The 55,339-nt window shown below is 61.5% G+C and carries 64 protein-coding genes, 1 tRNA gene and 1 riboswitch (1 of these 66 running past the window's edge); of the genes, 25 read left to right on the top strand and 40 right to left on the bottom strand.

Annotated features, from left to right (window positions below; all coding sequences use genetic code 11):
- Positions 1–170: 170 nt before the first annotated feature.
- The 3 genes from FD715_RS15300 to ychF all read right to left on the bottom strand — a co-directional run bounded on the left by FD715_RS15300 (position 171) and on the right by ychF (position 2,704).
- Entirely contained in the window at positions 171–899 is a 729-nt protein-coding gene (locus tag FD715_RS15300; protein WP_223274910.1) for an integrase arm-type DNA-binding domain-containing protein, read from the bottom strand.
- Between the two features lie 179 nt (positions 900–1,078).
- A tRNA-Ser gene (locus tag FD715_RS15295) sits at positions 1,079–1,168 on the bottom strand.
- Between the two features lie 438 nt (positions 1,169–1,606).
- Positions 1,607–2,704, bottom strand: a complete 1,098-nt coding sequence (gene ychF, locus FD715_RS15290; RefSeq protein ID WP_147111519.1) for a redox-regulated ATPase YchF — start codon at positions 2,702–2,704, stop codon at positions 1,607–1,609.
- Between the two features lie 192 nt (positions 2,705–2,896).
- Here ychF and FD715_RS15285 point away from each other — a divergent pair, with 192 nt between their 5' ends.
- The 3 genes from FD715_RS15285 (at position 2,897) to FD715_RS15275 (ending at position 4,782) form a co-directional block, all read left to right on the top strand.
- The gene (locus tag FD715_RS15285; protein WP_147111516.1) at positions 2,897–3,382 is read left to right on the top strand and encodes an acyloxyacyl hydrolase; all 486 of its coding nucleotides are present in this window, start codon (positions 2,897–2,899) and stop codon (positions 3,380–3,382) included.
- Positions 3,383–3,443: 61 nt separating this feature from the next.
- Complete coding sequence (trpA, locus tag FD715_RS15280) at positions 3,444–4,238, top strand: tryptophan synthase subunit alpha (RefSeq protein WP_189799506.1); 795 nt, start codon at positions 3,444–3,446, stop codon at positions 4,236–4,238.
- 109 nt (positions 4,239–4,347) lie between these two features.
- Positions 4,348–4,782, top strand: coding sequence for a hypothetical protein (locus FD715_RS15275; protein WP_147111510.1), 435 nt, complete (start codon positions 4,348–4,350; stop codon positions 4,780–4,782).
- Here the strand turns inward: FD715_RS15275 and FD715_RS15270 are convergent.
- The 5 genes from FD715_RS15270 to FD715_RS15250 all read right to left on the bottom strand — a co-directional run bounded on the left by FD715_RS15270 (position 4,779) and on the right by FD715_RS15250 (position 9,258).
- Positions 4,779–5,399 carry a d(CMP) kinase gene (locus tag FD715_RS15270; protein ID WP_147111600.1) on the bottom strand — a complete coding sequence of 207 codons (621 nt, stop codon included), beginning with the start codon at positions 5,397–5,399 and terminating at the stop codon, positions 4,779–4,781. The genes FD715_RS15275 and FD715_RS15270 overlap by 4 nt on opposite strands.
- Before the next feature lie 8 nt (positions 5,400–5,407).
- Positions 5,408–6,757 carry a 3-phosphoshikimate 1-carboxyvinyltransferase gene (gene aroA / locus FD715_RS15265; protein ID WP_147111507.1) on the bottom strand — a complete coding sequence of 450 codons (1,350 nt, stop codon included), beginning with the start codon at positions 6,755–6,757 and terminating at the stop codon, positions 5,408–5,410.
- A 136-nt stretch (positions 6,758–6,893) separates the two neighbouring features.
- Positions 6,894–7,592, bottom strand: coding sequence for a tRNA (guanosine(46)-N7)-methyltransferase TrmB (gene trmB, locus FD715_RS15260; protein ID WP_147111504.1), 699 nt, complete (start codon positions 7,590–7,592; stop codon positions 6,894–6,896).
- 81 nt (positions 7,593–7,673) lie between these two features.
- The gene (locus FD715_RS15255; RefSeq protein WP_147111501.1) at positions 7,674–8,120 is read right to left on the bottom strand and encodes a MarR family winged helix-turn-helix transcriptional regulator; all 447 of its coding nucleotides are present in this window, start codon (positions 8,118–8,120) and stop codon (positions 7,674–7,676) included.
- A complete protein-coding gene (locus FD715_RS15250; RefSeq protein ID WP_147111499.1) occupies positions 8,113–9,258 on the bottom strand; it encodes a twin-arginine translocation pathway signal protein in 1,146 nt (381 codons plus the stop codon). The genes FD715_RS15255 and FD715_RS15250 overlap by 8 nt, the downstream gene beginning before the upstream one ends.
- Positions 9,259–9,416: 158 nt before the next feature.
- On the opposite strand from FD715_RS15250, the gene FD715_RS15245 reads away from it, so the two are divergent.
- Complete coding sequence (locus tag FD715_RS15245) at positions 9,417–10,580, top strand: alpha-hydroxy acid oxidase (RefSeq protein ID WP_147111495.1); 1,164 nt, start codon at positions 9,417–9,419, stop codon at positions 10,578–10,580.
- Between the two features lie 67 nt (positions 10,581–10,647).
- On the opposite strand, the gene FD715_RS15240 is transcribed toward FD715_RS15245, so the two are convergent.
- Positions 10,648–11,820, bottom strand: a complete 1,173-nt coding sequence (locus FD715_RS15240) for an MFS transporter (RefSeq protein WP_147111492.1) — start codon at positions 11,818–11,820, stop codon at positions 10,648–10,650.
- A gap of 148 nt (positions 11,821–11,968) precedes the next feature.
- On the opposite strand from FD715_RS15240, the gene FD715_RS15235 reads away from it, so the two are divergent.
- The 5 genes from FD715_RS15235 to FD715_RS15215 all read left to right on the top strand — a co-directional run bounded on the left by FD715_RS15235 (position 11,969) and on the right by FD715_RS15215 (position 16,206).
- The gene (locus tag FD715_RS15235) at positions 11,969–12,610 is read left to right on the top strand and encodes a 50S ribosomal protein L25/general stress protein Ctc (RefSeq protein WP_147111489.1); all 642 of its coding nucleotides are present in this window, start codon (positions 11,969–11,971) and stop codon (positions 12,608–12,610) included.
- A 279-nt stretch (positions 12,611–12,889) separates the two neighbouring features.
- Positions 12,890–13,573 (top strand): aminoacyl-tRNA hydrolase, encoded by a 684-nt coding sequence (gene pth / locus FD715_RS15230; protein WP_147111486.1) that lies wholly within the window; start codon positions 12,890–12,892, stop codon positions 13,571–13,573.
- The gene (locus FD715_RS15225) at positions 13,570–14,604 is read left to right on the top strand and encodes a DUF2332 domain-containing protein (protein WP_147111483.1); all 1,035 of its coding nucleotides are present in this window, start codon (positions 13,570–13,572) and stop codon (positions 14,602–14,604) included. Before pth ends, FD715_RS15225 begins: the two co-directional genes overlap by 4 nt.
- Positions 14,605–14,667: 63 nt before the next feature.
- Positions 14,668–15,834 carry a serine hydrolase gene (locus FD715_RS15220; RefSeq protein WP_147111481.1) on the top strand — a complete coding sequence of 389 codons (1,167 nt, stop codon included), beginning with the start codon at positions 14,668–14,670 and terminating at the stop codon, positions 15,832–15,834.
- A 3-nt stretch (positions 15,835–15,837) separates the two neighbouring features.
- The gene (locus tag FD715_RS15215; protein WP_147111478.1) at positions 15,838–16,206 is read left to right on the top strand and encodes a DUF2237 family protein; all 369 of its coding nucleotides are present in this window, start codon (positions 15,838–15,840) and stop codon (positions 16,204–16,206) included.
- On the opposite strand, the gene FD715_RS15210 is transcribed toward FD715_RS15215, so the two are convergent.
- The 9 genes from FD715_RS15210 to rpsA form a co-directional block, all read right to left on the bottom strand.
- On the bottom strand, positions 16,203–16,640 hold the full coding sequence (locus FD715_RS15210) for a helix-turn-helix transcriptional regulator (protein WP_370455410.1): 438 nt from the start codon (positions 16,638–16,640) through the stop codon (positions 16,203–16,205). The genes FD715_RS15215 and FD715_RS15210 overlap by 4 nt on opposite strands.
- A 76-nt stretch (positions 16,641–16,716) precedes the next feature.
- Positions 16,717–17,154, bottom strand: coding sequence for a hypothetical protein (locus FD715_RS15205; protein ID WP_189799505.1), 438 nt, complete (start codon positions 17,152–17,154; stop codon positions 16,717–16,719).
- 80 nt (positions 17,155–17,234) lie between these two features.
- Positions 17,235–17,486: a hypothetical protein gene (locus FD715_RS15200; RefSeq protein ID WP_147111472.1), complete on the bottom strand. Its 252-nt coding sequence runs from the start codon at positions 17,484–17,486 to the stop codon at positions 17,235–17,237.
- Positions 17,487–17,715: 229 nt separating this feature from the next.
- The gene (gene trpB, locus FD715_RS15195) at positions 17,716–18,963 is read right to left on the bottom strand and encodes a tryptophan synthase subunit beta (protein WP_147111469.1); all 1,248 of its coding nucleotides are present in this window, start codon (positions 18,961–18,963) and stop codon (positions 17,716–17,718) included.
- 15 nt (positions 18,964–18,978) lie between these two features.
- Positions 18,979–19,428: a GNAT family N-acetyltransferase gene (locus FD715_RS15190; protein WP_147111466.1), complete on the bottom strand. Its 450-nt coding sequence runs from the start codon at positions 19,426–19,428 to the stop codon at positions 18,979–18,981.
- Entirely contained in the window at positions 19,425–20,069 is a 645-nt protein-coding gene (locus FD715_RS15185) for a phosphoribosylanthranilate isomerase (RefSeq protein WP_147111463.1), read from the bottom strand. Before FD715_RS15185 ends, FD715_RS15190 begins: the two co-directional genes overlap by 4 nt.
- A 9-nt stretch (positions 20,070–20,078) precedes the next feature.
- The gene (locus FD715_RS15180) at positions 20,079–20,429 is read right to left on the bottom strand and encodes a LapA family protein (RefSeq protein WP_147111459.1); all 351 of its coding nucleotides are present in this window, start codon (positions 20,427–20,429) and stop codon (positions 20,079–20,081) included.
- A complete protein-coding gene (gene ihfB, locus FD715_RS15175; RefSeq protein ID WP_147111456.1) occupies positions 20,429–20,713 on the bottom strand; it encodes an integration host factor subunit beta in 285 nt (94 codons plus the stop codon). Before ihfB ends, FD715_RS15180 begins: the two co-directional genes overlap by 1 nt.
- A gap of 275 nt (positions 20,714–20,988) precedes the next feature.
- Positions 20,989–22,650 (bottom strand): 30S ribosomal protein S1, encoded by a 1,662-nt coding sequence (gene rpsA, locus FD715_RS15170; protein WP_370455412.1) that lies wholly within the window; start codon positions 22,648–22,650, stop codon positions 20,989–20,991.
- A 446-nt stretch (positions 22,651–23,096) separates the two neighbouring features.
- Here rpsA and FD715_RS15165 point away from each other — a divergent pair, with 446 nt between their 5' ends.
- The 3 genes from FD715_RS15165 (at position 23,097) to FD715_RS15155 (ending at position 24,807) form a co-directional block, all read left to right on the top strand.
- Positions 23,097–23,732, top strand: coding sequence for a hypothetical protein (locus FD715_RS15165; protein ID WP_223274909.1), 636 nt, complete (start codon positions 23,097–23,099; stop codon positions 23,730–23,732).
- Between the two features lie 181 nt (positions 23,733–23,913).
- Positions 23,914–24,180 (top strand): MarR family transcriptional regulator, encoded by a 267-nt coding sequence (locus tag FD715_RS15160; protein WP_147111448.1) that lies wholly within the window; start codon positions 23,914–23,916, stop codon positions 24,178–24,180.
- A gap of 33 nt (positions 24,181–24,213) precedes the next feature.
- Complete coding sequence (locus tag FD715_RS15155; protein WP_147111445.1) at positions 24,214–24,807, top strand: hypothetical protein; 594 nt, start codon at positions 24,214–24,216, stop codon at positions 24,805–24,807.
- A 10-nt stretch (positions 24,808–24,817) separates the two neighbouring features.
- Here the strand turns inward: FD715_RS15155 and FD715_RS15150 are convergent, their stop codons facing one another.
- The 9 genes from FD715_RS15150 to miaB all read right to left on the bottom strand — a co-directional run bounded on the left by FD715_RS15150 (position 24,818) and on the right by miaB (position 33,347).
- Positions 24,818–25,414 carry a hypothetical protein gene (locus FD715_RS15150; protein WP_223274908.1) on the bottom strand — a complete coding sequence of 199 codons (597 nt, stop codon included), beginning with the start codon at positions 25,412–25,414 and terminating at the stop codon, positions 24,818–24,820.
- 115 nt (positions 25,415–25,529) lie between these two features.
- A complete protein-coding gene (metK, locus tag FD715_RS15145; RefSeq protein WP_147111442.1) occupies positions 25,530–26,711 on the bottom strand; it encodes a methionine adenosyltransferase in 1,182 nt (393 codons plus the stop codon).
- Positions 26,712–26,714: 3 nt separating this feature from the next.
- Positions 26,715–26,764: riboswitch (SAM-SAH riboswitch) on the bottom strand.
- A gap of 8 nt (positions 26,765–26,772) precedes the next feature.
- The gene (gene lnt, locus FD715_RS15140; protein WP_147111439.1) at positions 26,773–28,290 is read right to left on the bottom strand and encodes an apolipoprotein N-acyltransferase; all 1,518 of its coding nucleotides are present in this window, start codon (positions 28,288–28,290) and stop codon (positions 26,773–26,775) included.
- On the bottom strand, positions 28,287–29,174 hold the full coding sequence (locus FD715_RS15135) for a hemolysin family protein (RefSeq protein ID WP_147111437.1): 888 nt from the start codon (positions 29,172–29,174) through the stop codon (positions 28,287–28,289). The genes lnt and FD715_RS15135 overlap by 4 nt, the downstream gene beginning before the upstream one ends.
- A gap of 46 nt (positions 29,175–29,220) precedes the next feature.
- Entirely contained in the window at positions 29,221–29,724 is a 504-nt protein-coding gene (gene ybeY, locus FD715_RS15130; RefSeq protein WP_223274906.1) for an rRNA maturation RNase YbeY, read from the bottom strand.
- Positions 29,725–29,773: 49 nt separating this feature from the next.
- Entirely contained in the window at positions 29,774–30,766 is a 993-nt protein-coding gene (locus tag FD715_RS15125) for a PhoH family protein (protein WP_147111432.1), read from the bottom strand.
- A gap of 146 nt (positions 30,767–30,912) precedes the next feature.
- Positions 30,913–31,215: a hypothetical protein gene (locus FD715_RS15120; RefSeq protein WP_147111429.1), complete on the bottom strand. Its 303-nt coding sequence runs from the start codon at positions 31,213–31,215 to the stop codon at positions 30,913–30,915.
- Between the two features lie 10 nt (positions 31,216–31,225).
- Complete coding sequence (locus FD715_RS15115) at positions 31,226–31,789, bottom strand: OmpA family protein (protein WP_147111425.1); 564 nt, start codon at positions 31,787–31,789, stop codon at positions 31,226–31,228.
- Between the two features lie 235 nt (positions 31,790–32,024).
- Positions 32,025–33,347 (bottom strand): tRNA (N6-isopentenyl adenosine(37)-C2)-methylthiotransferase MiaB, encoded by a 1,323-nt coding sequence (gene miaB / locus FD715_RS15110; RefSeq protein WP_147111422.1) that lies wholly within the window; start codon positions 33,345–33,347, stop codon positions 32,025–32,027.
- 117 nt (positions 33,348–33,464) lie between these two features.
- Between miaB and FD715_RS15105 the strand changes: the two genes are divergently transcribed.
- Positions 33,465–34,331 carry a glycosyltransferase family 2 protein gene (locus FD715_RS15105; protein ID WP_147111418.1) on the top strand — a complete coding sequence of 289 codons (867 nt, stop codon included), beginning with the start codon at positions 33,465–33,467 and terminating at the stop codon, positions 34,329–34,331.
- Between the two features lie 16 nt (positions 34,332–34,347).
- Here FD715_RS15105 and FD715_RS15100 read toward each other — a convergent pair whose 3' ends face one another.
- The 3 genes from FD715_RS15100 to FD715_RS15090 form a co-directional block, all read right to left on the bottom strand.
- Positions 34,348–35,124, bottom strand: a complete 777-nt coding sequence (locus FD715_RS15100) for a methyl-accepting chemotaxis protein (protein ID WP_147111415.1) — start codon at positions 35,122–35,124, stop codon at positions 34,348–34,350.
- Between the two features lie 32 nt (positions 35,125–35,156).
- On the bottom strand, positions 35,157–35,576 hold the full coding sequence (gene irrA, locus FD715_RS15095) for an iron response transcriptional regulator IrrA (RefSeq protein ID WP_147111412.1): 420 nt from the start codon (positions 35,574–35,576) through the stop codon (positions 35,157–35,159).
- Positions 35,577–35,649: 73 nt separating this feature from the next.
- Positions 35,650–36,435 carry a 2OG-Fe(II) oxygenase gene (locus tag FD715_RS15090; protein ID WP_147111409.1) on the bottom strand — a complete coding sequence of 262 codons (786 nt, stop codon included), beginning with the start codon at positions 36,433–36,435 and terminating at the stop codon, positions 35,650–35,652.
- A 131-nt stretch (positions 36,436–36,566) separates the two neighbouring features.
- Between FD715_RS15090 and fabA the strand changes: the two genes are divergently transcribed.
- The 4 genes from fabA to FD715_RS15070 all read left to right on the top strand — a co-directional run bounded on the left by fabA (position 36,567) and on the right by FD715_RS15070 (position 39,741).
- On the top strand, positions 36,567–37,076 hold the full coding sequence (fabA, locus tag FD715_RS15085; protein ID WP_147111594.1) for a bifunctional 3-hydroxydecanoyl-ACP dehydratase/trans-2-decenoyl-ACP isomerase: 510 nt from the start codon (positions 36,567–36,569) through the stop codon (positions 37,074–37,076).
- 33 nt (positions 37,077–37,109) lie between these two features.
- A complete protein-coding gene (fabB, locus tag FD715_RS15080) occupies positions 37,110–38,339 on the top strand; it encodes a beta-ketoacyl-ACP synthase I (RefSeq protein ID WP_147111406.1) in 1,230 nt (409 codons plus the stop codon).
- 9 nt (positions 38,340–38,348) lie between these two features.
- Entirely contained in the window at positions 38,349–39,140 is a 792-nt protein-coding gene (locus FD715_RS15075; protein ID WP_147111403.1) for an enoyl-ACP reductase, read from the top strand.
- A gap of 229 nt (positions 39,141–39,369) precedes the next feature.
- Entirely contained in the window at positions 39,370–39,741 is a 372-nt protein-coding gene (locus tag FD715_RS15070; protein WP_147111401.1) for a hypothetical protein, read from the top strand.
- Positions 39,742–39,786: 45 nt separating this feature from the next.
- On the opposite strand, the gene FD715_RS15065 is transcribed toward FD715_RS15070, so the two are convergent.
- Positions 39,787–40,221, bottom strand: a complete 435-nt coding sequence (locus tag FD715_RS15065) for a peptidylprolyl isomerase (RefSeq protein WP_147111398.1) — start codon at positions 40,219–40,221, stop codon at positions 39,787–39,789.
- Between the two features lie 131 nt (positions 40,222–40,352).
- Here FD715_RS15065 and FD715_RS15060 point away from each other — a divergent pair, with 131 nt between their 5' ends.
- The 8 genes from FD715_RS15060 to FD715_RS15025 all read left to right on the top strand — a co-directional run bounded on the left by FD715_RS15060 (position 40,353) and on the right by FD715_RS15025 (position 48,735).
- Complete coding sequence (locus FD715_RS15060; RefSeq protein ID WP_147111395.1) at positions 40,353–41,039, top strand: haloacid dehalogenase type II; 687 nt, start codon at positions 40,353–40,355, stop codon at positions 41,037–41,039.
- Positions 41,036–41,854 carry an alpha/beta fold hydrolase gene (locus tag FD715_RS15055; protein ID WP_147111392.1) on the top strand — a complete coding sequence of 273 codons (819 nt, stop codon included), beginning with the start codon at positions 41,036–41,038 and terminating at the stop codon, positions 41,852–41,854. Before FD715_RS15060 ends, FD715_RS15055 begins: the two co-directional genes overlap by 4 nt.
- Positions 41,851–42,822: a threonine/serine dehydratase gene (locus FD715_RS15050; protein ID WP_147111389.1), complete on the top strand. Its 972-nt coding sequence runs from the start codon at positions 41,851–41,853 to the stop codon at positions 42,820–42,822. The genes FD715_RS15055 and FD715_RS15050 overlap by 4 nt, the downstream gene beginning before the upstream one ends.
- The gene (locus tag FD715_RS15045; RefSeq protein WP_147111385.1) at positions 42,819–44,012 is read left to right on the top strand and encodes an endonuclease/exonuclease/phosphatase family protein; all 1,194 of its coding nucleotides are present in this window, start codon (positions 42,819–42,821) and stop codon (positions 44,010–44,012) included. Before FD715_RS15050 ends, FD715_RS15045 begins: the two co-directional genes overlap by 4 nt.
- Positions 44,013–44,086: 74 nt before the next feature.
- Positions 44,087–44,875 (top strand): 3-oxoadipate enol-lactonase, encoded by a 789-nt coding sequence (pcaD, locus tag FD715_RS15040; RefSeq protein WP_147111382.1) that lies wholly within the window; start codon positions 44,087–44,089, stop codon positions 44,873–44,875.
- Between the two features lie 3 nt (positions 44,876–44,878).
- Positions 44,879–46,201 carry a lyase family protein gene (locus tag FD715_RS15035; RefSeq protein WP_147111379.1) on the top strand — a complete coding sequence of 441 codons (1,323 nt, stop codon included), beginning with the start codon at positions 44,879–44,881 and terminating at the stop codon, positions 46,199–46,201.
- A complete protein-coding gene (locus FD715_RS15030) occupies positions 46,198–47,427 on the top strand; it encodes a TCR/Tet family MFS transporter (RefSeq protein WP_147111376.1) in 1,230 nt (409 codons plus the stop codon). The genes FD715_RS15035 and FD715_RS15030 overlap by 4 nt, the downstream gene beginning before the upstream one ends.
- 75 nt (positions 47,428–47,502) lie before the next feature.
- Complete coding sequence (locus FD715_RS15025; protein ID WP_147111373.1) at positions 47,503–48,735, top strand: mandelate racemase/muconate lactonizing enzyme family protein; 1,233 nt, start codon at positions 47,503–47,505, stop codon at positions 48,733–48,735.
- Here the strand turns inward: FD715_RS15025 and FD715_RS15020 are convergent.
- The 9 genes in view from FD715_RS15020 to FD715_RS14980 are tightly spaced (at most 42 nt apart) and all read right to left on the bottom strand, a layout consistent with a single transcriptional unit that may run on beyond the window.
- The gene (locus FD715_RS15020) at positions 48,732–49,256 is read right to left on the bottom strand and encodes a CIA30 family protein (protein ID WP_370455409.1); all 525 of its coding nucleotides are present in this window, start codon (positions 49,254–49,256) and stop codon (positions 48,732–48,734) included. The two genes, FD715_RS15025 and FD715_RS15020, sit on opposite strands and share 4 nt — an antisense overlap.
- Entirely contained in the window at positions 49,253–49,945 is a 693-nt protein-coding gene (locus tag FD715_RS15015) for an RraA family protein (RefSeq protein ID WP_147111370.1), read from the bottom strand. Before FD715_RS15015 ends, FD715_RS15020 begins: the two co-directional genes overlap by 4 nt.
- 3 nt (positions 49,946–49,948) lie before the next feature.
- Positions 49,949–51,073 (bottom strand): cobalamin-independent methionine synthase II family protein, encoded by a 1,125-nt coding sequence (locus FD715_RS15010; protein ID WP_147111367.1) that lies wholly within the window; start codon positions 51,071–51,073, stop codon positions 49,949–49,951.
- Between the two features lie 11 nt (positions 51,074–51,084).
- Positions 51,085–51,696 (bottom strand): class I SAM-dependent methyltransferase, encoded by a 612-nt coding sequence (locus FD715_RS15005; protein WP_147111364.1) that lies wholly within the window; start codon positions 51,694–51,696, stop codon positions 51,085–51,087.
- Entirely contained in the window at positions 51,684–52,649 is a 966-nt protein-coding gene (locus FD715_RS15000; RefSeq protein ID WP_147111360.1) for a cupin domain-containing protein, read from the bottom strand. The genes FD715_RS15005 and FD715_RS15000 overlap by 13 nt, the downstream gene beginning before the upstream one ends.
- Complete coding sequence (locus tag FD715_RS14995) at positions 52,646–53,182, bottom strand: DUF6653 family protein (RefSeq protein WP_147111357.1); 537 nt, start codon at positions 53,180–53,182, stop codon at positions 52,646–52,648. The genes FD715_RS15000 and FD715_RS14995 overlap by 4 nt, the downstream gene beginning before the upstream one ends.
- Positions 53,179–53,793, bottom strand: a complete 615-nt coding sequence (locus FD715_RS22995; RefSeq protein WP_304649940.1) for a pyridoxamine 5'-phosphate oxidase family protein — start codon at positions 53,791–53,793, stop codon at positions 53,179–53,181. Before FD715_RS22995 ends, FD715_RS14995 begins: the two co-directional genes overlap by 4 nt.
- Before the next feature lie 42 nt (positions 53,794–53,835).
- Positions 53,836–54,804, bottom strand: coding sequence for an ester cyclase (locus tag FD715_RS14985; RefSeq protein ID WP_147111354.1), 969 nt, complete (start codon positions 54,802–54,804; stop codon positions 53,836–53,838).
- Positions 54,801–55,339, bottom strand: partial view of a LacI family DNA-binding transcriptional regulator gene (locus tag FD715_RS14980; RefSeq protein ID WP_147111351.1) — the 3' portion only. The gene runs 481 nt beyond the window's last position; only the last 539 of its 1,020 coding nucleotides appear in the window; its start codon lies beyond the right edge, outside the window — the gene reads right to left on this strand; it ends in the stop codon at positions 54,801–54,803. The genes FD715_RS14985 and FD715_RS14980 overlap by 4 nt, the downstream gene beginning before the upstream one ends.

Below are 55,339 nucleotides of genomic sequence, written 5' to 3'. Positions count from 1 at the left end.
GCTTGGTGGTCGTGAACCACTTCACGTTGAGAATGCTCCTAGCGCAATGTGCCATTGAACCGCTCGTTAATGGACAGCATTTGGGCACTGAGGGGCACCCGATGCTCCTTGTCAGCTTTCATTCGGGCTGCGGGCACGGTCCACATCTGCTGTTCAAAATCAAACTCTTCTCAACGAGCTTGAAGAACTTCGCTGGTACGGCTGGCAGTTAGGCAGGTGAACATAAGCGCCTTCGCTGCCATTGCGTCTTTTGTGGCCAGTTGGGCATAGAACGCGGGCACGTCTTTCCAGTCCATGGCCTTATGATGTTGCACCTTTTGCTTGACCTGGGGCAGCACACGCGCGTCGCGGATCGTAGCGACCGGGTTTTCGCCGTTACGGAAACCCTTCGACTTTGCTACATCGAGAACGGCTTTAATCCGCTGTGCGAGGCGTTTGGCGGTCTCGTGTTTCTCAGTCCAAACCGGCAACAGTACCTGAAGCACTTCAGGCTGACCTACCTCTGAGACGGGCAATCGGCCGATCTTCGGAAAGGCATACTCTGCAAGAGTATTGATCCACTGCTGACCATGCTTAGGATTCTTCCAAGTCGGCAGGCGTTCGATATGGACTTGGCGGGCGATCTCCTCGAAACATGGAATTTCTTGGCTGGCGTTGTAGCGTGGGTTAATCCCTTGCTTCGCCATTCGCCGGTACTCTAGAGCACGGTCCCTGGCTTGGTTCAGCGTAACGATGTCTGCTCCACCGAGACCAAAGTCAGTACGTAGCGGTTTGCCTTGTTTGTTCCGCTGCCCCTTCACGGTGACGCGTACAATCCAGCGGCGCGCCCCGGACGGATCGACAACCAAATAGAGACCATTCCCGTCACCGTGGCGGCCCGACCCTAGGGTTCGAACCAAGTTTTTGTCAATTTACCACTCTGAAGAGCCACTATTATACCATGATTCATACCACCAAGTGAGCATGATTGAGAGTAATCGAAACCAAGCCAAACGCAATGACGAAACTGATTTATTCATGCTTTACATGAAGATAACTAATGCCACCTAAGCGATCATGAATACTTACAATTGGTAGATGGCGGAGACGAAGGGATTCGAACCCTCGAGACGGTTTCCCGCCTACTCCCTTAGCAGGGGAGCGCCTTCGACCACTCGGCCACGTCTCCGTTGACCGCTCTAACGAAGTGGGCACAGACGTGCAAGGCGGGAATGCTTTTGCTTACAAACAGAAATGCCGTGTGTTCTGTATGTCGCCGTCATCTGCGCGACGCCTCTGTCGGCTGAGAGAGCCGGCCAAATTCCGGCGGCCATCTATTGTCATAGTTTCTCTTGAAATACACAGCGCTGGACATGGCCAACAGAGCCGCCGGTGTAGTCGCTCACGCCGCCAGATGCTTGAGCATATGCTGCATAGACGGCCTCTTTGGAAATAGCCTTTGTATTTGTGGTAGCGGGCCAGCAGATCGACACTGCGTGACAATACAAGCCTGGCACCCACACAACGAGTTTGGATGGGCCCTTTTTAATTCACTGCCTGGGACAGCATAACAGACCGCATCCATGCACATTGTGACCGCCAACGAACTATTCGTAACGCGAGTCTGTTAGGTATTGAAAAGGAAGTGCATCACGTCGCCGTCCTTGACGATGTATGCCTTGCCCTCAGCCCGCATCTTCCCCGCATCCTTGGCCGCCTGTTCCCCACCCAAATCTACAAAATCGTCGTAGGCGATGGTTTCGGCGCGGATGAACCCCTTTTCGAAGTCGCCGTGGATCACGCCGGCAGCCTTCGGCGCCGAAGTGCCCGACTTGATGGTCCAGGCCCGCGCCTCTTTCGGTCCGACAGTGAAATAGGTTTCAAGGTGCAAGAGTTCGTAGCCTGCGCGGATCAACCGGTCGAGGCCCGCTTCGGTCAAGCCCATCTCTTCGAGGAACATCTGGGCTTCGTCGTCTTCCAGCTGGCTGATCTCTTCCTCGATCTGAGCCGATATGACCACGTGGCTGTTGCCCTGCGCTGCGGCCATGTCTGCGACCTTGGCAGAATGTGCATTGCCTCCGGCGGCTTCTTCCTCGCCCACGTTGCAGACATAAAGAACCGGCTTGGTTGTCAGCAGTTGCAGCATGGACCACGCCTTTGCGTCCTCGTCATCAATCTCGACGACGCGGGCCGGTTGGCCGTCTTCAAGGGCTTTAAGCGCCAATTTCATGAGCCGTTCCTGCTGCACCGCCTCCTTGTCGCCCCCGCGCACCTTGCGCACGATGTTCTGAAGGCGCTTTTCGAGGCTTTCGATGTCGGCCAGCATCAGCTCGGTCTCGATGGTCTCGGCATCGGCGACAGGATCGACACGGCCTTCGACATGGGTGACATCGCCATCTTCAAAACAGCGCAGCACATGGGCAATGGCATCGACCTCGCGAATGTTGGCCAGAAACTGGTTGCCCAAGCCTTCGCCTTTGGACGCACCTTTGACGAGACCAGCGATATCCACGAAAGTCATGCGCGTCGGGATGATCTGCTTTGACGCGGCAATGCCTGCCAGCTTGTCCAACCGCGCATCCGGCACCGCGACCTCGCCCACATTGGGTTCGATCGTGCAAAAGGGAAAATTTGCGGCCTGCGCAGCCGCCGTTTTGGTCAACGCGTTGAACAGTGTCGATTTGCCGACATTCGGCAGGCCCACGATACCCATCTTGAAACCCATCGGATCCATCCTTCTGTGCACGTGCGCCGCTTCTAGCAGGACCAACAACAGGTGCAAGGCGGTGACAGGTTTGCAAAAAACGGGCCGCGGCACGTTGAAAGGAATTGTATTTATCCCCAGCCCCGTCGCAGGTTGCGGGCTCAGTGCGCCCATACGGCGCCGAAGTGATAATAGCGACGCAGGATCAGTACCATGACCCGCATTTACATTGCGATTTTCGTTCTCCTTTTCAGCGTAACCGGGGCAATGGCACAGGAATGGACCGTGGGGCTTGGCTCCACCGATTTCGGGGATCAGGGTACGGACAGCGCTGCGTTCGACCTTGAGTACCGCCATACGCCTTTTATCCAAAAGCGGGTACTGTCCGTGGCATGGGGCGCCAATCTGGGTCTCTCTGCCGAGGGCGACGCTTTTATCGGCGGCGGGATCTGGTCGCGCTGGCAGTGGCAGAGCGGCTGGTTCATCGACAACAGCATCATGCCCGGCTTGTTCGAAGAGGGGACAGCCGGCAATGACCTTGGCTCGTCTTTCGAAATCCGGTCCCTTTTAGGCGTGGGCTATCAGTTCGACAACGGCCACGCGATCTCGGCCTCCATCTCGCACAAATCGAACGCGAGCCTGGCCGACGACAACCCCGGCATGAACGTTTACAACATCAGGTACCATTTCCGCTTCTGACGGCGCTTGCCTTTCCCGCACCGCTTTGGCAGGGACAGCGGAACGCTTAATGGAGAGCAGGATGACAACCCGGATCGACGCCAAATTCGCCGCCCTCAAGGCCGAAGGCCGCAAGGCTTTCGTGTCTTACATCATGGCAGGCGACCCGGAGTACGACACGTCCCTTGCGATCGTAAAGGGCCTGCCGGGCGCTGGCGTCGACGTGATCGAACTGGGCCTGCCCTTCACGGACCCCATGGCCGACGGGCCCACCATCCAACTCGCAGGCCAACGGGCGCTCGAGGCGGGCATGACCCTTGACCGCACGCTAGATCTGGCGCGTGCGTTCCGTGAAACGGACAATACGACCCCCATCGTGCTGATGGGCTATTACAACCCGATCTATTCGCGCGGCGTGGACACGTTTCTGGCTCAGGCCAAAGAGGCCGGGATCGACGGCCTGATCGTCGTCGACCTGCCCCCCGAAGAAGACAGCGAGTTGTGCATCCCGGCCCAGGCCGCGGGCCTCAACTTCATCCGGCTCGCCACGCCGACCACGGATGACAAGCGCTTGCCGCGCGTGCTGCAAAACACTTCGGGCTTTGTCTACTACGTCTCGATCACTGGGATCACAGGCGCGGCCGAGGCTGAGGCCGGGGATGTCGGCCCCGAGGTCGCGCGCATCAAGTCGGCCACAGACCTGCCCATCATCGTTGGCTTCGGTATCAACACACCGGAAAAGTCGCGCGCCATCGCGTCCGTTGCCGATGGTGCCGTCGTCGGTTCCGCCATCGTCAGCAAGATCGGCGCAGGCGACAGCGTCGACAGCGTTCTGGAATTTGTGAAAAGCCTGGCCGACGGCGCACACACGGCATAGCCAGCAAGTCTCTGCCGAAATCGCTCCCTCTATACGGGAAACGTATGTAATTATTGAATTTTCGTCTGAATGCGGCAATGTTCGGCCCAAGACCGAAGACCTATACGCCTTGATTCAGACCACTGCCTCCCCATCCGATATCTCGGAAACACTGCTCGCAAAGACGGGCGACGCCCTCCTGTCCGGCGCGTTCGAGACATTCGCGGCGTGCTTCAGCCTCCCCTACACCGTCGAGACGGTGAACGGCCAGAATGTCATCGGATCGCGGAACAGCCTGAGGACGACATTCGATGCCGTGCACGGGCATCTCGTGAAACAGCAAGTCACGATGATGGCCCGCCATTGCGTGTCCGCCAGCTTCCGGTCCCCGGACGAAGTGGCCGCCACCCATGAAACACGCCTCATCAGCCGCGATATTCTGGTCCAGGAACCCTACCCGGCCTTTTCGCTGATCAAGCGCCAGCCGGACGGGTCATGGAAGGTCCATTTCACGTCATATGTGATTGTCGATTCCACCGAACTGAACAACGCCCTGCAAACCTAGGCCCGGGGTATCCCGCCCTTCGCCTCCACATGCGCGATGGCCGCGTCCACAGCCTCTTCAATCGACATCTCCGAGGTGTCCAGCAACAGCGCCCCATCCGCGGGCCGCATCGGCGCCGCCTCACGCTCACTGTCGCGCGCATCACGGGCCCGCACATCCTCCAACACCTCGGCCAGCGACCGGTCATCACCCTTCTCCCGCAACTCTTTCCAGCGCCGCTCCGCACGCACCTCAGCGCTCGCCGTCACGAAAAGCTGCGCTTCGGCATCGGGATAAATGACTGTGCAAATGTCGCGCCCATCCAGCACCGCACCGCCGGACCGCCGCGCAAAGGCGCGCTGAAAGTCCAGTAGCGCCGCCCGCACCTCCGCAATCACAGCCACCCGGCTCGCGGCCTGCGCCACCTCCGCCGTGCGCAACCGTCCGTCTTCCAGCGCAATCGGGTCCAGCGCCCGCGCCGCCGCCACCGGATCGGCCCCGTCCAGCGTCAACGCCCCAACGGCACGGTACAAAAGCCCGGTATCCAGATGCGCAAACCCGAAATGCTCTGCAACAGCACGCGCGATGGTGCCTTTGCCGGCCGCCGCAGGCCCGTCAATGGCAACGGTAAACACCAGCGCCGACATCACCCGCCGCGCTGAATGTCGGCACCCAGCCCACCCATCAGCGCCTCGAAGATCGGGAAGGAGGTCGCAATCGGCCCGCCATCATCCACGCTCATCGGCTTCTGCGTCGCCATACCCATGACAAGGAACGACATCGCAATCCGGTGATCCAGATGGCTCGCACAGGTCACGCCTCCGGTTACATGACCATGGCCAAGGCCCGTGACAGTCCACCAATCCGGCCCATCCTCAACCGTCACGCCCGCTGCGCGCAAACCAACGGCCATGGCGTCAATCCGGTCACTCTCCTTGACCCGCAATTCCTTCACCCCCGGCATATGGGTCTCGCCGCTGGCAAAAGACGCCACAACCGACAGCACCGGGTATTCATCAATCATGCTCGCCGCACGCTCGGCAGGCACCTCAATCCCCTTCAGATCGGGCGAGAACCGCGCGCGCAGGTCAGCCACAGGCTCACCACCTTCCTCGCGCTCATTCTCGTACACCAAATCAGCCCCCATCTCGCGCAGCGTGGTGAACAGCCCCGCCCGCGTCGGGTTCAACCCGATATTGGGCACCAGCACGTCCGATCCGGGCACGATCAGCGCCGCACACACCGGAAACGCGGCCGAGGACGGATCGCGCGGCACATCAATATGCTGCGGCTTAAGCTCCGGCTGCCCCTTGAGGGTGATGACACGCCCCTCGTCGGTCACCTCGGTCGAAATCTCGGCCCCGAACCCCGCCAGCATCCGCTCCGTATGATCGCGTGTCGCCTCTTCCTCGATCACCACAGTCTCACCCGGCGCGTTCAGACCGGCCAACAACACGGCAGACTTCACCTGCGCCGACGGCACCGGCACGGTGTAGCGCACGGGCACCGGATCAGCCGCGCCCACAAGCGTCATCGGCAACCGCCCCCCGGCCCGGCCCACCGCCTGACAGCCAAACAGCGCCAGCGGGTCCGTCACCCGCGCCATGGGCCGCCCGTTCAGGCTCGCGTCGCCAGTAAAGGTCACCGAAATGGGCGAGGTCGCCATCGCCCCCATGATCAGGCGCACACCGGTGCCGGAATTGCCGCAATCAATCACCTGATCGGGTTCCGCAAAGCCCCCAACGCCAACACCATGGACAGACCAGGACCCACCACCATGGTTGATCACCTCGGCGCCAAAGGCCTGCATGGCCTTGCCGGTGTCCAGCACATCCTGCCCTTCGAGCAACCCGGTTATGGTCGTCTCCCCCACCGCCATGGCGCCCAGAATGAGCGAGCGATGCGAGATCGACTTGTCGCCCGGTACCTCCGCCACACCGCTCAGCGGCCCACAGGCGGAAGAGGTCATAGGGATCGGATCACCGTGGCTGGACATGTTTGCGCTCGCATTGAAAAAGTCGGCGCAGACCTACCCCGCCCATCTGACCTCGTCCAGACCGCCCACATGTTTCTTCTGACCAAAAATACCACGGGGGAGCGCGGCACGCGCGGGGGCAGCGCCCCCACACACCCTATCCAACCCGCCGAAACGTCAGATAATGCGGCACCCGTCCCTCACGCAGCGCCTTCTGCTCGTACCGCGTGCTGATCCAGTCACCCCAAGGCTCCCGCCAATCGGTCGGGCGCTCGGCCAACCATTCAAAGCCCGCCTTCGGCACCTCTTCCAGCGTCTGGCGCACGTAGTCAGGAATGTCGGTCGCCACGCGAAAGATGGCCCCGGGCTGCATCACCCGCGCCAAAGGCTCCAGGTGCTCCTGCGTGACAAAGCGGCGGCGATGATGCCGCGCCTTGGGCCACGGATCGGGATAGAGCAGAAAGGCCCGCGCAATCGACGCCTCAGGCAGCACGTCCATCAGGTCACGCGCATCGCCGGGATGCACGGCCAGATTCTCCACCCCCGCCCGCCGGATCTTGCCCAGCAGCATCGCAACACCGTTAATATAGGGCTCCGCCCCGATAATGCCGACATCCGGGTTCTGGGCGGCCTGATGCACCAGATGCTCACCGCCACCAAAGCCGACCTCAAGCCACACAGGCTTGCCCCCGAACAGCGCATCCAGATCCAGCGGATTGCGCGCAGGATTGTCCTCCCACGACACCGCACCCGGCGATAACGCCTCCAGATCTTCATCCAGATAGCGTTTCTGACTGTCCTTCAGGGTCTTGCCCTTGAGGCGTCCATAAAAGTTGCGATGGGGGCGTTCGGTCATGGCGCGCCGTGTAGCGCGGGTCGCAGACAGGGGCAATGGGGACGGACCGGTAAGGCGCAGGTGTCCTGCGCCCACCCGCGCTCAATCCCGCGCCGCGTCCAGATATTCACGCAATTCGGTCAATACGGGCCGGATCTCAACCAGCCGGGCCACATCAAAATCCTCAGCGAGTTTCGCAAACTCCGGGCCAAGGGCCGCAATTGTATCGGCACGCACTTCGCGCCCCTTGTCGGTCAGCCACACCCGCTTTGACCGCCCGTCCTCGGGATTCGGGCGCATCTCCACCAACCCGTGCTCCTCCAGCCCCTTCAACGTGTGGGTCATCGAGGTCTTGGGCACCTGAAAGGCCCGCGCCATCTCCATGGGCGTGCGACCGTCACTCACGCGCGTCAGATGGTTCAACACCGTGAAATGGGGTGCGATCAGTCCATAGGGCAGCCGCGCCTCCAGAATGGCGCGGCTCAACTGTTCAATAATGCCGATCTCGTTGAACACTTCGAAAAAGACCGACGGGTCAGTGTCACGCATGCACGATCTTGCTTTCTATATCCCACCTGGGGCTTTGCGGGATGTCGGGGCCGTATCCGATCCGCGCAAACATTTGCACGGTTCCACCGCCCGGTGCCAGCCTGTCATGCACTTCGGTGTAAAGCGCTCGCATCTCCGGATATTCCTGCAGCGCCTGGCTCAGCGGCTGCATACCAAGCCCCGCCCCTGTCGCTGCCAGGTTCAGGCGCAGCCAGTCACGCCCCGCCGCGATCTGGTCGGCGCGCGTGTTGGTCGGTGTCACCTGCCACAGATGCCCCATGGCCGTGTCGGTGTTGGCAAAAACGGCCTTCAGCCCTTCGGTATAGGCCATCGACTTGCGGTCCAGCGCCGCCTCCCGCGTAAAGGTGCCGGTCAGGGCCATCGCCTCGAACATCGGTCCTGTAAAATCGATGCCGTCGGGATTGGCATCCACCTCGCGCCGACCAATACGGAACAGGTCCACGCTTTCCTTGTAGGTGTGCGGCGTCTCAATCTCGATCCGCAGCGCATCATGACTGAGCACCCGCAAGGCGGCAATGTCATCGGGATCGACAGACCCCGCAACAGCCGTGCGGGTCGCAGCACCCAGAACCGCATCCAGCGCCGCCTGATCCACTGGCCGGTCCGTATCAAACGGCTCCTTGAGGGACCGGCGGTGCATCACCTGTCCGAACAGCCCCGGCTCAGGCGTGCCCGCCCCTGCGATGAAACGGGCCACCGCCACACGACGATGGTCCAACCCCTCGGGATCTTCCCCATCCGGGAACAGATCAAACTCAACGCCATAGCCCTGATCGGCCGCCGCGAGAGCCATGAGTTCCAAGAAGCACCCCAGACCAATCACGATTTGCCGGTTGAACGGGTCCGTGTGCGGCAGCAACCGGTCAGTATCCACGCGCAAGGTCACCTCACCCTCGGTGCGCAGGTCCACCTGCCACGGCTGACGGTTGTGCGGGTTAGGCGCGAGGATGGCATAGGACAACGCACGCATGCGCGGCTCGGCATAGGTGCCTGCGACCTCCCACGGCTTCAGCGCCGTTTGCGGCATGCGGGTGACGGCGTAAGCGCCTGCGCCAGACGCTGCCAGAATTGAACCACCCCCAAGCAGAGCGAGGGTTTTGCGACGAGTGAAAGACATCGGATGCTCCTTTTGTACGATTTCGAACTACATCTTGGATATAATACGATATCGCACCAAACAAGTACTATATCGAACTTAATAACCTGAGACGCATCTCCGCTTGCCCCGAAACCCGGAAATTGGTAACCAAACCTGACCAATATCGGAAGTTTGCCATGCCCGTCATCACCACAATCGACGATCTCAAACGCATCTACGAACGCCGCGTGCCGCGCATGTTCTACGATTACTGCGAATCCGGCAGCTGGACGGAACAGACATTCCGCGACAATTCCTCGGACTTCGATGACATCCGTCTGCGCCAGCGCGTGGCCGTCGACATGTCGGGCCGCTCGACCAAATCCCAGATGATCGGCCAGGACGTCGCCATGCCCGTCGCCCTCGCCCCGGTAGGACTCACCGGCATGCAGCACGCCGATGGCGAAATGAAAGCCGCGCGCGCGGCCGAGAAATTCGGCGTTCCCTTTACGCTCTCCACCATGTCCATCAACTCGATCGAGGATGTGGCTGGCTTCACCGACGCTCCCTTCTGGTTCCAGCTCTACACGATGAAGGATCAGGACTACGTCGCCCGCCTGATCCAGCGGGCCAAGGACGCGAACTGCGCCGCCCTCGTCATCACGCTCGATCTGCAAATCCTCGGCCAGCGGCACAAGGACCTGAAAAACGGCCTCTCGGCCCCGCCCAAACTCACGGCCAAGACCATCGCGAACCTCGCCACCAAATGGGCCTGGGGGATCGAGATGCTGTCGGCCAAGCGCCGCGAGTTCGGAAACATCGTGGGCCACGTGGACGGCATCAGCGATGCCTCCTCGCTCGGCGCATGGACAGCCGAGCAATTCGATCCGACCCTCGACTGGTCCAAGGTCGCCAAGCTGAAAGAGCAATGGGGCAGCAAGGTCATCCTCAAGGGCATCCTCGATGCCGACGACGCCAAGATGGCGCTCAAGGTCGGCGCCGACGCCATCGTCGTATCAAACCACGGCGGACGGCAGCTCGACGGCGCGCTCAGCTCCATCCGCGCCCTGCCCTCGATCCTCGACGCGGTGGGCGATCAGGTCGAAGTGCATCTCGACAGCGGCATCCGCTCGGGTCAGGACGTGCTCAAGGCGCTCGCCATGGGGGCCAAGGGCACCTATATCGGCCGCGCTTTTGTCTACGGTCTGGGTGCGATGGGCCAACAGGGTGTGACCGAGGCGCTGAACGTCATCCACAAGGAACTCGACACGACAATGGCGCTGTGTGGTGAAACGAACGTGGCCAATCTCGGGCAGCATAACCTGCTGGTGCCCGAAGGGTTCGAAGGGCGTTGGCAATAGGGATTTCGCCGCGGTGCCCCGCGGCGACCGGCTGGGGGGCCAGCCCCCCAGACCCCCCGAGGTATTTTTAGCCAGAAGAAGGGATATGCGCGCGTTGGCGGCCAAGCATCCGTCCCCATGACGGGAGGAGGACTGCTGCGACCGCAAACATGATGCCCGCGACCACGTAGAAAGACACGCGCAAACCAAAGCCCTCGGCGACAAAGCCCATGATGACGGGGCCCAGGAAGAAGGCGGCATAGCCAAGGGCAGCGGCCTGGCTGATCGCGGCCAGACGGTATTTCGGGCGCACGGCCTGACCCACCAGTCCAAGCGCTAAGGGGCCAACGACCGACACACCAAGACCGCCCAGCAGGAACCCGGCATAGGCCATGGGCAGCCCTGTCGCCATACCGGCAAGCGCCAGCCCAAGACCGGCAATGCACGACGCCACAACCATCACCCGGAAGGGCGGCCAGCTTGCGCCAAAGATGTGCCCGCCCAGACGTCCCACGGCCATGCCAGTGGCCAGCAGCGCCGGCCCCATCGCGCCCTCAGCCGGGCCACCGCCCAGCGTCCGCTCCACGTGCAAGGCGGACCAGCCCTCGGACGCGGCCTCTCCCAGAAAGGCCGACAGGACAACCAGACCGCCAACCCAAACCAGAAGACGCGGCATGCCGCTGGCGTCCTGCGTGTCCTCCTCGGTCAGCGTCCGCACCGGCAGGATCAGCCACGGGCTTAGAATGGCCACCGCCAGCACGAGCACCGAAAAAATGGCGACCGGCCCATACCCGCCCTCACGTGCCACACCCACCGCCACAGCAGCCAGCGCGTAGGACACCGAAAACAAACCATGGTTCAGGTTCATCAGCGACCGGCCCGTGCTGGCCTCGGCCTCGCTCACCTCGGCATTGGCCAGCACGTCCGCAATCCCGGACCCGCCCGCTGCCAGAAACAGCGCGATGCCCATCACCAGCGACGTCTGCGCGGTCCCCGCCAGCACAAAGCCCGACGCCATCACCGCAGCGCCCGCAATCATCGCCCACCGCCCAATCAGACGGTGCAACAGCGGCGCCAGCCACATCGCCATGATCGCGCCGGTTGACCCGATCAGGATCAGCGTGCCCCAGGCCCCGTCACTTACACCGATCTGCCCCTTGATCACCGGCATCTGGGCAGAGAACGCAGCCCAGCCAAAGCCCACGATGACAAAGCCCATCAGGGCGCGGCGCGAGGCGATGATGTCATCCAGAAGTCTCATGTCCCAGCGGTGACACGGGGCCCTCACCTCGTCCAGCCCTCAGCAAGGTATTTTGCGTCTTTTCACGGCCCCAAAACCGGTCTATAGCGCAGCCTTCACGCGGGGTGACAGCCTTGGAGGCACCCTGCCCTAACTTTGGAGAATACATATGGCTGGAGAGATTCCTGATCTCGAAGCCCTGGAACGTACGGGGACAGGCAAGGGCGCCGCTCGTCAGGCCCGCCGCGACGGCATGGTTCCAGGGATTGTTTTTGGTGGCGACGCAGATCCGCTGCCGATCAATCTGCCCTTCAACAAGCTGTTCAAGATGTTGAAAGCCGGTCGGTTCAAGTCGACGCTGTTCAACATGAAGGTCGAAGGCCACGAGGACGTCCGCGTCATCTGCCGCGATGTGCAGCGCGACGTGGTCAAGGACCTGCCGACGCACGTGGACTTCATGCGCCTGCGCCGCACCACCAAGATCAACCTTTTCATCGGTGTTGAAGTGGAAGGCGAAGACGTATCGCCCGGCCTGAAAAAGGGCGGCGTGCTGTCCCTGGTCCGCCCCGAGGTGGAACTGGTCGTGACAGCTGGTGACATCCCCGAAAGCATCACAATCGACGTGAGCGGCGCGGAAGTCGGCGACAGCATCACAATCTCTTCCGTGACGCTGCCAACAGGTGCCAAGCCGACCATCGACCGTGACTTCGTGATTGCGACGATCACGGCACCGTCCGGCCTGCGCTCGTCCGAGAATGAAGAGGGCGACGCTGAAGGCGAAGACGCAACTGAAGAGGCTGGCGAAGAATAATCCTCGCCTCTGTGCAGTTTGAGATTAGGCCGCTCCGATCCGGGGCGGCCTTTTTCTTTCGGGTGATGGTGATCTAGCACCTGCACTGAGTTTCGTGGAAAACGACAGCCTCTACTGAATTTTACCGCATGCGCCTGATTTAAATGGGCCGGTGGTTAGCTAGGCTGTGCATCGCTGCCTCACGCTCTGCGATATTGCCACCACAGGGTGCATTTACACATGCTGGACCATGCCCGGCCCGGTCCCTATGCTGCGCTGCAACATCTACGGGAGGCGTTCATGAAACTCATCGTCGGTCTGGGCAATCCAGGCCCGAAATATGCGCGCAACCGTCACAATATCGGCTTTATGGTCCTCGACCGCATCGCGTCCGATCACGGCTTTCCGGTATGGAAGTCCAAGCACCAGGGCTCGGTGTCCGAAGGACGGTTCGGATCGACCCGCGCGATCCTGCTGAAGCCTGAAACCTACATGAATAAATCGGGCGACAGCGTCGGCGCCGCGATGCGGTTTCACAAGCTAGAGCCCAAGGATGTCATTGTCTTACATGACGAAATCGACCTCGCCCCGGGCAAGGTGCGCTGGAAGGTGGGTGGAGGGCACGCCGGGCACAACGGTCTGCGGTCGATCCATGCGCATATCGGCGCGGATTATGCCCGCGTTCGCCTTGGAGTAGGACATCCGGGTCACAAGGATGCCGTGCCCGGTTACGTGCTGCGCGATTTTCCGAAGGCGGACGACGCATGGCTTGACGATGTCATACGTGGCTGTTCCGACGGCGCCCCACACCTGGCGCTTGGTGATGGCGCAAAGTTCATGAATGCAGTCGCCTTGCGCGTCGCACCGCCGCGATCCAGCAAGACGGTAGAAAAGGAAACCAAAACAAGCGCTTCAGATCCAAAAACGATAGACGAACCTGACGCAAGGTCGCCACTGCAGAAACTTATGGACCGTTTTTCATGACCCTACGCCAAGCCTTTTTGAATCAATCTGAAACCTGCGCACATATGGGCTCACCCTTGATGGGTCGTGTCCTGAACATCCTAGCAGAACACTGGGACCCGGACACGCCGCTCGGTCAAAAAATGGCTGAATATCAAGGAGATATTGGACCCGCCGGGCATTCCCTTCCCCTCCGGATCGGTGGCGGACTGCACGCCTTGGTGCTGCGCAGCCAAGACGCGGGCCTGATGCAAGCCTATCCACCCAACACTGTCGATGACGCGACGCTTGCACAGGCGATCCTCAACGCACTGACCACACACGAAGATTTCTTCCTTGATTGGACACGGCACGCGCCGCAGACTAACGAAGTTCGGCGCAGCGCCGCGCTGATCCCGATGGCGCATGTCGCGCTGTCGCACTTTGACCGGCCCATCGTGCTATCCGAACTAGGCGCGAGTGGCGGGTTGAACCTGATGTGGGACCATTTTGCACTCGCCACCCCCGCACATAGTTTCGGCCCAGAAGATCCGGTGCTGACCTTCAGGCCGGACTGGACCGGCCCGGTGCCTGCAAAGGGAAATCCACAGGTTGTGGATAGGTCAGGTGTGGACCTCAACCCTTTGAATCTCCAGGATGAAAATGATCATTTGGCACTACTATCATACCTCTGGGCCGACCAGCCGCACCGGGTTGAGTTGACCCGTGCGGCAACATCCGTGCTCACAGCCAAGGTGGACCAAGGCGATGCCATCGACTGGCTCGAACAGCGTCTGGCGACTGTGCCTAACGGGCACATGCACATGATCCAACACACGGTCGCGTGGCAGTATTTTCCGGCGGACGCGCAAGCGCGCGGCACTGCCATGATTGAAGTGGCTGGCGCAGCTGCTACCCCGGAGACGCCGCTGGCGTGGATGCAAATGGAAACCGATGGTGACACTACGGGCGCCGTTGGCGCGGCACTCACCCTGCGTTTGTGGCCCGGCGACCTCACCCTGAACCTTGGGCGTGCCGATTTTCATGGCCGTTGGATCAAATGGGCGTCGTAAGCGGTCGCTGCGCTTACTCCTAATGACGATTTCCGGAAAATCGCATCAGGGCGGAGGATAGAATTGAAGAAAGTCGCTAAATGGATACTCAGAGCAGGTTTGGCTCTGATAATTGCCGCCGTTATGATCGGATTGTGGAAGCGCGAAGAGGTCACACGCCTCCTTGCCGTCAATACGTTGTTCGATGAAGGGCGGATTGTATCGAACTTTTCGAACATGGATGGCGCCTTCCTGCATCGCGAGATTCCAAAAGGCGACACACCGGTCAGTCCGCTCCCCATCGGCACACCGCTTGAGATGCCGTCCGGATACGCGACTTGGGTTATTGACCGAACAGTGACGTCGACGCTCGTCCTGAAGGACGGGCAAATCGTGCACGAAGCCTACTACCAGGGAACAGGCGCCGACGACCTGCGCGTCAGCTGGTCCGTTGCCAAAAGCTACCTTTCCGCCCTGTTTGGCATTCTGGTGGACGAAGGCGCGATTGCGTCGCTGGATGCACCCGTGACGGATTACGCGCCAATGCTGAGGGGCAGTGCATATGATGGCGCGACCATCCGGAATGTGCTGCAAATGACTAGCGGCATCACATTCGACGAAGACTATCTGGATTACCACAGTGATATCAACAGGATGGGCCGGGTCCTGGCCCTAGGCGGCAAGATGGACGACTTTGCTGCTGGTTTGACCGACACCTTCGCCCCCGCTGGCGATGTATGGCAATACACGTCCATCGACACCCATGTCGTCGGCATGGTGGCCCGCGGCGCAACAGGGCGCAACATCCCTGACCTGATGGCGCAGAAACTCATCGAACCGCTAGGGTTGGAGCGGTCCCCGCTTTACCTCACAGATGGCGTCGGCGTCGCCTTTGTCCTTGGTGGGCTGAACATCACGACGCGCGACTACGCCCGCTTTGGCCAAATGATCCTGCAGGGCGGGCGGTGGAACGGTCAGCAGATCGTGCCCGCGGACTGGATAAAAACATCAACACGCCCCAACGCGCCTACAGCGGAAGGCAAGACCGGGTACGGTTATCAATGGTGGATCCCCGTTGGCGCATCCGACGGACAGTTTATGGGGCGTGGCATCTACGGTCAGTACCTCTATATCGACGAACAGGCGGGTGTGGTCATCGTCACAACAGCCGCAGATCGAAAGTTCCGCGAGGCGGGCGTGACCGCTGCGAATATTGACATGTTCCGCCAAATCGTGGCCGCAACGGAGTGAACAATGCAACCCGACGACAGTGTAAACGTACTTGGCACAACGCTTGAGCTCTGCGGCATGGACCCTGTCACCGGATTTTTCCGTGACGGTCACTGCAACACCTGCGCCGCGGACCAGGGCAGCCACACCGTTTGCGCCGTCATGACGGCAGAGTTTCTGGCCTATTCCAAGTATGTCGGAAATGATTTGAGCACACCGCGACCCGAGTATCGGTTCAAGGGGCTGGCCCCCGGTGACAGCTGGTGCCTGTGCGCATCACGTTTCCTGCAAGCACACGAGGAAGGCTGTGCACCCAAGGTCAGCCTGACGGCGACGCATCTCAGGGCGCTTGACGTGGTCCCTCTCGAAATCCTGAAAGAACACGCAGCCTAGTGCTGCAGAGGTCCCTCCATCAGGTCGTCAATGAACAGGCTGAGCAATTGCGGACGGCCTGAGACACCAGCCTTGCGATAGATTGCATTGGTCTGGGCCTTGACCGTCCCCTCGGATGTTTCGCGCAATGCAGCGATGTCCTGCGTGCTGAACCCTTTGATTGAAAACAGCGCCACGTCTCGTTCGGCTGGGGTCAGACCCCACAAGGTAAATTTGTCCTCCAGCAGCTCCATAAACGCGCCAGAGGCCGCGCGGAGCTGGCTTTCCACATGTTCGGAACGGCGCACTGCAGCGCGCAGCATGTAAGCGCCAACGCCGACCCCGATGATCAGACCAAGAGCGGCCGCAATTTCGATCAGTTCGTGGACCTGCCAACTGATTGGCGCAATGGGCAGGCCCAGCAAAGTAACAAGAATTTCAGATACAAAGAACACGGCACACAACGCTTGAACCAAAAACACTATCGAAAAGATGACCGTGCGTTTTGATATACTTAAAGTCACGCGACCCTCAGTCGTCGCCATTGTCGCCTCCGTTATCCCCCCCGCCGTCGCCGTCACTGTCGCCATCGCTGTCGCCGTCGCCGCCGTCATCTCCGTTGTCACCATCATCGCCGTCATCATCATCGTCGTCGCGGTCATCGTCACGGTCGTTGCCCACGCCGCTCGACCGACCCGGATTCACGATTTGCGAATTCTGACCGTCACCGTCCAGTTCGCGCCAGTAATCGCGCAAAATCTCTCCGGTAACCGGGCTGACCACGATCTCACGATAGAGGTCTCTGCTCCGCGCAACGATCCGCGAGCGGCCCAGCAACGTGCGCCGCACTTCAATCTGGGAAAATCCCTGATCACGCAATTGCCGGACGATGCTGTCCTCGATTGGACCGGCAAAGCTTGGTGCGCTGACGGCACAGGCAAACGCTATGGCACACGCCCACGTCTTCATTTCACGCCCTCCGACCGGCACGGCGCAAAGGGTGCCGTTGTCCCGGTCGTTGGTTGCGTCGACGCGCACGCATGGGAACGTCAGCCATCACCACCGCCGTCCCCGTACTCATGTCCGCCTTCCCCGCTATCATCATCGTCATCATCTACACCCCAATCGTCTTCGCGATCATCATACCGGCCCAATCGCTGGTCATCATCACCATCAAATAGTGACGCACCGCCCGCAACACGGTCAAACAGATCCGAAAATTTGAACCGTCCCTTGATGTCGGCCTGCGCCGTTGTTGCAATGAGCATTGTAATCGCGGCCAAAGTCACTGCCTTTTTCATCTCGTATCCCTTCTGTTGGGTATCGCGGCGGAAATCCGCGATGTGTTCCAGAAAAGGGACCGAAACGCGCGATTGCCCATGATCTACGGGTTTAATCGGATCGGGGTAAACACATAGTCCAAGGGCCTAAACCGGAGTTTATTGGTGCCACGCGACCGGGCCGGAGCGGTCGCACGAACAAAAAAAGCGGGCCAATGGCCCGCCGGTGGTTCGTAACGCAAAGGCGCAATTATTCGACGTTGCGACCTTCCGGGCCGGTCATGTCAAAGCCCAGATGCCGCGCGACAGTGAAAATGTCCTTGTCGCCGCGCCCGCACATGTTCATGCAGATGATGTGATCGGACGGCAGCTTGGGTGCTATTTTCATGACGTGCGCCAGGGCATGCGATGGTTCAAGTGCCGGAATGATCCCCTCAGTGGTGCAGCTAAGCTGGAAGGCCTCCAGCGCCTCGACATCCGTGATCGAAACATACTCGGCACGGCCGATGTCATGCAGCCAGGCGTGTTCCGGCCCGATCCCCGGATAGTCTAGACCGGCAGAGATCGAGAACCCTTCGAGGATCTGGCCATCGTCGTCTTGCAGCAAGTAAGTGCGGTTGCCATGCAGCACGCCGGGACGGCCGCCGGTGAGGGAAGCGCAATGCTCCATCTTCGCATTCACGCCCTTGCCACCCGCCTCGACGCCAATGATCGCGACCTCTTTGTCGTCGAGGAAGGGATAGAACAGCCCCATCGCATTGGACCCGCCACCGATGGCCGCGATCACTGTGTCGGGAAAACGGCCCTCGGCCTCCGTCATCTGCTCGCGGACTTCCTTGCCGATGATGCTTTGGAAGTCGCGAACCATAGCGGGGTACGGGTGTGGCCCGGCCACTGTACCGATACAGTAGAACGTGTCGCGGACATTTGTGACCCAGTCGCGCAGGGCATCGTTCATGGCGTCCTTGAGTGTGCCGCGACCAGAGGTCACCGGGATCACCTCTGCACCCAGCAGCTTCATGCGGAACACATTGGGGGCCTGACGCTCAACGTCATGCGCACCCATGTAAACCACGCACTTGAGGCCGAATTTCGCGCAAACAGTTGCGGTGGCCACCCCGTGCTGCCCCGCCCCGGTCTCGGCAATGATCCGGGTCTTGCCCATACGACGCGCCAGGATGATCTGGCCCAGCACGTTGTTGATCTTGTGCGCGCCGGTGTGGTTCAGTTCGTCCCGCTTCATGTAGATCTTGGCGCCGCCCAAGTGGTCCGTCAGGCGCTCAGCGAAATAGAGCGGGCTTGGCCGACCCACATAGTGCTTCCACAGATGGTCCATCTCAGCCCAGAAGCTGTCGTCGGTTTTGGCCTTTTCGTATTCCTCTTCCAGCGACAGGATCAGCGGCATCAGCGTCTCGGACACGAACCGCCCGCCAAAATCGCCAAAGCGCCCGTTTTCATCGGGGCCAGTCATGAAGGAATTGAAAAGATCGTTGGCCATCGTCGCCTCCCGCGTTCAGGTCAGATCGCGTTTATACCCGATGTGAGAAGGGGTAAAGCCAAGCCGCTCGTAGAAACGAGCGCTGTCGGTGCGACCTTTGTTCATGGTCAGTTGCATCAGCTTGCACCCGGCGGCGCGGGACCTCGCCTCGGCATCAGCGAACATCGCCTCGCCAATGCTTTGCCCGCGCAGATGGCTGGCCACACGCACACCTTCGATCTGTGCGCGGCGCGTGGCACTCAGGGACAGACCGGCGATGAATGTCAGGTGGTAAGTGGCAATGACGTCACCCGCCAGTTCACCGACGATGACGGTGTTGTTCGGGTCCGCTTCAATCTCTCTGAACGTCGGCAGATAGGCATCGGCTTGGGTGCTTTCGCGGGTTGCGCCCAGCTTGTCGTCCATCAGAAGTGACAGGATGGCGGGAACGTCAGCCTCCGTCGCGTTGCGAAAGGTGACGCTCATGCGCCCTGCGCCGCCGCCATGAAGGCGCGGATCAGGTTTGCGTCCTTTTCACCCGGTGCAGCCTCAACTCCCGAACTGATGTCCACCTGGCGCGCCCCGGTCAGGGCAACCGCTTCAGCCACGTTCTCGGCCGTCAGGCCCCCAGCGAGCATCCAGGGCACCGGCCAGCGCCGCCCCGAGATCAGACGCCAATCAAACGTCAGGCCATTGCCACCCGGCAGATCTGCGTTTTTGGGCGGTTTCGCGTCGACAAGGATCTGGTCCGCCACACGGACATAGGCGTCGAGCGCAGGCAGATCGTCAGCATCTGCAACGCCCACCGCCTTCATCACCGGCAAGCCATAGCGCGCCTTGATTTCAGCCACTCGGTCGGGCGTCTCGGACCCGTGCAATTGCAACATATCGAGCGGGACTTGGGCGATGAGGTCGTCCAGAAACGTATTATCCGCATTCACGACCAACGCCACCTTCGCGACACCGGGAGGAACATCCAATGCCAAAGCCCGCGCGTCCGCGATGCTAATGTCGCGCGGAGACTTCGGGAAAAACACAAAACCGATGTACTTCGCGCCCGCCTCAACTGCTGCGGCAACGTGTTCGGGGCGGCCCAAGCCGCAGATTTTGACTGAAACGTCGGACATGAGGTTGGATTAGCTGGCTTCGTCCAGAAGCGCCAGCACCTCGTCCTTGCCCTCGTGCTTTTCAGACTTCAGGCGTTTGACTTCGCGCTCGAGGCGGCGCTTGTCACGGGCGTTGCGCGCGTTCTCTGCCCGGATGGCGTGTTCGCGCATCCATTCCCAGACAAAGCCAACGAGCAAACCAACAATGATGCCGCCAAAGATCACGACGAACAGCGGAAGTTCTATGGTCGGGGCCACCGCAAAAAGACCAGCGATCTCGTCCGGCAGCAGCTTCAACGTCACCATGCCGCGATTGGCCAGGGCAACGGCAATAAGCGCCACGGCAAAGATGGCAATGCAGGCATATCGGATGTAGCGCATCAGGCTTTCCCGTTCAGACGATCACGCAAGAGCTTACCCGTCTTGAAGAAGGGCACATGCTTTTCTTCGACTTCCACCGTCTCGCCGGTGCGAGGGTTCCGGCCGGTCCGGGCGTCTCGTTTCTTGACTGAAAAGGCGCCAAAGCCGCGCAACTCAACCCGGTCGCCACGTGCCATCGCCTTGGTCACTTCGTCAAAAATCGTGTTCACGATCCGCTCGACATCTCTCTGATAAAGGTGTGGGTTTTCGTCTGCGATCTTCTGGATCAACTCTGACCGGATCATCTTATTCCCTCCCGAGAGACTCGGACATTTTGTCTTTAGCCGTCTCGTAACTATAGGAACAAACGTCGCTTTCGGGAATAGCCCGTATTTGGGCTTGGGTCGATTTTTTACCCGCCGCACAGGCACATGAGCGGTTTTTAGACCCACATCTGCCATAACGCACGAGTGTGCCGCATTGAGCGGTCCTTCAAATGGCAACGATTCGACATGTGAAATGACATAGAAAAAGGGGCCCCGCAGGGCCCCTTCGAAACGCTTGCAGCCTGTGTGTCGGCCTACTCGTCGCCCTTGAGGGCAGCGCCCAGGATATCGCCCAGCGATGCACCGGAGTCCGACGAGCCGTACTGTTCCACGGCCTCTTTCTCTTCCGCGATCTCGCGCGCCTTGATCGAGACGCCCAGACGACGGGTCTTGCTGTCGATGTTGGTGATGCGGACGTCCACCTTGTCACCGACCGAGAAACGCTCGGGGCGCTGTTCGGCGCGGTCACGCGACAGGTCGGAGCGGCGGATGAAGGATTTCATGCCTTCGTATTCCACTTCGACGCCGCCATCTTCGATGGCTGTCACTTCCACGGTCACGATCGAGCCGCGCTTCACGCCGCCCACGGCTTCGGCAAACTTGTCGCCGCCAACCGCTTTGATCGAGAGCGAGATGCGCTCTTTCTCGACGTCCACTTCGGACACAACCGCGTGGACCATGTCGCCCTTGCGGTAGTCCTGAATGGCTTCCTCGCCACGCTGGTCCCACGACAGGTCGGACAGGTGAACCATGCCGTCGATGTCGCCTTCGAGGCCAACGAACAAACCGAATTCGGTGATGTTCTTGACTTCGCCTTCGACTTCCGTGCCCTCGGGGTGTGTTTCTGCAAACACTTCCCACGGGTTACGCATGGTCTGCTTGAGGCCAAGGGAAACGCGGCGCTTGGCACCGTCGATTTCCAAAACCATGACCTCAACCTCTTGCGAGGTGGACACGATCTTGCCGGGGTGCACGTTCTTCTTGGTCCAGGACATTTCGGAGACGTGGACCAGACCCTCGACACCGGGCTCCAGTTCGACGAACGCACCGTAATCGGTGATGTTCGTGACGCGGCCTGTGTGCGTGCTTTCCAGCGGGTACTTGGCGGCCACCAGATCCCATGGATCTTCCTGCAGCTGCTTCATGCCCAGCGAAATGCGGTGGGTTTCTTTGTTGATCTTGATGACCTGCACCTTGATCGTCTCACCGATGGTGAGGATCTCGGACGGGTGGTTCACCCGGCGCCATGCCATATCGGTAACGTGCAGGAGACCGTCAACGCCGCCCAGGTCAACAAACGCACCGTATTCGGTAATGTTCTTGACCACACCGTCGACGTTCTGACCTTCGGACAGGTTGCCGATAACCTCGGCGCGCTGTTCTGCGCGGGACTCTTCGAGGATCGCACGACGCGACACAACGATGTTGCCACGGCGACGGTCCATCTTGAGGATCTGGAACGGCTGCTTCAGACCCATCAGCGGGCCAGCGTCGCGCACGGGGCGGACGTCAACTTGGCTACCGGGCAGGAAGGCCACCGCACCGCCGAGGTCGACAGTGAAGCCACCCTTGACGCGACCAAAGATGGCACCTTCGACGCGGGCGTCGTCGGCATATGCTTTTTCCAGGCGATCCCAGGCTTCTTCGCGGCGGGCCATCTCGCGCGAGATGACGGCTTCGCCACGGGCGTTTTCGGCCGCGCGCAGGTACACTTCGACCTCGTCCCCGACAGAGATTTCGGGCGCTTCACCGGGATTTGCGAATTCTTTGAGCTCGACGCGGCCTTCCATCTTGTAGCCTACGTCGATGATGGCTTGGCCTGCCTCGATGGCGAGGACCTTACCTTTGACAACAGACCCCTCTTCGGGCGTGTCCATTTCGAAGCTTTCTTGCAGGAGGGCTTCGAATTCCTCCATCATTTTATCAGCCATGTGGCGTCGGTTTCCTAACTATGTTCAGTTTTTCGGGCCGAGCGGTTGTCTCCGCCGGTCTTGGTGGGTTTGAGCCTTTGGTCATCGCTACGCGTCCGGAAAACAGATACAGGGCCTCCGACAGATCGGGGCCCTGAATACTTTCCGTGAATCATCACGTCACGCCGACGCGCGCGGTATAGTGCAGCCGCGTCAATGTCGCAAGTCGCATCCCCATCTGCGCGCCGACCACCGGCGCACCATCTCGCGCTGGTACCACCAGTTTGACCGGAATATGGGCACGTTTGCTTCGAAGGCGTGATTGACAATCCGCAATTATAGTCATTATGACTACGATCAAAGGTAGAATTCTCGAAACCGTCCTGATTTAATTCGCAAACGAGGGTAAGGTTCGAGCTGGGGACTTCAGTTTTACTGTCTTGGGGAAGAAGATGGATGACTACGAAAACGACTGTCGCATAGTCGATTCCGACTTTTCTACAGCCACTGACACAAATGATACTGCGCAATCCGACTCAACTTTGGCGAATGCGGAAAACGTCTGGAACAATATCCTCGTTTTTCCTGCCAAGGATGCCGCCGAACCGGCACCAGCATCAACGCATGTTGAGGTTTCAAGGGCCACCGATGGCTTTGATGTGGATGACGACCTTTGGGCGCGCGACGTATTCCTCGTCTGCGCCACCGCCTCGACGGCACCGGTTACGCTGCAGGCACTCTCCGAGCGGATGAAATCACTGACCGTTTCAGATGACTTTGATCACGCATTCCAACTGGCAACCTGCTGTGATGGCGCAGATGTTCTGCTTGCACTTGATCTGGATGCGGCCGAAGACATCAAGGACGTCTTTATCAGATTGGCAGAATTGAGACGGTCAAACCGCCCGCTTGCGGTGCTGACGATGTCGCGGTCCTTTACCCGGACATGTGTGACACACCGCGAAAACTCTGACTTCTCTGATGCGAGCGTGCGGCTCCCTGCATCTGAATATGAGATGTCTATGGCGCTGCACTTCGCGGTCACCAACGCATTTCTGCGAACATCCTGCGACGACGACCAAAAATGAAACGGTTTGACTGCGCACAAGGCGTAAAACCGAGATCTTGATGGCGTGTTGTTGTCAAAATGATTGATCGCTTGTAATAGATTGAGAAAACTGGCGCTGGAAAAAGCGCCGCAGGCTGTGGTGTACCGTGGATACAAAAATACTAGGGCAGATCGCACAACTTCGCGCTTTGCTCGAAGAGATGGAAAAAGACTTTGGCATGCATGAATTGTCGCGAAACGAACGCGACATTGTCTTGGCATTCTGTGCATGCATCAAGGAGAACAAGTCTGGCGAAAACATGTGCTCGACGGATGTCGTGCGCTCCAATCCGATCGTCAAGGAAATCTCGCAACCGACCTTTCACAGAACCCTCAAGCAGTTGATCAAACGGGGATTGATCGAACGATGCGAAGGGTTTCCCATGGGGCTTTATCGGCTCTCGGATCGCGCGTCAGGCCAGTTGTAAGGGGGCTGGCGCCCAAATGAAAAAGCATACGGCTTGTCAAAATCCCTGGACACATCAGCACGGCTGAACAACGACATATTACTCAAGATAGGCTTGCACAGTGGCGCGTTGATCGTCGCTTACTTCCTGACCTGGGAACTGATCATGGACGGCCAACGCATGTTGATGCCGATGTTGCCCACCCTCGCCACGCTCTTCTATCTGCCATTCGCCGTCAAAGTCATCTCCGCCTTCTTCGAAGGCTGGCGCTGCATTCTATATCTGACGCCCGGTATCCTGATTGGAAACATCTTCTGGGTCGGAATGCCGTTTGATTCGACCGTGACCTATTTCACATGGCTGGCCAGCTATGGCGCGGCTCCGGCTATATTTGCAGCGCTCGACTGGGCCACGCGAGATGATCGCAGGAACGTCACGGCCGGTCAGGCCTGGCGGACGATGATTGCAGGTGGTGCGGCCGCATCCGTTTTGATTTCGGTACTCGTCCACGTCATTCGACACCGGAACGTGCCGCAAGACGATTTCATTCTGAGCATGCTCAAATACATGGTCGGTGACATGCTCGGCTTGCTGCTTGTTCTTGCGGTGCTGATGGGCGTGTTCCGCTACATGCGCAAGGCGCGCTAGCCGCGCGGCATCAAATCTCTTCTCCCAACTCTTGCAGTTCTTTCAGGAGTTCCCGGTAGATACCATTGCTGTCGCCACCACCAAAAACCGTCGCTCCGCCCGAATAGGTTTGTCCGTACGTGCGTGCCACGTTTATGGTCTGCACGAAGGCCGAAAGCAGTTGATCCTTTTCCAGTGGGCTGAGCGGGTGGATGAACACGCCCCACAGCCGCCCCTGCGCGACGGCATAACGTGCATCGAGTGCACTGTCGAAATTGGCCTGCATCAGCCGCATCAGTTCGGAGGCGTCCAGCCCGTCCGCTGACCGGATCGGCACCATCGCCCGCATGCGATCTGCAACAGGGTCCGCGATCACGACGATCGGAATGTCATCTATGGTGAACTGGATCGCGTTGCCTGCAGGTTGCGCTTCGGGATCAATGGCGCGGATAATCTCCGCCATGCGCAGCAGCGTCATGGGCGGCTCAATCGGCGCCTGTGGCAATTCCTGTGCATCCGGCAGGATCTCTGCGTCCGAGCCATTGTCGGACGTCTGCGCGTGCGCCACAGGAAAAACAGCCATACCGGCCAAAATTGACGCCACAAATGCCGTGCGGAGAAATGCCATGGCGAAGCCCTTTCATCTTGGAATAGACGAAAACTAGGCCAGCCATGGCTCAAATACCAAGCACCGTTTGGTGATCTATTGAAACAGGCGCGGCAGAATTCGCGCCTGCGCGATCTTAGATCGCCTTGGTTAGCGCGTCGGCCAGATCGGTGCGTTCCCAGCTGAACCCTCCGTCAGCATCAGGCGCACGGCCAAAATGGCCATAGGCCGCAGTGCGCTGATAGATCGGCTTGTTCAGGGACAAGTGCTCGCGGATGCCGCGCGGTGTCAGATCCATCGCCTGGGCCACAGCGCTCTCGATCTTGGCATCGGGCACCTGGCCTGTGCCAAACGTATCGCAATAGATCGACAGCGGTTTCGACACGCCGATGGCATAGGACAGCTGGATCGTACACTTGTCAGCCAGACCCGCGGCAACCACGTTCTTGGCCAGGTAGCGGGCGGCATAGGCTGCCGAGCGGTCGACCTTGGTCGGATCCTTGCCCGAAAACGCGCCGCCGCCGTGCGGGGCTGCGCCACCATAAGTGTCCACGATGATCTTGCGCCCGGTCAGACCAGCGTCGCCATCAGGACCACCGATCACGAACTTGCCTGTGGGGTTCACGTGCCATTCGGTGTTGACCGTCAGCCAGCCTTCGGGCAGCACTTCCTTGATATATGGGGCGACGATGTCGTGGATGTCATCGCTGCTCAGCGCTTCGTCAAGATGCTGGGTCGACAGCACGAGCGAGCTAATGCCCACGGGCGTGCCATCGCGGTAGACCACAGACAGCTGCGATTTGGCATCGGGGCCAAGCGCAGGTTCCGTACCATCCTTGCGCACCTCGGCCAAGCGCCGCAGGATCGCGTGCGCGTAATGGATCGGGGCCGGCATAAGCTCGGGCGTCTCGTTCGTTGCAAAGCCGAACATGATGCCCTGATCCCCTGCCCCCTCGTCCTTGTCATCTGCCGCATCCACGCCCTGCGCGATGTGGGCGGACTGTTCATGCAGAAGGTTCGTGATCTCACATGTGGCGTGGTGGAACTTGTCCTGCTCGTACCCGATATCCTTGATGCAGGCGCGCGCGATCTCGTCAATTTTGCCCATGTAATCATGCAGCTTGGCCTGATCGCTCAGGCCAACCTCGCCGCCGATGACGACGCGGTTTGTCGTGGCAAATGTCTCGCAGGCGACGCGGGCCTCTGGCTCTTCTGCGATCAGGGCATCAAGCACGGCGTCGGAAATACGGTCACAGACTTTATCGGGGTGGCCCTCGGAAACGGATTCCGAAGTGAAAGTATAGTTTTTACGAGACATGAGCGCTCCATTAGGTTCAATCGCACCACGTCAGGAAGCCGTTGTGGCACGTCGAACCCGCTTACGCTTCGGGCGCGGGGGCGTCAATGGGCTGAGCGCGACGTGTGCTGGCGCGGTGCAACACGGCACCAATCAAACCTGACAACACCAAAAGAACCCAAGGCAGATCGCCCGTCCGACTGTAGAGCGTCGGCGCACCCGGTGCGGGCAACCGTGCGTCCAAGTATCCGGCCTCGTTCAGAGGAAGCGAAGCCGTGATCCGACCCTTCGGATCAATGACAGCAGAGATACCCGTGTTGGCCGCGCGGATCAGCGGCAGCCCTTGTTCAATGGCCCGCATCTGCGCTTGGGCCAGATGCTGTTGCGGACCCGAACGCATGCCGAACCAGGCGTCATTGGTCAATTGCATCAGGAAATCCGGGCGCGCGGAGGATGCCCCGATGTCGTGGGCAAAAACCGCCTCATAGCAGATGAGCGGCAGTGCTGTGCCAAGCGGCCCCATGTCCAAAAGCTGTGGACCCGGTCCAGGCGTGTATCCGCCATCAACGCGATCCGCGATAGATTGAATGCCAAGCCTGCGAAAGAGCCACGGCAAGGGCATGTACTCCCCGAACGGCACCAGATGGTGTTTGTCATAGACTTGTGTGACCTGGCCCGTGGCATCCAGGGTCACAAGGCTGTTGTAGTACTGCCCCGCCTCTTCCCTTTGGATACCCAGCACCACCGGCGCGCCGCGCGCGGCATCGGCGATCACGTCAAGCGCCGGTTGTGCCTGATCGAGTAGGTACGGCAAGGCGGTTTCGGGCCAGACCACAAGATCGGGCACATCGCCATCCGCCGTGTAATCAATCTGGCGGTTGATGAAGACGGGAATGCGCGCTGGATCCCACTTCTCCTGTTGCGGTGCGTTCGGCTGCACAAGGCGCACGGTCTGCTCTGTCAGCGGACTTTCAGCAGCGGGCAGCGGGATCACATCAAGCACCGCCGCCAGAGCCACAACAAGTGCCACCTTCACCCACTCGCGCGACACCGCCCAGACCAGTCCTGCCGCCGCAGTCAACACCAGCATCGTGCCATGCGGCCCGGCCCACGACAGAACGTGCCCGGCCAGACCACCCACCAAGGCTTGCGGCGGCGTCGCCCATGGAAAGCCCGTGAACAGATAGGCCCGCAGCATCTCCGCTCCGGTCATGGCAAAGACCAGGACCCAAACATGCCCGCCCGACCAACGTGCCAGACTGAGGGCTGCGGCCCAAAACAGCGACAGCCCGACCGACATGAACAGCAACGCAAAAGGCGCCATCCAACCCGTCGTTGCCGCATCAACCTGAAACGGTTCGACGATCCAGGTCAGCGTCGCCGCAAAATACCCGGTGCCCAACGCCAGACCAAGCAGACCGGCCGCCATGACAGACCGCGCAATCGACAAGAGCCCGAAGGCAGAGATCAGCGGGATCAGGATCGCGACGGACAGATCAAATGGCGCGTGCGCGAACGAACCCGCGGCACCGGCTGCCACTGCCAGCAGAATCTGCGCCCAGATCGGAGCATTCTCAATCCAGGCACGCATCGTGGTCATTCAGCGGGCTCCGGCCCCGTCAGCCGCACGCGCATCCGTTTGATGCGTCTGGGATCGGCGTCAATGACTTCGAATTGCGGGCCATCAGGGTGCACCACGACCTCACCCCGCGCAGGCACGCGACCTGCGAGCATGAACACCAGACCACCGAGTGTGTCTATCTCTTCCTCGTCCACATCATCGTGGGTGGTCAGCGACACGCCAATCTCGGCCTCGAATTCCTTGAGTGGGGTCTTCGCGAGCGCAAGGTAGCACCCGGTCTTTTCACGGGTGAACAGCACACCCTCATCGACGTCATGCTCATCCTCAATCTCCCCGATGACCTGTTCGATCAGGTCTTCGATGGTCACGAGACCGTCAACACCGCCATATTCGTCGATGACCAGCGCCATGTGCCGACGTTCCGTCTGCATCTTGGTCAGCAGGACACCGATGGTCATGGACGGCGGCACGAAAAGCAGCGGGCGCAGCCGCGCGCGCAGATCAAAATTTGCGGCGCCACCGTTGAAACCGTGTTGCAATGCGACGTCCTTGAGGTGGGCAAAGCCGATGGGCGTGTCGAGCGTGCCCTCGAAAACCGGCAGGCGCGTATAACCGCTTTCCTTGAACACCTGCACTAGCTCTTCCAGCGATACGGTGTCAGCCACGGCGGTGATATCGGCCTTTGGCACAGCCACATCTTCGACGCGCAGACGGCGCAGGTTGATCATGCCATGGGACTGAGGGCGCAGGGCGGGCGCATCGGACGACGCGTCATCGCTGTCACTCGGGCTGAGCGCGCCAATCACACGCGACAGAAAGCCACCGCTTTTCGAAGGTTCGGTCATGTCAGTGTCTGACTGCGCGCGTTGCGCCGCGTCAGACGATCCGTCGGTATCGCCCATTGGCTCCTATCCAAGTCACAATTGGGGCGCGGCCCCATAACAGCGCCTAATATGGGTTAGGCAGCCCCAGTTTGCCAAGTATTTCGACCTCCAACGCCTCCATCCGCGTGGCGTCAAGGTCACGAATGTGGTCGTAGCCCAACAAATGTAACGTTCCGTGAACAAGCAAGTGGGTCACATGGGCCTCGAACGGCTTGCCCTGATCCTCCGATTCCTGAGCGCAGGTGTCATAGGCGATGGCAATGTCACCCAAGCTGAGCGTGCCGTCAGGATCCGGCGTAGGCTGTTGCGGCGCAGCGCCCGCCGCCTCAGATCCCAGATCCTCCTCGGGCCAGCTCAGCACATTGGTCGGCACCGGTTTGTCGCGGAAATCCGAGTTGAGCACGGCCATGCGCGTGTCGTCGCAGGCCAGCACCGACACCGAAGCATCCGGGATGCTGCGATTGTCGAGTGTGACGGCAATGGCTGTTTGGGCGAGCGATAGAAGCCCCACCTGCTGCCAGCGGTCATCTTCGATCAGGATGTCGATTTCGTGTGGCAGGTGTTGCAACCGGGGGCCAGCCCCCGGACCCCCGGGATTTTTTGAAACAGGGAAGAGACTAGGCGCTCTCCGCGTCCGCCTCATAGGCTTCGATGATGGCCGCCACAAGCGGGTGCCGTACGACGTCCTTGGACGTGAAATAGTTGAAGCTGATGTTGGGGATGGATTTGAGCAGGCGTTCCGCGTCCCACAGGCCAGAGGCGACACCGCGCGGCAGATCAATCTGGGTGCGGTCGCCGGTGATGACCATGCGCGAGCCCTCGCCAAGGCGGGTAAGGAACATCTTCATCTGCATGGTGGTGGCGTTCTGCGCTTCATCCAGCACGACAAATGCGCGGCTGAGCGTGCGACCGCGCATGAAAGCCAGTGGCGCGATCTCGATTGTCTTTTCTTCTTTGAGCTTGGCCAGTTGCTTGCCCGGCAGGAAATCGTTCAGCGCGTCATAGAGCGGCTGCATGTAGGGATCGACCTTTTCCTCCTGCGTGCCGGGCAGAAAGCCCAGCCGTTCACCCGCCTCCACCGCAGGGCGGCACAGGATGATCCTGTCCACATGGCCCGAGATGAACATCGACACTCCGACCGCAACGGCAAGATAGGTCTTGCCCGTGCCCGCGGGCCCGATGCCAAACGCCATCTCGTTTTCGAACAGCGCCTCGACATATGCCTTTTGGGCATCAGTGCGTGGCTCAACCAGTTTCTTGCGGGTCTTGATCTCGATCCGGTTGCCCACCGGCATTTCCAGCTGGTCGCCCTGCCGGCTACCCGTGCCTGCCTCGGACTGGCCCATGCGCAGCTCGCGGTCGACGTCGGCAGGCTCCACATCCTTGCCCGTTTCAAGCCGCAGGTAGAGCGCGTTCAGCACGTCGCCTGCGCGCTTCTGCGCGGCCTCATCCCCCATCACCGCCAACACATTTCCCCGTCGCACGATCTGCACCTCCAGCGCGGATTCGATGGCCGTCAGATGGCTGTCATAGGGACCACACAGGTCGATCAGCAGACGGTTGTCGGGAAATTCCAGGACACGTTCCTGGGATGGGTGGTCTAGGGTCAAATGCTGCTCCTTGAGTCTGTACTGGCACCAGCGTTGCAAGTTCGCGGTGGGGGTGCAACGGGCACAGGCCGTATTTCATGCAAATGAAACAAAAAAGGCCGGGGCGCACCGCGCGCTCCGGCCCTGTTTTCTGTGGTGCAGAAAGATCAATTTGGGTCGTTGACCCGCGATCCGCCCTTGAAGTCGCCTGCGGTATATGTCGGCTGGGCCACACCAGAACAGACCGGCTTGCCATAGGGGTCCAGGCGCGCCGACAGGTAGCCTTCGACACCGTCGTCGATGATCCAATGGTCACATCCATTCGGATCCACCCAGATCCCGGCTTGCAATTGGCTCAGGTCCTTGCGGTCTGTGCCACGATCGACAGTCTTGTCCGCGGGCAGGCCATCGCCGCAGGCAGCAAGCGCGAGCCCTGCGATCACCAGAGGCACAAATTTCAACTTGGTCATGATGCGCCCCTTACTGAATGCAGATGATTTCGACACGGCGGTTGGCTGCCATGCCTTTGGCCGTGTTGTTGGGCTGCGCCGGCAACCGTTCGCCGTAGCCGCGCACGTCGGCGATCCGCCCACCATTTTGCTGCGCGATGGCCGCCACAGCATTGGCCCGGTTCAGCGACAGGCGCAGGTTATAGGCATCGCTTGCGCGGCTGTCCGTGTGCCCAGTGATGATAAAGGCCTGCGCCGTGGACTGCTGGAAGAACTGCGCCAGCCGTTCGCGGCCCGCCTTGTGGATGCGGAAGCTGTCGGTGGCAAAGAACTGATCCGACTGCATCACACCGCATAGGTTGCCCCGCCGACAGACCGGGATGCCCTTGCGATTGACGTGCGGGGTCATGTAGCCCTCTGCCCCGTCGTCCATCACCCAGTGCTCACACCCGTCCGGGTCCACCCAGATGGTCGGAATGTATTGTCCCCGGTCCCGGCCCTGCTGCGACCGCGTGTCTGTGCTGAAAGTCTGTGCAGATACGTCCGCGACCATGAGCGCCGTCAGCGCCACCGCGGTGGCAGCCGCCGTGGTCATAAGCCTATCAACTGTTTTCGAAATGAATTTCGCCACAGCCTGTCCCTTTTTTGTTGGTCCCCCGCAAGGATCACCAACATGCCTGGAAACAGACGGGTCCTTGCCACACTGCTCGGAACCGTAGGAAAAAATGAACGATCTGTGAACCCGTTTTTACCAGATATTGTGCTCTGATTGGGCAGACTTACAACTGATCCGAGCCTTTTTCGCCCAAATTGCAGGCGAAGGCTCTGCTTCAGTCAATCACACCGGCCAAGGAGTTTGCCGCTGCGTCAACGATTCTCACCGGTGCGATATCACCGATGCCGACCGGCGCGTCGGCAACATGGACGGCGTGCAGGTATTCACTCTTGCCGCCCATCTGTCCGGGCAAGCGTCCTGGCTTTTCGAACAGCACGTTCACCGTACGGCCGACCATACTGTTCTGAATGTCGCGCTGCTGGCGTGTGATCAGGCCCTGTAGCCGTTGCAACCGGTCATCGGCCTCGGCGGGATCAACCTGTGGTCGTTCCGCCGCTGGTGTGCCCGGACGTGTCGAATACTTGAAGCTATAGGCATAGCCGTACTTCACCTCTTCGACGAGGTCGAGCGTGGCCTGGAAATCGGCCTCCGTTTCCTCGGGAAAGCCCACGATGAAGTCGCCGGACATCAGAATGTCGGGGCGTGCCGCGCGAATACGCTCGATCAGGCGCAGATAGCTGTCGGCGGTGTGGCTGCGGTTCATGCGCTTGAGAATCGTATCGCTGCCCGACTGCACCGGCAAATGCAGATACGGCATCAGCTTGCTGCATGTGCCATGCGCTTCAATCAGATCATCGGTCATGTCGTTGGGATGGCTGGTTGTAAAGCGGATGCGCTCAAGCCCGTCGACCTTGTCGAGGTCCCAGATCAGCTTGGCCAGGGTATACTCCGACCCATCCGGCCCCGCGCCGTGATAGGCATTCACGTTCTGGCCCAGCAGCGTGATTTCACGCACGCCGCGTTCCACCAGATCACGCGCCTCGGCAAGAATACGATCCACCGGGCGGCTGACTTCGGCCCCGCGCGTATAGGGAACCACGCAGAACGCGCAGAACTTGTCGCACCCTTCCTGCACGGTCAGGAACGCAGTCGGGCCGCGCTGCGCCTTGGGCCGCCCCTTCAGCTTCTCGAACTTGTCCTCCTCCGGGAAATCGGTGTCGAGCGCCTTTTCCCCGGCCCGTGTCCGCGCCTCCATCTCGGGCAGGCGGTGGTAGCTTTGCGGCCCCACGACCAAATCGACCATGGGCTGGCGGCGCATGATCTCCTGTCCCTCAGCTTGCGCCACACACCCCGCCACGCCGATCTTGAGGTCCGGCTTGTCGGCCTTCAGCCCCTTGTAACGGCCCAACTCGGAATAGATCTTCTCCGCTGCCTTTTCACGAATGTGACAGGTGTTCAGCAGGATCATGTCCGCATCATCGGGTGTCTGTGTTTCGACATACCCCTGCCCGCCCAGCGCTTCGGCCATGCGTTCGCTGTCATAGACGTTCATCTGACACCCATAGGTCTTGATAAAGAGCTTCTTTGGCGTCGTCATGGGCTTCGGTCCCGAAATGTACGGATGGAAGCGGTCGCTTATCAGGCCCTCGGCTATCTTGCAATGCGGCCCTGATTAACGGAAATTTGACCGCAACGGCGCCACAAGGACCAAGCCATGCATTTCGACAGTCTGAGCAATTTTCTCAACGACGCGGACGCGGTTCCAAAGACCGGGCCCGTGGCCTTGATTCTGGCAGAGGACGACGTCGAACTGGACACCACGTTGCGGCACCATCAACAGGCCGGTTTCAAGCAGATTATCGCCTTCATGGACCGGCGCCTGATCCTCGCGCGCGACCTGGCCGAATCCGTGATCCGCATAGACTTTGACGCATCGGCGGCGGGAGCGCTGGAAACGGCGGTCAATACCGTGATCAAGGCGGTGCCGGACGGGACGTGGATGTTTTATTGCTACAACGCCGAATTCCTGTTCCACCCGTTCTGCGAAACCCGCTCTGTGGGCGAGATGCTGGCCTTTCACACCGAAGAGCGGCGCGATGCCATGCTGACCTATGTCGTGGACCTGTATGCGGAAAACCTGTGGGACAATCCGAATGCGGTCTCGTTGGACCATGCGCATCTGGACCGGTCGGGCTATTACGCTCTGGCGCGCAAAGGTCTGGATGGGCACCCCAAGGATCGGCAACTGGACTTCTTTGGCGGGCTGCGCTGGCGGTTCGAGGAACACGTGCCCGAAGCGCGGCGCAAGATAGACCGGATTTCACTGTTCAGGACAAAACCGGGCCTGCAACTGCTCAGCAATCACACATTCAACGACGAAGAATACAACACCTATGCGTGCCAGTGGCACCACAACCTGACCGCGGCCATCTGTTCGTTCCGAACCGCCAAGGCACTGAAACTGAACCCGGGCAGCACGTTCGACATCGAAACCTTCAAATGGCATAACTCGGCCGCGTTCGAATGGCATTCGCGCCAGCTTCTGGACCTCGGGCTGATGGAACCCGGACAGTGGTTCTGACACCGCCGCCGCGCGGCTAAAGCCGTTCTGTAAGATCGCGCACGGTGCCGGTCACGCTCCGCGCTGATGTCTGGATCGCCTCTGACATGGCCTTCACCTCGGACGCGATGACGGCAAAGGCGCGGCCAGCGTCTCCAGCCCGCGCCGCCTCGACCGAGGCGTTGAGGGAAATCAGGCGCACCATCTTGCTGACGGATTGAATGTCCGCCACCGCCGCGTCCGCCTTCGCCCGCATGGTTTCGGCATAGGCCACGCGCGATTGCTCCTGCGCCTCCACTTCGGCGTTCAGGATATCGAGCAGCCCGACAATTTCCGGCGCAAGTTCGGTAATGATGTAATGCGAGGTGTCTCTGTGCACCGCTTTCGTCCGGGACGGCTGGTTGATCGCGACGTCCTGCACATGAAACAGCATTCTCGCCGTCTCCCGAAACGGATCCGCCTGTTTTGGCGCCCGCGCAAGACAGCCGTGGAACCAGGCGAGCGCGTCGGGATGGTAATCGGGGATGTCCGCAGACAAATCAAAATACCGCATCACATGGTCGAGTGCGGTGCGCGCACGTCCGATGTCGTCCAGAACGCGGCTGCGATCCTCTTCGTCATCGAGATAGGGCAACAACGCGCAATCGTAGTTCAGCCATGTACCCACCGCGCGAAACTCGTGCGGCACCGCGGCCAACGCCCTGCACTGCAATTGCAGCACGCGCGTCAACGGCGCATCAGGATGATCGGGGTTGATGTCGAACAAAGGCAAACTTTCGGTGGGCGTAAGTCCCGAAAGCCGTACCTGAAACATCTTAGCCGGAGGTAAAGCCGCCGGGGGAGTGCTCAGCTTTTGCGCCGCAACCGGATCACCACATCCACCGACGCAATCTCCGCGCCCGCTGGTGCATCAGGCAGCTGCGCAATCACCAGCTCGTCCGACGGCGCATCGGTGAGCTTGGCCTCGTCTTCCCAGAAGAAGTGCGGGTGATCATGCGTGTTTGTGTCGAAGTAACTTTTCGATCCGTCCACCGTCACTTCCTGCATCAGCCCTGCATCGCAGAACGCGCGCAACGTGTTGTAAACGGTGGCGAGCGATACGGCCTCGCCCTCGGCCTTGGCAGATTCAAACAGGCTTTCGGCGGTGACGTGCCGATGCTGGCCGTCGCCGATCAACAAGGTGGCCAGCGTCACACGCTGCCGCGTCGGGCGCAGTCCTGCCCCGGCCAACCATTTGATACCTGTCTGTTGCTGCGTGTGGGTCATACCGTCCTCGTAGCGTTACCCTACATATAAAGGGCCATCGTTTTGCAATTCAATCGCAAAACGAGGATAGGCATTATGCCACACGTCCGAAAAAGCCCATCTGTTCTTCGGAACTGAAGGCGCGACCCGGCGTGTCGTAGTGCGACAGCACCGCGACAATCCGCGATGTACCGGGCCTCACGGTCGACACCCGATGCGCCGTGTTCACGCCGAGAAACACGTTCAACGTGCCCGCCGACTGCTCAAGCGTCGTCGGCGTGATGCGACCAGCCAGCAAATCGGCAATCCCCGCATGATTGGGGTCATCCTCGCGGCGCAGATCCTTGGCATATTCGAACAGCCCACCAACGCTCGCCTCTTGCAACAGCAGCGTGGTGGTAAAGATCGACCGATCAAAATGCCAGTTCAGCGCTTCGCCAGGCCGGTACTCCAGCACATTCAGCCCGGCCAGCGCGTCGTCCATCGTGTAAAGCTGCGGCTTGTCCATAACCGCCGCAAGGAACGTCGCGAACGCAGGCCACAGATAAATCTGGTCCAGTGCAGTGCCGCGCATTTGATCATGGCAAAGCGTATGGTTTGCCGTCTCCACCTTCCGCAGTGCCGGATCATCCGGCGGCAAACCATCGACGTGATCCTTGAAGTAGATGTTGTGCGCACGGCGATGGTGAAAACTCTCCGCCTCCATACGCGGGTGAACGTGCGTCAACACCGCCCTCAACGCCTCAGGGCGCATAAAGCCCGGCAAATTGAACAACCCGTCCCGCGCCAGGCCGTCTTTCGCAAATTGCACCAGTGCATCCCATTCCGGCGTGTGCGGACGGTCGAGCGGATAGCGATCAAGATCAACGACGTCTTTCATATGCCTGACCCTGCCGCACCCGCAGCAACCTGACAAGCCACCGCCAGCGCCCTTGCGCCCTTCGCCCGCCCGGTGCTAGAGGGTCAAAACCCTGTAAACGGGACCACATGCGCGACCAATACGAGGCCCCAATGGCAGACTACCCCACCCGTTTTGACAAAGACGACCTGTTGAAATGCGCCCGCGGTGAGCTGTTTGGCCCCGGCAACGCGCAACTGCCCGAACCGCCCATGCTGATGATGGATCGCATCACCGACATCTCGGGCGATGGGGGCGAATACGGCAAGGGGCATGTGATCGCCGAATTCGACATCACACCGGACCTGTGGTTCTTCGACTGCCACTTCCCCGGCAACCCGATCATGCCCGGCTGTCTCGGCCTCGACGGCCTGTGGCAACTGACCGGCTTCAATCTGGGCTGGCGCGGCTGGCAGGGGCGCGGTTATGCCCTGGGCGTGGGCGAAGTAAAGCTGACCGGCATGGTCCGCCCCGACCGCAAGATGCTGACCTACTATGTCGATTTCACCAAGGCGATCCAGACCCGCCGCCTGACCATGGGTGTCGCCGACGGGCGGGTGGAAGCCGACGGCGAAGTGATCTATCAGGTCAAGGACATGAAAGTCGCTCTGTCAGAAAGCTGACCTGTCGGACCGAGGCCAGAAAGGACCCTGATCATGCGCCGCGTTGTTGTCACCGGTTTGGGAATCGTGTCGTCCATCGGCAATAACGCCGAAGAGGTGCTCGCCTCCCTCAAATCCGGCACCTCGGGAATCGTCGCCAGCGAAGAGATGGCCGAACACGGCTTTCGCAGCCAGATCGCCGGAACGCTCAAGCTGGACGTCAAGGAACACGTGGACAAGCGCGCACTGCGGTTCATGGGACCGGGAGCCGCCTATGCCCATATCGCCATGACGCAGGCCATCGCGGATGCGGGGCTGGAAGAAGGTGACATCGTGAACCCGCGCACGGGACTTGTCGCCGGGTCCGGCGGGCCGTCCACCTCGGCCATGCTGACCGCGCACCAGACCGTGCTGAAGACAGGCGCGACCAAGCGCATCGGCCCCTTTGCCGTGCCCAAATGCATGTCCTCGACCATCAGCGCGAACCTTGCAACGGGCTTCAAGATCAAGGGCATCAACTACTCCATCACCAGCGCCTGCTCGACCTCCCTGCACTGCATCGGCAATGCGGCCGAACAGATCATGCTGGGAAAACAGGACGTGATGTTCGCAGGCGGCGGGGAAGAACTGGACTGGACCCTGTCCTGCCTCTTTGACGCCATGGGCGCGATGTCCTCGAAATACAACGACACCCCCGCGCGGGCCAGCCGGGCCTTTGATGCGGACCGCGACGGGTTCGTCATCTCCGGCGGCGGCGGCATCGTCGTTCTGGAAGAGCTTGAACACGCCAAAGCACGCGGTGCCAAGATCTACGCGGAAGTGACCGGCTACGCCGCGACATCCGACGGCCATGACATGGTGGCGCCTTCGGGCGAAGGCGGTGAACGCGCCATGCGTCTCGCGCTCCAAACCCTGCCCGAAGGCCGCAGTGTGGACTACATCAACGCCCATGGCACCTCGACCCCCGTGGGCGATGTGGGCGAAATCGAAGCCGTCCGCCGCGTCTTTGGCGAAGGCAGCACACCGCCCGTCAGCTCCACCAAGTCCATGACAGGCCATGCCCAAGGGGCGGCCGGGGCGCTCGAAGCCATTTTCAGCCTTCTGATGCTGGACAACGATTTCATCACACCATCGATCAACGTGGAAACCCTAGACCCCGGCCTGAACGCCTCCGAAATCGCAACGGAAATGCGGCCCGACGCAGGTCTCGATTCGGTGATGACGAACTCCTTCGGCTTCGGCGGCACAAACGGATCCATGATCCTTTCGAAATTTCACGGGTAGTATTTCGCCATGACAGGATTGCTGACAGGAAAACGCGGCCTTGTGATGGGCGTTGCCAACGATCGCTCGATTGCATGGGGCATAGCAAAGGCGCTGCACGGCGCCGGCGCCGAACTGGCCTTTACCTACCAGGGCGAAGCCTTCGGAAAACGGCTGGAGCCTCTGGCGGCCAGCGTCGGGTCCGACTTCATGGTGGACGTGGATGTCACCGATGACGCCTCGCTTGATGCGGCCTTTGAAGGGCTGCAGGCCCGCTGGCCGACCATCGACTTTCTGGTCCATGCCATCGCCTATTCAGACAAGTCGGAACTGACTGGGCGGTTCCTGAACACCAGCCGGGCGAACTTCAAGCATTCCATGGAAATCTCGGCTTATTCCTTTGTCGAGGTTGCGCGCCGCGCGCACCCCATGATGGTCGAGAACGGCGGCACACTGCTGACGCTCACCTATCTGGGGTCGAACCGCGTTGTCCCGAACTACAACGTCATGGGCGTGGCCAAGGCGGCGCTGGAATCAGCCACCCGCTACCTCGCCAACGATCTCGGCCCCGAAGGCATCCGCGTGAACGCCATCTCACCCGGCCCGATGAAAACACTCGCAGGGTCTGCCATTGCAGGCGCGCGCAAGACGTACAAGCACACCGACCAGAACGCGCCGATGCGGTCAAACGCAACGCTTGAAGCTGTCGGCGGGACAGCCGTCTATCTCTGCTCCGACGCTGGCGCTTGCACCACCGGAGAGGTCATCCGTGTCGATGGCGGCTTCCACGTGCTGGGCATGCCCCAACAGGATCACCTCTAGGCACGACAGCGGACCATCAGGTGCGGCACGTGTAACGCCGCGCGACGGAATGTCCGCACACCTTCGTATAAACCACATGAATGACGGCAACGCGCCGAAGGCTTACGCACGCCCCCGGGACGATGCACATCCCATGTGCGCGGCGCTCTTAACCAATGCTCAACCTTCGCGGATGCACACTGCGCGTATCCGCCCCAAAATAGCCAATTTCATCACATAGGCTTTCACCATGTTCGCGAAACCCAAAGACCCGGCACACCACGCCCGCATTCTCGACCGGCGCGCCGCGCGCCTGCGTCGGTCGAACTGGCTGCGCCGTCTGGTGTTCTCGCTTACAGGCATGGGTCTGCTGCTGCTTCTGCGCATGAATCCCGGCCTGGTCGAGGATGTGGTTGCGATGGCCCATGACGTGCCCCCGCGCGCGCAACAGCAAAGCAGGTTCGAGGCACCGCAAGATGTCCATGTCCGGCGCATGCCGACCGACGCCGTACCCGTGCACCGCCTTGGTGCAACATCCCCCACCAACACGCAGCAGATCGACGTGCAGGCCCAGGCCAACGACGTGGCGCAAACCTTGCGCGCTCTTACGCCCGGCGGTTGATGGGACGGTGGGTGGGGCGTCGTTCCGCGCTAGCGTGAACGCGCGTCAGCCAGCGTTGACCGACACGACCTCGAAATCGAACACCAGATCCTGACCCGCCAGCGGGTGATTGGCATCCAGCATGATCTCTTCTGTGCCAACCTCGACCACCGTGACGGGCATCGGCTGGCCCTGCGGCGTCTGCATCTGCAACTGCAACCCGACCTCAAGCGCGATGTCGTCCGGGATCGCATCCCGTGGCACGCCCTGGCGCAAGGCCGGATTGATCGGGCCATAGGCCTGATCGCAGGGAATGCTCACCTTCTTCTTGTCGCCCTCGGCCATACCCGGCAGGGCCACGTCGAGGCCCGGAATAATCTGCCCGGACCCCACGACAAACTCCAGCGGATCGCGCCCGTCCGAGCTGTCAAAAACGGTGCCATCCAGCAACGTCCCGGTGTAGTGGATGCGCACCGTGTCGCCGTCCTTGATTGCCGCCATGGTCCATCTCCCAAGCCATTGTCCGCCCCTCAGATGCCACACCCTGCCCGGCAGTGTGAGTGGGGTAAACCCCACCTCGCCCCTTTTCGTCCCGCGCGCCCCGTGCCACGGTACGGGCAAAGGAACGCATAATGCCTATCACCACATGTATCTTCGACGCCTACGGCACGCTCTTTGACGTTGCGGCAGCCGCACGCATCGCCGCGTCAGAGCCTGCCTTTCCCCAACTTGAGGACGCGTGGCCCGCGCTGGCCGAACACTGGCGTCTGAAACAGCTGCAATACACCTGGCTGCGCGCCATCACCGACGCGCATACGGATTTCTGGCAAGTCACTCAGGACGGGCTCGACTGGGCGCTCGAACGCACCGGTCTGGATGGAAACGCAGCCCTGCGCGAACGGCTCCTGGCGCTCTATTGGGAGCTGCAGGCCTACCCCGAAGTGCCCGCCATGCTGCACGCGCTGAAAAACGCAGGCCTCAACACCGCGATCCTGTCCAACGGCTCCCCCGACATGCTCAACGGCGCTGTCCAATCGGCCGGCATTACAGACGTCCTCGATGACTGCCTGTCCGTCGAAAGCGTGGGCATCTTCAAACCGGACGCACGGGTCTACGACCTCGTCGGCCAGCGCTTTGGCTGCGCCAAGGACGAAGTGCTGTTCGTCTCCTCCAACGGCTGGGACGCCGCCGGTGCCACCGGCTACGGCTTCACCACCGCGTGGGTCAACCGGGCGGGCGAGCCTGTGGACCGCCTGCCCTGGAGACCCGCCCACGTCCTGACCGACCTCACGCCCATCCCGGAGCTTGCCACCGCATGAGCACCTTCCAGACGTCCGACGGTCTCACCCTCTATTATGAGGACGCGGGCCAGGGCCTGCCCCTCCTGTGCCTGCCCGGTCTCACCCGCACAACGCAGGACTTCCAGTACGTCACACCACATCTGCCCCCCTGCCGACTGATCAAGATGGACTACCGTGGCCGCGGACGTTCGCAATGGGGCGACACTTGGCAGAACTACACACTGCCCATCGAAATCCGCGACGTGATGGAGCTGATGGACCACCTCTCGCTGGCCTCAGTCGCCATCCTCGGCACCTCGCGCGGTGGGCTGAACGCGATGGGGCTCGCCGCCATCGCCCCTGATCACATCATCGGCGCAGCACTGAACGATGTCGGCCCAGAACTGGATCCTGCGGGTCTGACCGGGATCATGGCCTATCTCGGCAAACGCCCTGGCGCCAAAACCCATGCCGAGGCTGCAGCCGCCCTACCCCATGTGCTGCCCGGTTTCACAGACGTCCCCGCAGAACGCTGGATGCGAGAGGCGCAAACCCATTTCACCCAGACCGACAACGGCCTCGACATCACCTATGACCCACGCCTGCGCGATGCCGTCGAGGCCGTTGGCGACGTCCCCGACCTCTGGCCCTTCTTTGACGCGCTGGCAGGCAAGCCACTGGCCCTGATCCGCGGCGCAGGCTCCGACCTGCTCACCGCGGAGATCGCGCAAAAGATGCAGGACCGCCGCCCCGATATGATCTACGCCGAGGTGCCGGACAGGGGTCACGTCCCCTTCCTTGACGAACCAGAAGCCCTAAGCGCCCTCCGCGCCTGGATGGAAAAAATGCAATGAACATCGACATGATTCGCGCCGCCGCGACCCGGCTCAACGGCCACGCGCGCACCACGCCGCTCTTGAACTCGCCCTTCCTCGACGACATCGGGGGCCGCCGCGTCTGGATCAAGCCGGAATGCCTGCAACACACCGGCAGCTTCAAATTCCGCGGCGCGCTGTCGGCCCTGTCGGCGCTCGACGAGGCCACACGCAGCGCAGGCGTCATCGCCTTTTCCAGCGGCAACCACGCACAAGGCGTGGCCCTCGCCGCCCAGATGCACAACGTGCCCGCCGTCATCGTGATGCCCAGCGACGCACCCAGCCTGAAGATTGAGAACACCAAGGCACTCGGGGCCGAAGTCGTCCTCTACGACCGCGGCTCCGCAGATCGCGACATCATCGGCGCGAGGCTCGCCGAAGAGCGTGGGCTAACCCTCGTCAAACCCTTCGACGACCCGCAGGTGATCGCGGGCCAAGGCACCACCGGCCTCGAAATTGCCGAACAGGCAGCCGCCGTGGGCGTCGTCGCCGCAGACGTGATTGTCTGCTGTGGCGGCGGTGGGTTCACAAGCGGCATCGCCCTCGCGCTCGAGGCCGAAGCACCGGGCCTCCGCGTCCGCCCGGCCGAGCCCGAAGGGTTCGACGATGTCGCCCGCTCGCTGCGCTCTGGCGGGATCGAACGCAACACTGCGGTGTCCGGCAACATCTGCGACGCCATCATCACACCCCAGCCCGGCGATCTGACCTTTCCAATCCTGCATCGGCTCTGCGGCCCCGGCCTAACCGTCACCGAGGATGAGGCGCTCCACGCAATGGCCCACGCCTTCCTGCGCCTGAAACTCGTAGCCGAACCGGGCGGCGCCGTCGCCCTTGCTGCCGCATTGTGTCGGCAGGATCAGATTGAAGGGGACGACGTGATCGTCACCATCTCCGGCGGCAACGTCGACGCCGACATCTTCCAACGCGCATTGGACACCCTCGAATGACCGACTTCACCATCGCCAGTTTCAACGTCAAAAACCTGATCGGGCCGGATCAGGAATACTACCGCTTCCAGTCCTACACGCCCGAAGAATACGCCTGGAAAGTCGACTGGCTGTCGGAACAAGTGCAAACGATGGATGCCGACATCGTAGGCTTTCAGGAAATCTTCGAAGAAAGCGCCCTGCGCGCCGTAATCGACGCCGCCGATGCCGAGGGGATGGCAGACAACGACAACCACATCCCCGGCCCCGACAAACGCTACAGGCGCAAGGCCATTTTCCGCAAGCTGGCCTACCGCCCCTACACAGACGCGGCCCTCGCCGTGGCGCCCAACGTCAACGACACAGGCGCGCCGGGCGAACGCCGACCGGGCGTCGCCATCCTGTCGCGCTTCGGCTTCGTGGGCGACCCCGAGATCATCCAGGACCTGCCCGAACCCGTCGACATCGACTTTGGCCCCATGGGACCCGACGGCGGCGGCAGCTTTCGCCTGACACGGCTCAGCCGCCCGATCCTCAAGGTGCGCGTGCCCATCGGCGGCCAGGTGATCACCGTGTTCAACTGTCACCTCAAATCCAAACTGGGGGAATTCGTGCGCCCTGAAGGCGCCGATGTCCCGCCCGAGGTTGACCTGACCCAATACGACCCCGTCGCACGCGCCCTGGGCGGCCTCCGCTCCGCGTTGCGCCGCATGGCCGAGGCTTGGGTGCTGCGCCGCGCCATCGTCGAGGAATTGAAAGCGGGCCACCCAGTCATGGCCATGGGCGACTTCAACGATGGCGAACACGCCGTCAGCTCTGAAATCATCAGCGGCGAGCGCCCATTCAAAAACTACGCCTGGATGCTGCGCCATGACGCCGAAACCCCGCGCGACCGCTATTCCGACGAGGAAGACGCGCAAATCCGCGAAGACATCGAAGCCGTCCGCCTACACTCGGCCGAGCGGCAGTTCATCCGCAAATCCACCCGCGACATGGTCTATACGGCAGCCTTCGGCGGCACCTATGAAAGCATCGACCAGATCTTCATGTCCCGCCACTTCCTGCCGGACACCGCGCACAGCATCGGGGAGATGGAGTATTTCAGCGTCCTCAACGACCACCTGACCGATGGCAGCCACGCAGAGGCGCCGTACAACAAACTCGCCTCCGACCACGGCCAGATCATCGCCCATATGCGCCTGACACGATAGGCCGCGTCGTCGCAACGCACCTTCCCTTTGCCGACCCAATCCGCCAAACAGGACGCAAAACGAAGGGGACCACCATGCACATGGCCGATCTGGGCGACGTTCGCCTGCACTACCGCATTGACGGGCCGGACGACGGCGCACCGGTGGTCTTCGTCAATTCGCTGGGCACTGACATGCGGCTCTGGGACCCGATCCTGCCACTCTTGCCCGATGGCCTGCGCATCCTGCGCTTTGACAAACGCGGCCACGGCCTGTCGACCTGCCCGCCCGCCCCCTATTCCATGGGCGCACTCGTCAGCGATTGCGAGGCGCTGATGGACATGCTCGGCTTCAAAGAGGTGATGTTCGTCGGCCTCTCCATCGGCGGCATGATCGCCCAAGGGCTCGCCGTCAAACGGCTGGACCTGATGCGCGCCATGGTGCTGTCGAACACGGGCGCCAAGATCGGCACGAAAGAGATGTGGGCCGACCGCATCCAGGACGTGAACACTGGCGGCATCGAAAAACTGGCGGACGCCGTGATGGACCGCTGGTTCTCCCGCGACTTCCACCAGGGGGTCGAGCTTGAACTGTGGCGTAACATGCTCACTCGGCAGGAGGACGCGGGCTATGCCGGATGCTCCGCCGCCATCTCCGGCACCGATTTCTTCTCCACCACCGCCACGCTGCGCTTGCCCACGCTGGGCATTGCAGGGGCCGAAGACGGGTCCACTCCGCCCGACCTCGTGCGTGAAACGGTGAGCCTGATCCCCGGCAGCCAGTTCCACCTGATCCGCAAGGCGGGCCACCTGCCCTGCGTCGAACAACCCGAAGAATACGCCCGCGTCCTGACCGATTTCATGCGCGCGACAGGACATATCTGAACCATGGCCGCTTCGGTGTTTTCATCGGCGCTCTATGCCAAGTTGTTCCCGACAGGCGAGGTGGGCCGGCTCTGGACCGACAGCGCCGAAGTGCGCGCCATGCTGCTGGTCGAAGGGGCGCTTGCCAAGGTGCAAGGCGCCCAAGGCGTGATCCCCGAGATCAGCGCCGCCTTCATCCACCGCTCCTCGCTCGAGGTGCAGATTGACCCCGCGGGCCTCGCCGACGCTACAGGCCAAAACGGCGTCAGCGTCCCCGCGCTGGTCTCCGAATTCCGCAAGGCGATGGAGGCCCCGGAGCACGCGCAATACGCCCATTGGGGCGCAACCAGCCAGGACATCATCGACACCGCGCTGATGCTGCGCCTACGCCAGACGCTGGCAGCACTCGAACCGGTCCTGCGCGACATTCTGAAGAATCTCGGCACACAAGCCGACGCGCACGCTGACACCCCCATGGTGGCCCGCACCTACGGCCAGCACGCCACCCCCACAAGCTGGGGCGCCGTGCTTGCACAATGGGGCAACCCGCTGGCCGACGCGCTGGACGACCTCGTACTGCTCAAGGATCAAACACTCTGGGTCTCCCTAAGCGGGGCTGCGGGAACAGCCTCCGCCCTCGGCCCACACGCGGACGAGACACGCGCCCAATTGGCCGAGGCGCTGAAGCTGCGCGACCCCCAGCGCAGCTGGCACACTGACCGCACGCCAATCCTGCACATCGCGGACTGGATGGCATGGATCGTCACCACATTGGCCGCGCTCGGGCAAAGCACCGTCGCACTCGCATCCAGCGACGTGGCGGAGATTACGCTGGCGGGCGCCGGATCATCCTCAACCATGCCGCAAAAGCAGAACCCGGTCGGCCCCTCGGCCCTCGTTGCGCTCGGGCACCAGATGGCGGGTCTGCGCACCAGCCTCACCAGCGCCGCCAGCCACCAGCATCAACGCGACGGCGCGGCATGGTTCACCGAATGGATGGTCCTGCCACAAATCGCTCTGACCTGTGCCGCCGCCCTGCACATCGCGCAAACCCTCATCGCAAACTGGCAGCCGAACACCGCCGCCATGGCAAACAAGTTCCACGGGCTGGGCGGCGTCCACGCCGAAGCGCTCAGCTTCGCCCTCGCCGCGCACATGCCCCGACCGGACGCTCAAGCGGCAACCAAATCCCTCATCGCAGACGCACTCGCCTCTGGCAAAACGCTGGAAACCGTCGCCCGCGCCGCCCACCCGGACCTGCCCGCCGACCTGTTCGACCCCGCCGCCCAACTGGGCACCGCCCCCGCACAGGCGCGCGCCTTTGCCAAACGGGTGGCCGCCCTGTGAAGCTGCCCGTCGTCTTCATCCTGCTCACGGTCATGATCGACGCGATGGGCATCGGCCTCATCGTGCCCGTCATGCCCGACCTGATCCAAGAGGTGAACGGCGCGGGCCTCGGCACCGCAGCCCTCTGGGGCGGCGTGCTCGCGACCACCTTCGCGGCGATGCAGTTCCTCTTCGGCCCGCTCCTCGGCGCCCTGTCTGACCGCTACGGACGGCGCCCCGTCCTCCTCCTGTCGCTCGTCGTCCTCGCCGTCGACTACCTGGTCATGGCCATTGCAGGCACCATCTGGCTCCTGCTGCTGGGCCGCGTCGTCGGTGGCATCACCGCAGCCACCCAATCGACGGCCAACGCCTATATGGCCGACATCTCGAAACCCGAAGACAAGGCCGCCAATTTCGGCCTGATCGGCGCGGCCTTCGGCCTCGGCTTCGTGTTGGGCCCCGCCCTGGGGGGCTTTCTGGCCGAATACGGCACGCGCGCGCCCTTCTACGCCGCTGCCGCCCTCGCAGCCGCCAACGCCGTTTTCGGCTACATCGTGCTCAAGGAAACGGTCGACGACCGCATCCGCCGCCCCTTCGCCTGGAAACGGGCCAACCCGTTCGGCCTCTTCCGGCACCTGGGCAAACTGCCCGGCCTCGGCCCGCTGCTCCTGGTGTTCTTCATCTACCAGGTCGCCTTCGCCGTCTACCCGGCCATCTGGGCCTACTACACAACCGAGCGGTTCGACTGGTCACCGGGCATGGTCGGCCTGTCGCTCAGCCTCTTCGGCATCTCGATGGCCGTCGTACAGGGCGGGTTGATCCGGCCCATGCTGCGCCTGATGGGCGAACGGGGGGCCGTGATCTACGGACACGTGGCCGACGTCATGGTCTTCCTGCTCATCGGCTTTGTCAGCTCCGGCACATGGCTTCTGATCCTGACCCCGCTCGCAGCCCTGCCCGCCGTCATCACCCCCGCGCTGCAGGGGATCATGTCCAAGGCCGTGGGCGACGACGAACAGGGCGAATTGCAAGGCGCGCTCGTCTCGATCTCTGCCCTCGCCATGATCATCTCGCCCCTGCTGATGACTTTCGTGTTCTACCGCTTCACCGAACCCTCAAACGGCATCTACATGCCCGGCGCTCCCTTCCTGCTGGCCGCCGTCCTGATCGCCATCGCGCTGATGGTGTTCATGCGCAGCGCACAGCCGCGCCCGTCGCGGGGCGTCAGCGGATCGCCCGCGCCCTAAGCACGTCGTTTTCCGACTTGCCTGTCGCCAACCACTGCGCCACCGTCGCCGAAACAGGGATGGAGCGGCAGCCGCATGAAACTCAAGGACCTCGATATAATCGTCACCGCACCACCCGCGCCGGGCTGGGGTGGGCGCTACTGGATCCTCGTCAAAGTAACGACTGATAACGGGATCACCGGTTGGGGCGAATGCTACGCATCCTCCGTCGGGCCAAACGCCATGCGGGCCGTGATCGAGGACGTCTTTGACCGCCACATGGCAGGCGAAAACCCCGAAAACATCGAATTGATGTTCCGCCGCGCCTATTCCTCGGGCTTCACCCAGCGACCAGATTTGACCGTCATGGGCGCCTTTTCGGGGCTGGAAATCGCCTGCTGGGACATCCTCGGCAAGGCGCGCAACCGCCCCGTCTGGGCGCTATTGGGCGGCAAGATGAACGACCGCATCCGCGCCTATACCTACCTCTACCCTCTGCCCCATCACGGGCTCGACGCATTCTGGACGTCACCCGTTCTGGCGGCAGAGGCTGCGCTTGATTGCGTCGACCGCGGCTACACCGCCGTCAAATTCGACCCCGCTGGCCCCTACACCATGCGCGGCGGGCACATGCCCGGCATGCGCGACATCTCCTTGTCGGTGGACTTCTGCAAGGCCATCCGCGAGGCCGTCGCCGACCGCGCCGATCTGCTCTTTGGCACCCACGGCCAGTTCACCACCGCAGGCGCCATCCGTCTCGGACAGGCGCTCGAACCCTACGCCCCGCTCTGGTTCGAGGAACCCATCCCACCAGATGCGGTCGAGGAAATGGCCAAGGTCGCCCGCGCCGTTCGCATCCCCATCGCCACCGGCGAGCGCCTGACGACGAAGGCCGAGTTCGCCCCCATCCTGCGCAGTGGAGCAGCCACGATCCTGCAACCGGCCCTTGGTCGTGCAGGAGGCATCTGGGAGATGAAGAAGGTCGCCGCCATGGCCGAGGTCTACAATGCCCAGATGGCCCCGCACCTCTATGCAGGCCCCGTGGAATGGGCCGCCAACATCCACCTCGCCGCCTCAATCCCCAACCTGTTGATGTGCGAAACCATCGAGACACCGTTCCACGATCAACTGATCAAGGGCAGCATCCGGGTCGAGCGCGGCTTTATCTCGCCGCCAGAAGGCCCCGGCCTAGGCATCGACGTTGACGAAGACCTGGCCCGCGCCCACCCCTATACTGGCGACAGTCTTCATCTGCAGATGCAGGAGGCACCGTGCGACTACGAACGCGGCAACAACTTCGAAGGGGGCGCACCGGCCCCGCGCGACTAGCGATAGAACCGCACGCCGGACACCGCAACATCCGCCTGCATCTCGCGCCCGATGGCAAGGATACCAACGCGGCGCAATCGGGCGGGGTCAAAGGATGCTTCGGTCCGGTGCGCTTCAAACTCAGTGAAGGGGATGCGGATCGTTGTCCATTCATCGGGTGCCAAAAACTCGGACCGAAAGGACTGCCAAGGCCGGGTCAGCGCATCGGTGCGCAGGCGCAGATCATAGCTTTCGCCATTCCCAAGCACATCCAGCGCCACGCCGGTAAACCCACTGGCGTCAAACACTGCACCATCCGCCAAATCAAAAGCGATCTGCACAAACCCACCGTTGTTCTCCAGCGACACCGTGCCGGTCAGCCGAACCGCCTCCCGCCCCTCAACGACCTCAACATTGGCCTGCCCCGAAGACACGCCACCCATCACCGTGTCAGCGACATATTCCCACTCGGGGCTCAGTTCCAAATCATCCGCCATGACCGGCGAACATAGCAGGGCAAAGGCGATTGCCCAGCGGATCACGTCCGCGCCGCTTCGAACGCGGCCCAGACCGCTTCAAACTCCTCAAAGCCGATCCGCTTGCCCTTGACCGCATCAAACACGATCTTCTCGGACCGCATCAGCGTCGCGATGGCGTCCGCTAGCCCGGCCACCACATCCTCCGGGATCACCACCGCCCCATGCCGGTCCGCATGCACCAGATCACCGGGCCGGATGTCGAGTCCATGAATGCGCACCGGCTGGTCATAATCCACCAGATGCACAAACCCATGGCTCGGCCCGATCGAGCCTGCGACCACCGGATATCCCTCCGCCAGATCACCGAGGTCACGCATCACCCCATCCGTCAACGTGCCCGTCAGCCCAAACGCCTTGTGAATATTGGTGTTCACCTCACCCCAATAGGCGCCAATCGCATTTGGCACATCCAGATCCTGCACCACGCAGACCGCCGGGCGCGGCCCTTCTGACATGTACTTGTAGTACCCCATCCGCCGCGCCTTGATCACCTCGGGCGGCTCCGTGGGCGGGGTCAGCGCCCGGATCCGGGCGGTGCGGGCATAGCCGACCATCACCCCATCCGGGTCCGACGCCAGCATCGTGCCACGGGTAAACGCATTGAACCCGCGCTTGCCCTGCGCGACCTCAATGGCGTTGCAGACCGTGGGCGTATCCACCGACCTCAGCAGATCATGCAGCGCGTCCTCCATGGCTCAGCCCTTCACCATCGCGGCACCCTCGGACAGAGCATTCAGCTTGGCATAGGCGATCTCAGGATCAACCGAGCCGAAACCCGCAAAAGTGCCAAACCCGCAGTCACTCCCCGCGATCACACGATCCGCGCTCACAATCTCCGCAAACCGCTCGATCCGCTGCCGCACCACCTCCGGATGCTCAACAAAGTTCGTGGTGGTATCGACCACACCGGGCACCAGCACCTTGTCGTCCGGGATCTCCGCCTTGCGGTCCCGAAACACGGTCCACTCATGCGCATGACGCGGGTTCGACGTCTCGAACAACACGTAGCGCGCCTTGGTCGCCATCAGCGTGGGAAAGACCGTATCCATGGGCACATCACACACATGCGGTCCCTCGTAATTCCCCCAGCAGATATGCACCCGCACCTTTTCCGCAGGCACATCCGCCAGCGCATGGTTCAGTGCCTCCACATGCGCATCTGCAATCTTCACAAACTCCGCATCGCTCAGATCGTTAAACAACATGTGCCGCGACAGAGCCAGATCCGGGCAATCCAGCTGCAAATCCAACCCCGCGCCCACAATCGTCTCGTACTCCGCCTTCATCGCATCGGCGAGGGCGGCGAGGTACGCATCGCGCGTCGGATAAAAATCGTTCTGCAAAAACAGCGAAATCACGCCCGGAGAAGCCGCATTCATAAAGCCACGCTCAACCCCATGCTTGGCCATCGCCGCCTTGAGGTTCGCAATATCTTTCTCCAACTCGCCCTGCCCCTTGGACGTCACCTCACCCGTGCACATCGGTCGCGCATATTGCGGGGTCCCGCCACCCTCGGCCAAGCGCTTCAGAAAGCTGGGAAACTGCTTCAGATCCGCAGGTGCATTGCGCGGGCTGTCACCGGAAAACCCGGTATAGCGGTCCTTCACATAGGTCGCATAGCTGATTTTCGACGTCTCACCATCGCTGACGATGTCGACGCCCGCCGCCACCTGCTTGGCCACTGTGTCATCCACCGCCTCCGCCATCGCCGCATCGAAACCCGCCTGCTCAAACGGCTCCTCCCGCTCGCGGGCAAAGATGAAATCGACGACCTTCTGCGTCCGGGGCAAAGACCCGACATGGGTGGTTGTGACAGGCATACTGGTCTCCTTCAGTCTTTGCGCGCCATCAGCACGGTATGCTGGTTGGCATCGGGGTCTTCGGCCAGAAACCCGGTCAGGCGCAAGCCATTCTCTTCAAGGCATGTGGCATAGCCCGCGGGCGAGAGCGAGGCGTGGTAGACCGCTTCGTCGCCTACGGTGCCCTCTGCCTCGCCTGCGCTTGGCCCAACGGTCAGCATCAGGCTGCCACCGGGTTCCAGATGCGCGGCCATACGCGCGATACAGTCCCGCTGCGCCTCTGCCGTAAGGTGAAAAAAGCTGTTCCAGGCGATGATACCGTCAAAGGTCTCGCCCAGATCCAACGTCCGCATGTCCGCCTGCCGCCAGTCCCCATCGGGCCACCGCTCCCGCGCAATCGCCAGCATGGGCTCCGAAAAGTCGACACCCGTGACCTCAAACCCCTCAGCCATGAACCACCGCGCAATCGGATCGCCCGTACCGCAGCCCAGATCCAGCACCCGCGCCCCATCGGGCAAAGCGGCAGCAAACCGCGCCAGCCACCGCGCTTCGAACAGCGCGCGAGACCGCCGGGCGTCATAAACAGCCGCCTGACGGTCATAGACGCCCTGGATGTCCTCCGGATCAGCCGTCACCCTGTCCACGTCGGCCCCGCCGGATCATCCGTGCCCACCACGTGATAGAGTGCTGCCTCCCCCGTCATCGACGGCACGGCGCTGTGGGCCAAGTTCTCCGGCACACTCATCGTATCGCCGGGCGCCAGCGTCGTGCTATCCCCCTCCCACGTGACCTTCCAATGCCCCTTCACCGGCATCAGAACCGAGGGCTTGTCATGCGCGTGCATGTCATCGGACGCACTGGAGCGGGTGACCAGATCCACTTCAAACCCCGGCTTGTCCCGAATAATCCCCGTCTCGCCGATCACCTTGCAGGGCGCGTCCTTGGCCAGACACACCATGTCCCAATACCGGCGCACGCCCATGCCAACGACCTGCATCGGCGACATCTCGGGGAACTCCGTCAACTCCTCCGCACTCAGCAACGGCATCGGCCCAACCCCATCAGGCAGGCTCTCACCCTTCTTGCTGTCATAAAGGCTGCCATTCTCGCCCAGAACCAGGCCATGCGCGCCCGCTTCCTCGATCACCTGCGGCGCCCAGATCACGCCGCCGCCTGCATCGTCACCGCCAAGGATCGCCATGATCATACCGTAGTCGGTGCCGATATTCTCGAACCCGCGAAAGATGCCGGTCGGAATGTTGATAATGTCGCCTTCTTCCAGCACGACCTCCCCGGCCTTTCCCCAGCGCCCCCAGAAAAACCGCCAGCGGCCCGACAGGACAAAGAACACCTCGGCCGTGCGGTGGCTGTGCAGCGAGTTCCGGCATTTTGGCGGCTGCCCGGCGGCCCCGATGTTAAACCCATGCGGGATCGAGATGTGAACATGCTGATCAGGCGACTCCGACACCCCACCGCCGATGATGGTAAAGTTCTCCTTCTGGTCCGAGCCGGGCGTGTGCGCGTCGATGAACGCAGTTTTGCAAGGCATCAGATCGCCGTAGCGCACAATGCGCGGCTCCATCTCGGCGGGGGTCATGTGGGGGTCCTTTCATGTGGGAGGGTTGGATCGGGCAATGGATCGCCCGGTTTGGAATTGGTGATGTTGGCGTGGATCCAGACCATGCGGTCCACGAACCAGACTTTTGGCAAGATGGTGGCGACCAGGCCCAGAACGGTCGCCCATGGGTTCAGCACGATCAGGCCGTAGATCAGAGGCAGCACACCGATGGCCGACAGCGCCGTCAGCACATGCGCCACCCGGATATGATGCGCCGCAACGTCATACCGGTTTCGCGCCAGAAAGATGCGCTCGCCCAAGGTGCCGCGCGACGCCCAACTGCCAAAATCGGCGGGCGGAGGAAAGACGCGCGGGTTCGCCCATGTCCACGCCCCGGCCAGCAGGAAGAGCGGCAACGCCCACCACCCGATCCACTGCCGGGCATAAATCGCCAGCACCATCAGCGGCAGGCAAGAAAACCGCGTCCAAACGCTCCACGGGCTCGCATGACGCCGCCAATCGGCGTCCTGCATCCCCATCAGACGTTCGGCAGCGCGGTAGATGTCGGTCATCCCTGCCCCTTCAGCGCAGCATTCTCCGCTTCCAACTCGGCAATCCGCGCATTCAGCTTGTCCATCTCCGGCGCCACCAGCTGCGCAATCTCGCCTGCATCAAAACGCGGCGTGATGAACTGCGGACAGTTCCAGTCAAAGGCCTCAATCCGGATCGTCACCACCCGCTCGACCCGACCCTGCCCCTCCACCGCCAGTTGCTCGGCCAGCGCCGGCTCATCGTCAGCCTTCGCAAACGTCGCCCGCCCCTGCAGCTTCATCCGGGCCTTGCGCGGGTAATCCATCAGAAACAACGACACCCGGTCGTCACCGGCCAGGTTGCCCTCGGAAATGTGCTGCTTGTTCCCGCGATAGTCCGCAAAGCCGAGCGTGTGATCATCCAGCACCTTCAGAAAACCCGCAGGCCCGCCCCGATGCTGGATATAGGGCCACCCGGTCTCGGACACTGTGCCCATGTAGAACGACGTACGCGATGTGATGAACGCCACCTCATCCGCGTTCAGCGCATGGGTCCGCGCCCCATAGCTGCGCGCATACATATCGGCAGACCCATCCGCCTCCTGCAGTGCCTTCACGGCCTCGGTAAACATCACCTCGTCATAGCGGCGCACAGCCCTGACCTTTCATTGTTCCTCAAATATGCAAATGCGACCTCAGCCGGTCTGCAACAAGATCTGCTTCCAGATCGCCGTCTCATCAAACAGCGCATATTCCCGGCGTAGCCCCCAAGGCCCAAACTCTGCATGAGAAATGCCCAGAACATACACCTCAGCCCCGGTCGGCGCGCCGAAATACCCCCAGCCATCATGCTTGCCATGCAGGCTCCACCGGATCGCGGCCCGCGGCGGCATCATCTCATCATCCCGCCCAATCTGGTGGTCGATGGTAAACGTTGCATCCGGAAACGACGCCCGCAGTCCCATCCAGAAACGATCTACCGGCCCCGTGCCATGTCCGGTCAAACCACCGGGATACTCCGACTGCACCGCCCGGTCATATTCGCCCGGAATAACAGCCATATCGGCCCCCATAATCCGCGTCAGAATGTCGGCATATTTCTGACCCCACTCATTGTCATTGCCCCGCCCCTTGTACGGCCCCGGCTGATCCGTCGCAGGCGACAACGGGCGCACCGCATTCTCCATCCCCCCCTCGCGCTCGATCAGGTCCGCAGCGTAAGCCTTCGCCTCCCACCCGATCTGGTTCACGATGGCCGTCTGGTCGCGGATCAACCACTCGTCGTTGATCTGATCATTGATGGCATGACAGTCGGCAATAATCCGGTACTGCAAGGTCTTGCCCGACGCACGCCCATACACCCCATCCGCCATATGCGTGGCCGTCGACAAGATCCGGTGCGAGGACAACATCCCCTCCTCCGGCGTCCCGCTCCAGATCACATCCTCGCCCAGCAGCGTCCGGTCGGGAAACTCGGCCAGTGTCGCCATGGTGGCGCCAATCACCTTTTCGTTCCCAATGACAACCGACGCAGGCGACCGCACCACGATGTCCGGGCTGTAATAGTGATGCAGGGTCGCGATGCCGCGGTCTTCCCAGATCTCCTTGGTGATGCCGATGATATAGTCGGGGAAGTCCTTCCACCGGTTCGAAAAACCCTTCATGAGGTCCATCCTTTGGGTATGCGGGCCGACCCGCGCAGGATGAGTGGTCCATCCAGCGCGACGCGGCGGGGTTTGGTGTCAGGATCGGCAAGCCGGTCCATCAGAATATCAACCGTGGCGTCCGCCATCTGCCCCGCAGGCTGGCGCACAGTGGTCAGGTCATAGCTGGGCCAGGCGGCGAGGGTCACATCGTCGTAGCCCACGACCGACACATCGCCCGGCACGTTCAGGCCCAGCTCAAACCGCAGCACATCCATCACGGCAAAGGCCATGTGATCATTGGCACAAAACACCGCATCGGGCCGCTCCGACCCCGCAAACATCTCGCGCGCCACATCCTTGGCCGTGTCAAAGTCAAAGTCACTGACCCCACGTGCAAACAGGCGGCGCCCCGCCGCCTCCAGCCCGGCGACAAAGCCCGCCTCGCGGTCCCGCTGGGTCGAGGCACCCTCCCATCCCGCCACATGCGCAATGCGCTGGTGCCCACCGGCCACCAGAAACTCCGCCAGCTTGCGCCCGCCGTGGTAGTTGTCGG

It is taken from the genome of Tateyamaria sp. syn59 (assembly GCF_007995245.1).
GTDB lineage: Bacteria > Pseudomonadota > Alphaproteobacteria > Rhodobacterales > Rhodobacteraceae > Tateyamaria.
Note: the sequence above shows the minus strand (reverse complement) of the source record. Positions and strands in the feature narration are given on the sequence as shown.

Bases quoted from the DNA above. Each gene is read 5' to 3' on its own strand.
- FD715_RS15200 (WP_147111472.1), bottom strand. From the start codon at position 17,486: ATGAAAAAGGCAGTGACTTTGGCCGCGATTACAATGCTCATTGCAACA.
- FD715_RS15160 (WP_147111448.1), top strand. From the start codon at position 23,914: ATGGAAAAAGACTTTGGCATGCATGAATTGTCGCGAAACGAACGCGAC.
- ychF (WP_147111519.1), bottom strand. From the start codon at position 2,704: ATGGGTTTCAAGATGGGTATCGTGGGCCTGCCGAATGTCGGCAAATCG.
- irrA (WP_147111412.1), bottom strand. From the start codon at position 35,576: ATGACCCACACGCAGCAACAGACAGGTATCAAATGGTTGGCCGGGGCA.
- FD715_RS15135 (WP_147111437.1), bottom strand. From the start codon at position 29,174: ATGGGCGATACCGACGGATCGTCTGACGCGGCGCAACGCGCGCAGTCA.
- FD715_RS15035 (WP_147111379.1), top strand. From the start codon at position 44,879: ATGGCCGCTTCGGTGTTTTCATCGGCGCTCTATGCCAAGTTGTTCCCG.
- FD715_RS15120 (WP_147111429.1), bottom strand. From the start codon at position 31,215: ATGACCAAGTTGAAATTTGTGCCTCTGGTGATCGCAGGGCTCGCGCTT.
- trpA (WP_189799506.1), top strand. From the start codon at position 3,444: ATGACAACCCGGATCGACGCCAAATTCGCCGCCCTCAAGGCCGAAGGC.
- ihfB (WP_147111456.1), bottom strand. From the start codon at position 20,713: ATGATCCGGTCAGAGTTGATCCAGAAGATCGCAGACGAAAACCCACAC.
- FD715_RS15050 (WP_147111389.1), top strand. From the start codon at position 41,851: ATGAACATCGACATGATTCGCGCCGCCGCGACCCGGCTCAACGGCCAC.
- FD715_RS15185 (WP_147111463.1), bottom strand. From the start codon at position 20,069: ATGTCCGACGTTTCAGTCAAAATCTGCGGCTTGGGCCGCCCCGAACAC.
- FD715_RS15055 (WP_147111392.1), top strand. From the start codon at position 41,036: ATGAGCACCTTCCAGACGTCCGACGGTCTCACCCTCTATTATGAGGAC.
- FD715_RS15045 (WP_147111385.1), top strand. From the start codon at position 42,819: ATGACCGACTTCACCATCGCCAGTTTCAACGTCAAAAACCTGATCGGG.
- FD715_RS15165 (WP_223274909.1), top strand. From the start codon at position 23,097: ATGGATGACTACGAAAACGACTGTCGCATAGTCGATTCCGACTTTTCT.
- FD715_RS15215 (WP_147111478.1), top strand. From the start codon at position 15,838: ATGCAACCCGACGACAGTGTAAACGTACTTGGCACAACGCTTGAGCTC.
- FD715_RS15025 (WP_147111373.1), top strand. From the start codon at position 47,503: ATGAAACTCAAGGACCTCGATATAATCGTCACCGCACCACCCGCGCCG.
- trpB (WP_147111469.1), bottom strand. From the start codon at position 18,963: ATGGCCAACGATCTTTTCAATTCCTTCATGACTGGCCCCGATGAAAAC.
- FD715_RS15075 (WP_147111403.1), top strand. From the start codon at position 38,349: ATGACAGGATTGCTGACAGGAAAACGCGGCCTTGTGATGGGCGTTGCC.
- FD715_RS15180 (WP_147111459.1), bottom strand. From the start codon at position 20,429: ATGCGCTACATCCGATATGCCTGCATTGCCATCTTTGCCGTGGCGCTT.
- FD715_RS15115 (WP_147111425.1), bottom strand. From the start codon at position 31,789: ATGACCACGGCGGCTGCCACCGCGGTGGCGCTGACGGCGCTCATGGTC.
- FD715_RS15245 (WP_147111495.1), top strand. From the start codon at position 9,417: ATGCCCGTCATCACCACAATCGACGATCTCAAACGCATCTACGAACGC.
- FD715_RS14995 (WP_147111357.1), bottom strand. From the start codon at position 53,182: ATGACCGACATCTACCGCGCTGCCGAACGTCTGATGGGGATGCAGGAC.
- FD715_RS15015 (WP_147111370.1), bottom strand. From the start codon at position 49,945: ATGGAGGACGCGCTGCATGATCTGCTGAGGTCGGTGGATACGCCCACG.
- miaB (WP_147111422.1), bottom strand. From the start codon at position 33,347: ATGACGACGCCAAAGAAGCTCTTTATCAAGACCTATGGGTGTCAGATG.
- FD715_RS15240 (WP_147111492.1), bottom strand. From the start codon at position 11,820: ATGAGACTTCTGGATGACATCATCGCCTCGCGCCGCGCCCTGATGGGC.
- FD715_RS15205 (WP_189799505.1), bottom strand. From the start codon at position 17,154: ATGAAGACGTGGGCGTGTGCCATAGCGTTTGCCTGTGCCGTCAGCGCA.
- rpsA (WP_370455412.1), bottom strand. From the start codon at position 22,650: ATGGAGGAATTCGAAGCCCTCCTGCAAGAAAGCTTCGAAATGGACACG.
- FD715_RS15225 (WP_147111483.1), top strand. From the start codon at position 13,570: ATGACCCTACGCCAAGCCTTTTTGAATCAATCTGAAACCTGCGCACAT.
- trmB (WP_147111504.1), bottom strand. From the start codon at position 7,592: ATGACCGAACGCCCCCATCGCAACTTTTATGGACGCCTCAAGGGCAAG.
- FD715_RS15105 (WP_147111418.1), top strand. From the start codon at position 33,465: ATGCATTTCGACAGTCTGAGCAATTTTCTCAACGACGCGGACGCGGTT.
- FD715_RS15100 (WP_147111415.1), bottom strand. From the start codon at position 35,124: ATGTTTCAGGTACGGCTTTCGGGACTTACGCCCACCGAAAGTTTGCCT.
- fabB (WP_147111406.1), top strand. From the start codon at position 37,110: ATGCGCCGCGTTGTTGTCACCGGTTTGGGAATCGTGTCGTCCATCGGC.
- FD715_RS15250 (WP_147111499.1), bottom strand. From the start codon at position 9,258: ATGTCTTTCACTCGTCGCAAAACCCTCGCTCTGCTTGGGGGTGGTTCA.
- aroA (WP_147111507.1), bottom strand. From the start codon at position 6,757: ATGTCCAGCCACGGTGATCCGATCCCTATGACCTCTTCCGCCTGTGGG.
- fabA (WP_147111594.1), top strand. From the start codon at position 36,567: ATGGCAGACTACCCCACCCGTTTTGACAAAGACGACCTGTTGAAATGC.
- FD715_RS15090 (WP_147111409.1), bottom strand. From the start codon at position 36,435: ATGAAAGACGTCGTTGATCTTGATCGCTATCCGCTCGACCGTCCGCAC.
- FD715_RS15065 (WP_147111398.1), bottom strand. From the start codon at position 40,221: ATGGCGGCAATCAAGGACGGCGACACGGTGCGCATCCACTACACCGGG.
- metK (WP_147111442.1), bottom strand. From the start codon at position 26,711: ATGTCTCGTAAAAACTATACTTTCACTTCGGAATCCGTTTCCGAGGGC.
- lnt (WP_147111439.1), bottom strand. From the start codon at position 28,290: ATGACCACGATGCGTGCCTGGATTGAGAATGCTCCGATCTGGGCGCAG.
- FD715_RS15255 (WP_147111501.1), bottom strand. From the start codon at position 8,120: ATGCGTGACACTGACCCGTCGGTCTTTTTCGAAGTGTTCAACGAGATC.
- FD715_RS15060 (WP_147111395.1), top strand. From the start codon at position 40,353: ATGCCTATCACCACATGTATCTTCGACGCCTACGGCACGCTCTTTGAC.
- FD715_RS15070 (WP_147111401.1), top strand. From the start codon at position 39,370: ATGTTCGCGAAACCCAAAGACCCGGCACACCACGCCCGCATTCTCGAC.
- FD715_RS15190 (WP_147111466.1), bottom strand. From the start codon at position 19,428: ATGAGCGTCACCTTTCGCAACGCGACGGAGGCTGACGTTCCCGCCATC.
- FD715_RS15150 (WP_223274908.1), bottom strand. From the start codon at position 25,414: ATGGCATTTCTCCGCACGGCATTTGTGGCGTCAATTTTGGCCGGTATG.
- pcaD (WP_147111382.1), top strand. From the start codon at position 44,087: ATGCACATGGCCGATCTGGGCGACGTTCGCCTGCACTACCGCATTGAC.
- FD715_RS15235 (WP_147111489.1), top strand. From the start codon at position 11,969: ATGGCTGGAGAGATTCCTGATCTCGAAGCCCTGGAACGTACGGGGACA.
- FD715_RS15285 (WP_147111516.1), top strand. From the start codon at position 2,897: ATGACCCGCATTTACATTGCGATTTTCGTTCTCCTTTTCAGCGTAACC.
- FD715_RS15000 (WP_147111360.1), bottom strand. From the start codon at position 52,649: ATGACCCCCGCCGAGATGGAGCCGCGCATTGTGCGCTACGGCGATCTG.
- pth (WP_147111486.1), top strand. From the start codon at position 12,890: ATGAAACTCATCGTCGGTCTGGGCAATCCAGGCCCGAAATATGCGCGC.
- FD715_RS14985 (WP_147111354.1), bottom strand. From the start codon at position 54,804: ATGAAGGGTTTTTCGAACCGGTGGAAGGACTTCCCCGACTATATCATC.
- FD715_RS15010 (WP_147111367.1), bottom strand. From the start codon at position 51,073: ATGCCTGTCACAACCACCCATGTCGGGTCTTTGCCCCGGACGCAGAAG.